The organism is Cupriavidus campinensis (genome assembly GCF_905397395.1).
Taxonomy (GTDB): domain Bacteria; phylum Pseudomonadota; class Gammaproteobacteria; order Burkholderiales; family Burkholderiaceae; genus Cupriavidus; species Cupriavidus campinensis.
The window spans coordinates 55,744-111,404 of record NZ_CAJPVH010000010.1; the positions used below are offsets into that span (position 1 = coordinate 55,744).

A 55,661-nucleotide genomic window follows, 5' to 3' on the forward strand; every position below is an offset into this window, starting at 1 on the left:
TGGACCAGCCCAGCACGCGGTCCGCCAGGTACAGCGCCAGCCCGCCGGAGACCAGCATCGCCAGCCGGTAGCCGAGCACCTTGACTGCCGCGCCGGCGCCCCGTTCGGCCGGGCGCAGCACGTCGGTGCTGTACGCATCGAACACAATGTCCTGCGACGCCGACAGGAACGCCACCAGCGTGGCCAGCGCCGCCAGCGCCCAGAGCGCCTCGCGCGGGGGGCAGAACGCCATGGCGGCGATGCTGGCCACCAGCCCGAGTTGCGTCACCAGCAGCCAGCCGCGCCGCCGGCCCAGCAGGGGCGGGGTGTAGCGGTCCATCAGCGGCGCCCACAGAAACTTGAAGATGTACGCCTGCCCGACCAGCGAGAAGAAGCCGATGGTCTTGATGTCGAGCCCCTCCACGGTCATCCAGGCCTGGAGCGTGCCCGAGGTCAGCGCGAGCGGCAGCCCGGACGCAAAGCCCAGCGTCAGCATGGCGCCGATGCGTCGGTTGCGGAAAATGTCGAGGTAGTCTTGGAACGTCATGGATGTATTATTGCATCACCGTTTGCGTCCCCACTTACCGATTCGACGCCGTTTGTCGACCCTTATCGCGCCGAGCCCTGCCGTGACCCTGATCGCGTCGAACGAATCGCCGTTGCCACGGCGCCGCATGCCCGGGCGCCCGGGCTGGCTGGCATGGCTGGCATGGCTGGCATGGTCCTGCGCCGCGTGCGCGTGCCTGCCGGCCATCGCGCAGGAAGTGGCCGTGGTGGCCGCGCCCGACGACGGCGTGCGCGTGGAGCGCCGCTACTCCCGTGTGCGCACGATCGTGCCGATGGAAGTCATCGACCAGCAGGCCGCCCGCGAGTACGAGCAGATCAAGCAGGAAGCCATCGCCAAGCACACGCTGGCCGGCGACGACAACCCGCAGGTGAAGCGCCTGCGCGAGATCGGCATCCGGCTGCTGCCCGAGACCGTGCTGTGGAACCCGCGCGCGGGCCGCTGGGCGTGGGAGATCAACCTGATCGAATCGAAGCTGGTCAATGCGTTCTGCATGCCCGGCGGCAAGATGGCGGTCTACTCCGGCCTGCTCGACCAACTCAAGCTCACCGACGACGAAGTGGCCATGGTGATGGGCCACGAGATCGCCCACGCGCTGGAGGAGCACGCCCGGCAGCGCGCGGCGCAGTCCGAGATCTCGAATCTTGGCGCCAACGTGGTGTCCCAGCTGACCGGCTTCGGCAATCTCGGCAATTTCGATATCGGCAACAATGCCCGGCTCGTGTCGCTGCGGTTTTCGCGGCTGGAGGAAACCGAGGCGGACCTGATCGGCATGGATATCGCCGCCCGCGCCGGCTACGACCCGCGCGCTGCCGTCACGCTGTGGCGCAAGATGGGCACGGTGCTGGAGATGGGCGACGAGTTCAAGTCCACCCACCCGTCCGGCCGCAGCCGCATCGCGGTGCTGGAGGCGCACATGGCCGAGGTGATGCCGCTCTACGCCAAAGCCATGAACATGCCGATGGAGAAGCTGCCCGCCCACACCCCCAATATGGCCAACCTTGGCGGCGCCCCGGTCGATGCCGGCGATGAGGACAGCCAGCGTCCACTAAAAAAGTAACGACGGCCGACGAATCAGGTTATCGACCATTCCTGTACGATGGAAAAGTGGCGCCAGCGCCCCTGAACCCGGCGTGGGCGAGCGAGGATCTCAACCTTGATCAGGGAGAAAGACATGAGGACAGGATTGCGCTGCGGCCTGGTAGCGGCCGCGCTGGTGGCTGCGGGCGCGTCGGGCATGGCCAGCGCCGCCGACAAGTTGCTGACGATGCCGATCGACAAGGCGCTGGCCAGCGAGGCCGCCAAGGAACGCATCGACCCGAACACCAAGCTGCTGTTCGGCTTCAACAAGCTCGAAGGCGCTACGGCGCCTACCTCGTACAAGACAGTGAAGCGCGTGCGGCGCCCGGTGAGCCAGGTGCCGGATGCCCCCAGGCCGACCGATGAGCAACTGTGCCAGACGGTCTTCGTGCAGGCCGTGCAGGACCTCCAGCAACGCGCGGCCCAGGCCGGCAGCAATGCCGTGGTGGAGATCCGCAGCAACTGGAAGGACGACGAGACCGCCAGCGAGACCACCTACGTCTGCGCCAAGGGCGCGGCCTATATCGGCGTGGCGCTGAAGGCCACGCTGGTCAAGACCGGCGGCTAGGCCGGCTGGCCCCCGGAAAAACGAAAAGCCGGCGCGAAGCCGGCTTTTCTTATTGTCGCGGCGCGTCCCTGACGCGTTCGTGCCGCGTTCGTGACGCGTCAGGCGGTCAGTCCGGTCGCCTCGTCGGCGCCCACATGCACGTTCATGCACTGCACGGCCGCGCCGGCGGCGCCCTTGCCGAGGTTGTCCAGGCGCGCCACCAGGTTCAGGCGCTCGGCGTTGCCGAACACAAACAGGTCCACGCGATTGGTGTCGTTGCTGGCCTGGACGTCGAAGAAGCCGCCGTCGAGGTTGGCATCGCTATTGAACGGGTGCACGCGCACGAACTGCTCGCCCTCGTAATGCTTGCGGTAGATGTCGAGGATGGCCTCGGCATCGGCCTTGCGCGAGAGCAGCGCCGGGAACACCGGCACGGTCACGGCCAGCCCCTTCAGGAAGTTGCCGACGATGGGGTTGAAGATCGGCGCCTGGGCCAGGCCAGCCTGCACGCGCATTTCGGGCAGGTGCTTGTGCTCGAGGCCCAGCGCGTAGGGGCGCGGGCTATCGAGACGCGGATTCCCGCCTGCCTCGAACTCGGCAATCATCTTCTTGCCGCCGCCGCTGTAGCCGGTCAGCGAGAACGCCGAAACCGGGTAGTCGGCCGGCATCAGGCCCGCTTCCACCAGCGGACGCACGGCCAGCACGAAGGCGCTGGCGTGGCAGCCCGGCACCGCGATGCGCTTGCTGGCGCGCACCTTTTCGCGCTGGCCACGGGTCAGCTCGGGCAGGCCATAGGCCCACGAGTCGGTGGTGCGGAACGCCGTGCTGGCGTCGATCACGCACGTATCGGGATTGGTCACCAGCGAAACCGCCTCGCGCGAGGCCACGTCCGGCAGGCACAGAAACGAGACATCCGAGGCATTCAGAAAGCGTGCTCGCTCCTGCGGGTCCTTGCGCTTGTCATCGGCAATGCGCAGCAGCTCCACATCGGAGCGACCCGAGAGGTAGTCCAGCAGCCGGAGACCGGTGGTGCCTTCCTGACCATCGACGAACACTTTGAAAACCATGGCTGACTCACTCTGAAAATGCGAAAAGTCGCCTGCCCAACGGGGCAGCGAACCTGCATTGTAGCGAGGTTGGGGGTTGGGCGCAGGGTTTACGCGAGAGGAGCGGTTGCGATCCGACACATCCCGGGGCTTTGCAGGTAATAACCAAGTAGGTTAATTTTGCATGGAGAAATCGTCAGCGCATTACAAGCTGTCTTTGGTGAGGGCGTTGGTGGCAGAGGGGAGGGTGTGATCGAGCAACTGGTGATTGTGTCATTCAAGGTGCTGTAAAGAGCACCACCTCGAAAAAGGAGTCGGGATATGAGATGCCCGGAATGCGGAGGATCCGAACTGGTCAGGGAGCGGCGAGACATGCCCTACGACTATCGCGGCGAAACCACGGTGATCGAAGCAGTGCTGGCGGACTGGTGTCCCGCCTGCGGTGAAGGAGTTCTCGATCTCGATGAAGACGAGCGGATCGGACACTTGATGGTTGCCTTCAACAAGCAGGTCAACGCCGCCATCGTCGATCCGGCGTTCATCGTATCCGTGCGCCGCAAGCTGGAACTCGACCAGCGGGAGGCCGGCGAGATCTTCGGCGGCGGCGTCAATGCGTTCTCGCGCTATGAGACCGGCCGGACCAAGCCACCGCTGGCGCTGGTGAAGCTGCTCAAGTTGCTGGATCGCCACCCGAACCTGCTGGAGGAAATCCGCGCCATCTGAGCGCGACGGCCCCGGCATCCCGCCGGGGCGCCTGCCTCACAGCGGAAAATCGTAGTCGATCGACAGCGGGGCGTGGTCGCTGAACTTCTCGTCCTTGTAGATGGCGCAGGCGCGGGCCGTGGCGGCGATCTTGTCGGTGGTCAGGTGGTAGTCGATGCGCCAGCCGACGTTCTTCGCGTAAGCCTGGCCGCGGTTGCTCCACCAGGTGTACTGGTCCGGGCGCGGATCGAGCTGGCGGAAGACATCCACATAGCCGTGGTTGTCGAACAGTTCGCCAATCCAGGCGCGCTCCTCGGGCAGGAAACCGGAGTTCTTGAGGTTGCCCTTCCAGTTCTTGATGTCGATTTCCTTGTGGGCGATGTTGACGTCACCGCACAAAACGATCTCGCGTCCGCTGGCCTTGAGTTGCAGCAGGTGCGGCAGGAACGCTTCCATGAAGCGGAACTTGGCCTGCTGGCGTTCTTCGCTGCTGGAGCCGGACGGCACGTAGACGGAGATCACCGCAAGATGCGGATACTGCACTTCCACGTAGCGGCCCTCGGCGTCGAACTCGGGCACGCCGAAGCCGGTGACCACCCGCTCGGGCTTGTGGCGCGTGTACAGGCCCACGCCGCTGTAGCCCTTCTTCTCGGCGTAGTGGAAAAAGCCGTGGTAGCCATGTGGCGCCAGGAACGCCTCGGTCATGTCGGCTTCCTGGGCCTTCAGTTCCTGCACGCAGATCATGTCCGCGTCCTGCTTGCCCATCCACTCGAAAAAGCCCTTCTTGGCCGCGGAGCGGATGCCGTTGAGGTTGGCGCTGATAATCCGTAACATCTCGGGAAATTTTGAAATTCAGAGAGAAAAGATGACGCAGCAGACCACGCCGGACGACCTCAGCCAGACCTTTATCCGCTTCGCGCTCGATGCGGGCGTGCTGTCCTTTGGCGAGTTCGTGACCAAGGCGGGCCGCAAGTCGCCCTACTTCTTCAACGCCGGCCTGTTCAACCAGGGCGCGATGCTGGGTCAGGTGGCGCAATTCTATGCGAAAACCCTGCTCAACTCGGGCCTCGAGTTCGACGTGCTGTTCGGGCCGGCCTACAAGGGCATCACGCTGGCCTCGGCCACGGCCGTGGCGCTGGCCGGCATGGGCCGGGACGTGGGGTTTGCCTACAACCGCAAGGAAGCCAAGGACCATGGCGAAGGCGGCACGCTGGTCGGCGCCAAGCTGCAGGGCAAGGTGGTGATCATCGATGACGTGATCTCGGCCGGCACCTCCGTGCGCGAGTCGATGCAGATGATTCGCGCCGCCGGCGCGGAGCCGGCCGCCGTGCTGATCGCGCTGGACCGCATGGAAAAGAGCGGCACCGCCGACAACATCGGCACGCATTCGGCTGTGCAGGACGTGCAGCGCGAATACGGCGTGCCGGTGATCTCGATCGCCAGCCTCAAGGACCTGCTGGCCTATCTCGATGCGTCGAACGACCCCGCGCTTGGGAACTCCCGGGCGGCCGTGGCGGCCTATCGTCAGAAGTACGGCGTCTGACGCGCCGGAGGGGGCGCCATGGGGCGCCCCGGCTCAACTTCCGAGGGAGCATGGCGTGGCGGACAAGCGGCAACAGCAGGTAAAACAGGCGACCAAGCAGGCAGTCAGGCGCGAACTGGGCGATCAGGGCGCGCCCCCGCAGGATTCCGCCTCAACGGCCACAGCGGCCCGGGCGAAGCGCACACGGGCGCCCAAGCGCGCCGCAGTGAGCGATCACTGCGCCCCTGACGCTCTGCCGGGCGACGGCCCCGCCCACGAAGCCTATGCGATCCGCGCGCTGGTGCTGCAAGGCGGCGGCGCGCTCGGCGCCTACCAGGCCGGCGTCTACCAGGGTCTGGCCGAAGGCGGCATTCATCCGAACTGGATCGCGGGTATCTCGATCGGCGCGCTCAATGCGGCGGTCATCGCCGGCAACCCGCCCGAAACCCGTGTGACGCAGCTGCGCGCGTTCTGGGAATACATCTGCGCCCAGCCGTGGCTGCCCGGCCTGCCGCTGGAACTGCTGACCGAGACCGCGCCCACCTGGCCGGAGCCGATGCGGATCTGGTTCGACAGCCTCAACGCGGCCCGCGCGATGATCGAAGGCCAGCGCGGCTTCTTCACGCCGCGCGCCATCGCCGATTTCTGGGGCCGTGGCGAAGACCCGGGCCGCGCCAGCTACTACGACACCGCGCCGCTCAAGGCCACGCTGGAGCGCTTTGCCGATTTCGACCGCATCAACCATCCGAAGGAGATGCGCGTCTCGGTGGGCGCCGTGAACGTGCGCACGGGCAATTTCGCGTATTTCGACAACACGCGCGAACGGCTGCGCGCCGAGCACTTCATGGCGTCTGGCGCCCTGCCGCCGGGTTTCCCGGCCGTGGAGATCGATGGCGAGTATTACTGGGATGGCGGGCTGGTCTCGAACACGCCGCTCCAGGAAGTGCTGACTGCCCAGCCGCGCCGGGACGCCCTGATCTTCCAGGTGGACCTCTGGAGCGCGCGCGGCAAGCTGCCGCACAACCTGCTCGACGTGGCCGAGCGCCAGAAGGACATCCAGTATTCCAGCCGCACACGCGCCATCACGGACGTCATGCGCGAGCAGCAGAACTATCGCCGCATGCTGAGCGAGCTGATGGCGCTGGTGCCGGTGTCGAAGCGCAACGACCCGTGGTACCAGCGCGCCGCCGACCATGCCTGCGACGCGCGCCGCAACGTCATCCAGCTCATCTACCGCGACAAGTCGTTCGAGGGCAGCGCCAAGGACTACCAGTTCGGTGCGCTGACGATGCACGAGCACTGGGCGAGCGGGCTCGAGGATATCCGCGACACCCTCAAGCACCCGAAATGGCTGGCGATGCCCGGCCCGGAGCGGCCGTTCGTCACCCACGACGTGCATCGCGGCAACGGCGACGACTGACCCCTGGGCGTCACTCCACCCGCAGTTTCGCCAGTTCCGGCTTCGGCGGCGGGTATGCCGGCTTGAGCTGCCGGAACACGGCCGTGATGATCTCGGCCACCATCAGGTTGCGGTGGGTCTTGGAGTCGGACGGCACGATGTACCACGGGCAGTCCGGCGTGGCCGTGGCCGCGATGGCGGCTTCGTAGGCTTTCTCGTATTCCTTCCAGAACTTGCGCTCGGCCAGGTCCTGCGTGTCGAACTTCCAGTGTTTCTGTGGATCGGCGATGCGCGCCTCGAGCCGCGCCTTCTGCTCGTCCTTCGAAATATGGAGGAAGCACTTCACGATGGTCGTGCCGGTATCGGTCAGCAGGGACTCGAACGCGCGGATCTGCTTGTAGCGGCGCTCCCACTCGGCTTCGGCGATCCAGCCATGCACGCGCGTGATCAGCACGTCCTCGTAATGGCTGCGGTTGAACAGCACGATCTCGCCGACGCGCGGCACCTGTGCATGCACGCGCCACAGGTAGTCGCGCGCCAGTTCCTCGGCGGTGGGCGCCTTGAAGCTGACCACGCGGATGCCAAGCGGATCGACGCTGCGGAAGACCGAGCGCACCGTGCCGTCCTTGCCGCTGGTATCCATGCCTTGCAGGACGACCAGCACCTTGCGGCGGTGCTCGGCGTAGAAGATGTCCTGGAGCGCGTCGAGTTCTGCCGAGAGTGTCTCCAGCCGCGCCTCGTCGGCGGCCTTGTCGCCCTGCGACAGCGGTTTGCCGCCCGGGTCGAAATCGGTCAGATTGAATTTTTTACTACTGGTGATGCGGAAATCGTCCAGCGTCATGGGGTCTCCGGTGGCGTGGCCTGCGGAGCCCCCATAGTCACGCGTTCAGTGCGGCAAGGTCAATAGTGCCTTCGAACACGGTGGTCGCCGGGCCGGTCATCCGCACCGGCTGGCCCGCGCCGTCCCAGGCGATGGTCAGGTCGCCGCCATGGGTGTGGACCTTGACCGGCGAGTCCAGCAGGCCGCGCCGGATGCCGGCCACCACGGCCGCGCAGGCGCCCGTGCCGCAGGCCAGCGTCTCGCCGGCGCCGCGCTCGAACACGCGCAGCCGCACGGTGCCCCGGTCCACGATCTGCATGAAGCCGGCGTTCACCCGCTTCGGAAACGTCTGATGATGTTCGATCACCGGGCCGTCCTGGAGCACCGGGAACTGCTCGGTATCGTCCACGATCTGCACCGCGTGCGGGTTGCCCATCGACACCGGCGTGATCCACGCCGTGCGGCCGTTCACCTCGAGGCCGTAGAGTGTGTCGTCGCCCTCGCGGCGCGTCGGCAGGCCCTCGGGCAGGAACGGCACGCGTGCCGGCGTCAGCTCGGGCGCGCCCATGTCCACCGTGACCTGGCCGTCGTCCTGCAGGGTCAGCGTAATCACGCCGTTCATGACCTCCACGCGCACCGAGCGCTTGTCGGTCATGCCCTTGTCCGTGACAAAGCGCACGAAGCAGCGCGCGCCGTTGCCGCAATGCTCCACCTCGCCGCCATCGGCATTGAAGATCCGGTAGCGGAAGTCCACGTCCGGGCGCGTCGATTTCTCGACGATCAGGATCTGGTCCGCGCCCACGCCAAAGTGCCGGCTGGCGAGCGCGCGCCACTGGGCCTCGGTCAGGTCGAGCGTCTGGTGGATGCCGTCCAGCACGACGAAGTCGTTGCCGGCGCCGTGCATCTTGGTGAACTGGAGTTTCATGGCTCGGATTGTAGCTAGTAAATCTCCGCCTCGCCGGGCGGGCGATGCTTGAAGCGCTTGTGCACCCAGTAGTACTCGGTCACGCGCGGGCGGATGGCGTCCTCGAAGAAGGCGTTCATGCGGCGCGTGTCGTCGGTCACGCTATCGCCGGGGTAGTCCTCCCAGGCGGGCAGGATGTGCAGCACATAGCCCTTGTAGTCGGGCAGCATCTCGGTATAGATCGGCACTACCTTGGCGCCGGTCAGCCGCGCCAGCCGCGACACGGAGGTCAGCGTGAGCGCCTCCACGCCGAAAAACGGCACGAATTCCGAGTCGCGCTCGCCGAAGTCCATGTCGGCGATCAGTTGCAGCGCCTCGCCCTTCTTCAGGCAGCGCAGGATGTCGCGCGCGCTGTCGTTGCGCGAGATCATGTTGGCGCCAAAGCGGCCACGCGCGTGCTTCAGGAAATCGTCGAACAGCGCGTTCTTCTGCTTGGTATACAGCGAGGCCCCCGAGCGGCCCACGTGGTCGCGCAGGTGGATGGTCAGCCGGATCGCGCCGGCCTCCACGCCCGAGAGGTGCATGGTGACGAGGATATGGGGCTTGCCGTCCAGCGCCACCAGGTTGGCCTGGTCGTCGATTTGCACCCAGCGGCGCATCTGGGCCTCGCTGCCGGTCCAGAAGATGCCGCGCTCGGCAAAGCTGCGGAAGATGTGGCGGAAGGTCTCGCGCGACATCTCGTCGATCTCGGCCTCGGATTTCTCCAGGAAACAGAGCCGCAGGTTGGCGCGCACCACCTCGCGGCGACCGCTCGGAATCCGGTAGAGCAGGCCGCCCAGCCCTTCGCCGAAGCGCGCGACGAACGGATACGGCAACTTGCCCAGCACGGTCAGCAGGCCGATGCCGAGCCAGGTAAAGATTCGGCTCATTGGATGGATTCTTGGGTGGCCGCCTGCGGCTGGCTGGTCAGGTCGGGCGGCGGCGGGGCGCCGGTGGGCTGCTTGTAGCGGTTGTAGCCCCAGAGGTACTGGGTGGGCGCCATCGCAATCGACTCCTCGACCGCGCGGTTGATCTGGGCGGCGGCCGCGTCCACCTCGGCGGCCAGTACGCCGCCACAGCCCACCAGACGCATGTGGCCGACATAGCCGGCGCCCTTGGGCAGGCGCTCGGCGAACATCATGACCACCGGCGCGTTGGTCAGCCGGTGCAGGCGGTGCACCAGCGTCATCGAATAGGCCGGCTTGCCGAAGAACGGCGCCCAGGTGCCGTCTCCGGCACTTGGTACCTGGTCGGGGAGGATGCCGACGGCCTCGCCGCGCTTGAGCGCCTTGACCAGCATGCGCACCCCGCGCGGCGTGGCCGGCGCCATCGAGATGCCCGGCCGGCTGCGCATCCGTTCGATGAACTCGCGCAGCCACTGCTGGTGCGGCGGCTTGTACAGCACGGTCACGGGGCGGTGCACCGCATGGGACTGCGGCAGCACTTCAAAGCAGCCCAGGTGCGGGGTCAGGATGATGATGCCGTTGGCCTGCATCTGGAGCCGGTTCAGCGTGGGCCAGAGCGATTCGTCGAAGTTATAGAGCGTGGCGTCCAGCGTCTTGCGGCTCCAGAAGTACGGCATCTCGATGATCAGCCGGCCCGTGGCGCGCGCGGCCTCGGCCAGCATGGCGTCGGTGGCGTCCGGGTAGGCGTGGCGGAAGTTCTTGGTCAGGCGCTGGCCATAGCGGCCCGGCAGCCGCGCCACGAGCAGGCCCAGTGCGCCGCCGATGGCGTGCAGCACGCGCAGGGGCAGGAGGGAGATGAGCCAGAAGATAAAGGTCATGGGGCCAAACGTGGAAATACGGGCAAAAAAGGCTTGTCGACGGGGAATCGCGGGCGAGGCAGGCACGGTATCGTACCGGCTATACGTCCTGGCGCATCCGTGCGCGCGGTGCACTGTGCGGCGCGCCATTCCCGCGCATCGCGGCGTGCTGCAGCGCACGCGGCAGGCGCGTATAATAGCCTGTATCGCCGAGTTAACTGACAACTTGCGGGGCGATGCCGCTCTCTCCAGAGCGGTCTGAAAATACCGCTAAAGCGTCGCCGCATCGTTTCCCGAGGGTGGCACGCAATAGCCGACTCACAGCCAATATTGGCAAACCTTGGAGAAACAAGCTCGTGGCAAACGACTTCCTGTTCACTTCGGAATCTGTCTCCGAAGGCCATCCCGATAAAGTTGCCGACCAGATCTCGGACGCTGTCCTGGACGCCATCCTGGCCCAGGACAAGTACGCCCGCGTGGCGGCCGAGACGCTCTGCAACACCGGTCTGGTGGTGCTGGCCGGTGAAATCACCACCACGGCCAACGTGGACTACATCCAGGTCGCCCGCGACACCATCAAGCGCATCGGCTACGACAACACCGAGTACGGCATCGACTACAAGGGTTGTGCCGTGCTGGTGGCGTACGACAAGCAGTCGCCGGACATCGCCCAGGGCGTGGACCGCGCCTCGGACGACTACCTGAACCAGGGCGCTGGCGACCAGGGCCTGATGTTCGGCTACGCCTGCGACGAGACGCCCGAACTGATGCCGTTCCCGATCTACTACGCCCACCGCCTGGTGGAGCGCCAGTCGCAGCTGCGCCGTGACGGCCGCCTGTCCTGGCTGCGCCCGGACGCCAAGTCGCAGGTCACCGTGCGCTACGTCGACGGCCGCCCGCACAGCGTGGATACCGTGGTGCTGTCGACCCAGCACGCCCCGGACATCACCCAGGCCCAGATCCGCGAAGCCGTGATCGAGGAAATCATCAAGCCGGTGCTGCCGGCCGCGATGCTCAAGGACACCAAGTACCTGGTCAACCCGACCGGCCGCTTCGTGATTGGCGGCCCGCAGGGCGACTGCGGCCTGACCGGCCGCAAGATCATCGTCGACACCTACGGCGGCGCTTCGCCGCACGGTGGCGGCGCGTTCTCGGGCAAGGATCCGTCGAAGGTCGACCGCTCGGCCGCCTACGCCGCCCGCTACGTGGCCAAGAACGTGGTCGCCGCCGGCCTGGCGCGCCAGTGCCAGGTGCAGGTCAGCTACGCCATCGGCGTGGCCCGCCCGATCAACGTGACCGTGTACACGGAAGGCACCGGCAAGATTTCGGACGAGAAGATCGCCGAACTGGTGCAGGAGCATTTCGACCTGCGCCCGAAGGGCATCGTCCAGATGCTGGACCTGCTGCGCCCGATCTACGAGAAGAGCGCCGCCTACGGCCACTTTGGCCGCGAGGAGCCGGAGTTCTCGTGGGAAGCCACCGACAAGGCCGCTGTGCTGCGCGCCGCCGCCGGCCTGTAATCGGTCGCCCGGCAGTCAGGAACCCCGCCGGTCCTTCGGGACCCGCGGGGTTTTTTGTTATCTGGGCGCCACGTGGCACCGGGCTGGCCGCGGAGTAGAATCCGGGGCAACCGGACCTCCACGCCAACGCCATGACGACCCCGCTGAACCTGATCCGCACGCAGCCCTATACCGAATGGGCGCCCGACGTCACCCCCGAGGTGCGCGCCGACCTGCGCCGCCAGCTGGAGCAGGGCGCCGTGCTGTACTTCCCGAACCTGAATTTCCGCTTCCAGCCCGGCGAGGAGCGCTTCCTCGATGCCCGCTGGTCCGACGGCAAGTCGAAGAACATCAACCTGCGCGCCGATGACCGCGCCGTGCGCGGCGCCGTGGGCAGCGAGCAGGACCTGGCCGATCTCTACGCGCTGATCCGCCGCTATGCGGACGCCAGCGAGACGCTGATCCACACGCTCTTCCCGGAATATGTGACGCATATGACACGTGCGGGCACCTCGCTGCGGCCCAGCGAGATCGCCGGCCGTCCGGTGAGCTGGCGCAAGGACGACACCCGCCTGCACGTGGATTCGTTCCCGTCCAATCCGATGCTGGGCAAGCGCCTGCTGCGCGTGTTCCACAACATCGACCCCGCCGCGCCGCGCGTGTGGCGCGTGGGCGAGCCGTTCGCGGACTTCGCTGCCCGCTTCGTGCCGAAGACGCATGGCATGTGGCCGGGGCAGGCGTGGCTGATGAAGCAGCTTCACATCACCAAGCGCGCGCGGTCCGAGTACGACCACCGCATGCTTCAACTGCACGACCTGGCCAAGGCCGACCTGGACTACCAGAAGACCGTGCCGCAGCAGGAGTTCCACTTCCCGCCCGGCGCCACCTGGATCGTGTTCAGCGACCAACTGCTCCACGCCGCCATGCGCGGCCGGGCGATGATGGAGCAGACCATCTACCTCGACCCGGCAGCCATCAGCGACCACACCCACTCGCCCGAGGCGGTGCTGGCGCGCATGCTCGGCAAGCCGATGCTGGCGGCCTGAGCGTCCCCGAGCGTCCCCGAGCGGACCCGATTCAGCGCAGCAACAGCTTCAGCATCGACGCGAAACGCTTGCCGTAAGGCGGCCGCAGCAGGCCGGCGCCGTTCAGCCCGGCCTGATGGAACACCGGCTTGAGCTTGGAGAAGGTCTCGAAGCCGGCCCGGCCGTGGTACACGCCCATGCCGCTCGGGCCCACGCCGCCGAACGGCAGGTCGTCCTGGGCGATGTGGAACAGCGTGTCGTTGATGGTGACGCCGCCGGCCACGGTCTGGCGCATCACGTGGTCCACCACGTCGCGGCGCCGGTCGAACAGATAGAGCGCCAGCGGCCGGGGCCGCGCATTGACGAAGCCGATGGCCTCGTCCACGGTGCGATAGGTCACCACGGGCAGCACCGGCCCGAAAATCTCCTCCTGCATCGCCATCACATCGCCGGGCACGTCCGTCAGCAGCACGGGCGGCAGGCGGCGCGCGTCGGCGTCCGGCATGGCATCGGTCAGCGGCACCACGCCGGCGCCGGCCGCGCGCGCGGCGTCGATCATCGACACCAGCCGGCCAAAATGGCGCGGGCTGATGATGCTGGTGTAGTCGGGGTTGCGGGCGAGATCCGGATAGAGGCGGTTCACGCAGCGGCGCGCGGCCTCGGCAAAGCGGTCGCGCTGGTCCTCGGGCAGCAGCACGTAGTCCGGGGCGATGCAGGTCTGGCCGGCGTTGAGCAGCTTGCCCACCACGATGCGCTCCACGGCGTGGTCGAAATCGGCATGCGGGCCGATGATGGCCGGCGACTTCCCGCCCAGCTCCAGCGTCACCGGCGTGAGGTTGGCGGCGGCGGCGCGCATCACGTGATGGCCGACGTTGGTCGAGCCGGTGAACAGCAGGTGGTCGAAGGGCAGGGCGCTGAAGGTGGCGGCGACCTCGGCATCGCCATTGATGACCGACACCTCGTCCGGCGCGAAGCTGGCCTGCACCAGCTGGGCGAACAGCGCCGAGAAGCGCGGCGTGTATTCGGACAGCTTGACCATGGCCCGGTTGCCGGCCACCAGCGCGCCGGTGAGCGGGCCCACGGTGAGGTAGAGCGGATAGTTCCACGGCACCACCACGCCCACCACGCCGAGCGGCTGCGGCATCAGGCGCGAGCGGCCCGGCAGGAACCACAGGCCGGTGCGGGCGCGGCGCACGCGCATCCAGCGCCGGCCGTGCCGCAGTGCGTCATCGATGCCGGCCAGGCTCGGGAATACCTCCAGCAGCGCGGTTTCCTGCGGTGGCCGGTTGGTGAAGTCGGCGCTGATGGCGGCGGCGATGGCGTCGTGGTGGGTCTTCACGAGCTGCCGCAGCCGGCGCAGGCGGTCCGCGCGGACGTCCCACGGCGGGGTCTGGTCGTGCCGCGACGCCGCGCGCATGGCGCCGAACACCGATGACATGGCGGGAACTTCTCTCATCTGGCGGTCTCCTGGCTGTCCTGGCGGGGCTGCTTTGGGGATGGCGCATGACCCTCGCGCACCATCGCGCACCATAAGCCAGCCGCCCCGTTCCCGCAATGGAGGACGGCCCCCAAACGCTGCGTGCCGGCGCGGGTCGTTCCCGGCTTCATTCCGCCGGCCCCAGCGCCTACACTGGATTTTCGCGGTGGCCCGGGAACACAGGCAGGCGGGGAGACAGATGGAAGCGATCTTTGACTATCTCGTCGTGGGGGCCGGCTCGGCCGGCTGCGCGCTCGCCGGCCGGCTGGCCGACAGCGGCACCGACTCCATCGGCCTGCTCGAAACCGGCGGCCACGATCACCATGTGCTGGTGCGCACACCCGCCGGATGTGGCGCGATGCTGCCGCGCGCTGGCCGCCGCAACTACGGCTACGAGACCGTGCCGCAGGCCGGGCTGGATGGCCGGCGCGGCTACCAGCCGCGCGGCCGGGGCCTGGGCGGGTCATCGTCGATCAACGCCATGATCTATATGCGGGGCCGCCCGGCCGACTACGACGGCTGGGCCGCCGCCGGCTGCGACGGCTGGTCGTGGGACGATGTCCTGCCCGTCTTCCGCCGCGCCGAATGCAACGCCCGCGTGGCCGGCCACGACGACGATCCGCTGCACGGCGGCACCGGCCCCCTCCACGTCAGCGATCTCTGCTCGCCCAACCCGTTCGGCCAGCATTTCATCGATGCCGCCGAACTGGCCGGCCTGCCCCGCAACGACGATTTCAATGGCGACGAGCAGGAGGGCGCCGGCTGGTACCAGGTGACCCAGCACAACGGCGAGCGCTGGAACGCCGCGCGCGCCTACCTGCACGGCGGCAACGTGCGCGACCGCGCCTGCAACGGCGGGCGCTCGCACCTGCATGTGCTGACCGGCACGCAGGTGCTGCGGATCCTGTTCGAAGGGCGCCGCGCGGTGGGCGTGCTGGCCCGGCGCGATGGGGCCGAGGTGGTGCTGCGCGCGCGCCGCGAGGTCATCGTCAGCGCCGGCGCGTTCGGCTCGCCGCAGTTGCTGATGGCGTCCGGCATCGGCCCGGCGGCGCACCTGCGCGGGCACGGCGTGGCCGTGGTGCATGACCTGCCCGGCGTGGGCGAGAACCTCCAGGACCATCTCGACGTGATCCTGCACAAGCGCGTGGCGGCCACGGCGCTGTTCGGCGTCTCGCTGGCCGGGGCCTGGCGGCTGCTGGCCGAGATGCGGCGCTACCGTCGCGAGAACGCCGGCATGATGACGTCGAATTTCGCCGAGGCGGGCGCCTTCGTGCGCAGCCGCCCGGACCTCGACGAGCCGGACCTGCAACTGCATTTCGTGGTGGGGATGGCGGACAACCACATGCGCCGCGTCAATCGCGGGCATGGCTATTCCTGCCATGTCTGCCTGCTGCGGCCGCGCAGCCGGGGCGTGGTGCGGCTGGTGTCGGCGGACATGCGCGAGGCGCCGGCCATCGATCCGCGCTATTTGTCCGATCCACAAGACATGGAAGGGATGGTCACCGGGCTGCGCATCGTGCGCGCCATTTTCGACCAGCCCCCGCTGGCCGCGTTTGGCGGCCGGGAGCTGTATTCGGCGGACCTGCGGCTCGATGGCAGCGACGATGACGCCGTGCGCGCGCTGATCCGCCGCCAGGCGGACACGATCTACCACCCCGTGGGCACCTGCCGCATGGGCATGGACCCGCTGGCGGTGGTGGACCCGCAGCTACGGGTGCGCGGCGTGGAGGGGCTGCGCGTGGTCGATGCGTCGATCATGCCGACGCTGGTCGGCGGCAATACCAACGCGCCCGCCATCATGATCGGCGAGCGCGCCCACGACCTGATCCGCTATGCGCCGCGCGTGACGCTGCGCATCCGTGAGTCGGTCGCCGGGGTGGCGGCGGACTGAAGCCAGTCGACTTCAGCCGGCCATCCGGAACTGCCCCACGCAGTCGCGCAGCTTGCCGGCCTGCTCGTCCAGGGACTGGGCGGCGGCGGCGGCTTCCTCGACCAGCGCGGCGTTCTGCTGCGTGACCTGATCCATCTGGCCCACCGCGTGGCCCACCTGCTCGATGCCGGCGCTCTGCTCCTGCGAGGCCGCGGCGATCTCGGCGATGATGTCCGACACGCGCTTCACGGCCTGGCGGATCTCGGTCATCGTGCCGCCCACGCCTTCGGCCTGGGTGGAGCCGGTGCGCACGGTGGTCACCGAGGCCTCGATCAACTCCTTGATTTCCTTGGCGGCGCTGGACGAGCGCTGCGCCAGGCTGCGCACCTCGCCGGCCACGACCGCGAAGCCACGGCCCTGCTCGCCGGCGCGGGCCGCTTCCACGGCGGCGTTCAGCGCCAGGATGTTGGTCTGGAAGGCGATGCCCTCGATCAGGTTGGTGATCTCGGCGATGCGCTCGGAGCTGCCGCTGATGGCGCCCATCGTATCCACCATCTGCTGCACGGCCTGGTTGCCGGCGTCGGCCACCTCGGCGGCGTTGGCCGCCAGCGAGCTGGCCTGGCGCGCGTTCTCGGCGTTCTGGCGCACGGTGGTGGTCAGCTCTTCCATGCTCGACGCGGTTTCCTCCAGTGACGCCGCCTGCTGCTCCGTGCGCGACGACAGGTCCACATTGCCGGCCGCGATCTGCCCGGCGGCCACGCTGACGGAATCGGTGGACTGGCGCACCTCGCGCAGGGTCTGCGCCACGCGCTCGATCAGCGTGTTGAACGATTGCGCGGTCTGGCCGATCTCGTCCATCCGCGCCACCGACGCGCGATGATCCAGGTCCAGCGTCTGGCTCACGTGTTCCAGCGTGCCCTGGATATCGGCCAGGCTGTGCCTGATGCGGCGATACAGCGACACGGCCATGAAGACGGTGAACGCCACGACGGCGACGATGACGCTCACGAACGTCCACACGGTGCGGGTGTGCTGCGCCTTGTTCGCCACCACGGCGTCGTCGCCGAGCTTTGTGTTGTACGCGATGTGTTCGTCGATGGCATTGCGCAGGGCCGCCGATGCCTGGAACAGCTCGCTGCCGGGCGTCAGCATTTGCTGGACCGCACTATGGTCGTTGTTGTTGGACCGATCGAGGAAAGCGGGGAACTGGTCGACGAACCGCTTGATGGCGGATTTGCCGGATTCCAGCAGCTTGCTGTCGGTCTCGTCCGAGATATCCTCGCGGGCGTACAGCGCCGCCATTTCGTCGAGGCGCTTCCTGGCCTTGGCGATGTCGGCTTCGGCCTCCTTCTTGGCCGCGGCGTCATCGGTGACCGCATGGCGGTACAGGCTCACGCGCAGACCGGCCACGGCGTCGCTGATGATATTCAGGTGCCGCACACTGGCCAGCGTGTTCGAGTTGAAGTACTCGAGTCGTTTCTCGGCTTGGTTGAGTTGCCAGATGCCGCCGATTCCGAGGAACAGCAGCGAGAGTACGGCGATGGAAAGCGTAAGAAGCAGGCGTTGGGTGATATTCATGGGGTGTGGACGGCACATGCTTTATCGCAGTGCTCGTTGGTGGCGACTGAAGTGCAGGCAGGCTCGTAGCCCGTCGCCTCAACGTTTACGACCGGTTTCTCACGGGTTGAAGGGATTTTCGATGCGCCGCAGCAACCGGCGTGCGATGTCCGGCCATGCCCCCACTGCGCTGAGATCCCCGGATATATCAAAAATCACATTTTTACGATTGTTTAATCGGATCTGAAAGAGCCTGATATGCCTCTTGCGCATGTGCGTATCGCAAAGGAGGGGTATTTCATGAGGCGGCATTCATCTTTTCTCGGATTTTTCTTACCACGGATGGCTCGTCCATCTGCGTTGCTGACGGGCCGAAGGGCGTCAGATTGTCAGGTTTTATATATCAGTGTGTCGAGACGGATTGTCCGATCGTTGGCAATGCTTGCCATGGCAGTCGCGATTAGCGGGTGCGCTGTTGCGCCCACAAGCCGCATCTTTGTCAGCCCTGAATCGGTGAATTACACCGAAGATTACATCCATCGCTATTCAATCTTGAGAATTAGCGGAGAACGCTACGGGGTCGGCGGTGGTCAGGTGAGACCGTTTTCCCGGGGAGGCGCAGGCTCAGGCGATTGCTGCGTCTGGTTGCCAGGTATAGGTCAATCTATCAAGGTTGAATGGAAGGTCGGGGAGTTTCACGATTTGCGTCCGCACTGGAAAACGTTTAGCAAAGACGTGGTTATTATCGGTGAGGCCCCAAGTAAGGCAAATGCAGAGGGGTATCTAATTATCCGATTCTTCGAAGGTCACGAGATTGAGGCGGAGTTTGTACAAAGGGAGAAATTTCATCCGGCCAATCCACGCACTGACGCTGCGTTCTCCGGAAAACGGCTCATGCGGCGTAAGGGGGAGTGATGCAGGATTGGACGTTGAGATATATCAGTGTGTCGAGACGGGTTGTCCGATCGTTGGCAATGCTTGCCATTGCAGTCGCGATTAGCGGGTGCGCTGTTGCGCCAGATAATTCTATCGATGCTCGCGCAAAATCGGTTAACTACACGGAAGATTACATCCACCGCTACTCAATCATGAAGCTTAGCGGTGAGCCCTATGGTATTGGCGGTGGTCAAGTGAAGCCCTTTTCCTGGGGAAGTGCAGGTACCGGTGGCTGCTGCGTATGGCTACCCGGTGTAGGCCGATCTATCAAGGTTGAATGGCAGGTTGGGCAGTTTCACGATTTGCGTCCGCACTGGAAAACGTTTAGCAAAGACGTGGTTATTATCGGTGAGGCCCCAAGTAAGGCAAATGCAGAGGGGTATCTAATTATCCGATTCTTCGAAGGTCACGAGATTGAGGCGGAGTTTGTACAAAGGGAGAAATTTCATCCGGCCAATCCACGCACTGACGCTGCGTTCTCCGGAAAACGGCTCATGCGGCGTAAGGGGGAGTGATGCAGGATTGGACGTTGAGATATATCAGTGTGTCGAGACGGGTTGTCCGATCGTCGGCAATGCTTGCCATGGCAGTCGCGATTAGCGGGTGCGCTGTTGCGCCGGCGACTACGATCTCTATCGGTGCAAATTCTGTCAATTATACCGAAGACTACATTCATGAGTATTCAATCAGGAAGCTCGGCGGTGAACATTATGGGATTGGTGGCACGCAGGTGAAACCGTTCTCCTTGGGGGGCGCGAGCTCGGGCGACTGCTGCGCCAGACTGCCGGACATAGGTCAACGTATCAAGATCGTATGGAAAATTGGGGCTTTTCACGATCTGCGTCCGCAATGGAAAACATACAGCAAAGATGTCGTCATTATCGGTGAACCCTCTACTGAATCAAAACCGGAGGGATACTTGATTATTAGATTTTTTGAGGATCACGAGGTTGAGGCGGAATTTGTAGAGGGAAAAAAATGGTATCCCGCCAATCCGCGCACTGATGCTGCGTTCTCAGGAAAACGAATCATGCGCCGTAAGGGGGAATGATGCAAGACAGCATTCACGACTCTGATGATACTTTTCACCGGGCCCTGAAAACCCATACTATTCTTTACCCTGACGATTTTGTGACCTGCTCGACCTGTGAACAGCGTCCCTGGTTCAGTTTCTTTTTCGATGGTACCGATAATAATAGAATTATTGATGCCCCGCTGGGAAAGCTTTCCAATATTGCGCGACTTTTCGCGGGGCATTGCGATGATGAACCATCAATCTTCCGTAGATATTATCCCGGCATCGGCACGCCGCTCGATCCGAGCAACGCGAGTTGGTTGGAGCAGGTCCGGGACAGCGAGACGCTTGGCGGCGGAATGGGTCTGGGTGCCGACGTCCGCCTGGCTAAAGCAGAGGGTGATTTATCCAGGCTCCTCAAATACACCCACCGCGTCACGCGCATCGACATCGCCGTTTTCGGATTTTCCCGAGGCGCCGCCCTCGCGCGGGCCTTCGTCAACCGCCTGATCCAAAAGTGCGAAATGCGCGATGGCATACTCCACTGGCCTTGCGAGACTGCCCTTGACGGCGAATCCGCACCGCTGCATATCCGGTTCCTGGGCCTTTTCGATACCGTCGAATCGGTCGGCCTGCCGGGAAAAAACCTGCATCCGGACATGTGGATGTCCATTCCCGAGCAGGTGGAACGCTGCGTCCATCACTACGCCACGCACGAACTGCGGTCCTTTTTCCCGCTGACGCCCGTCGATGCCGGTCTCAAGCACTGCGAGGAAATCGCCATGCCGGGCGTGCATTCCGACGTGGGCGGCGGATATCGGCCTGACGAGCAGGGGAGATCCGACATGCTGGCCCGCATTCCGCTGAATCGCATGCGGCTGGAGGCGGCCATTGCCGGCGTGCCATTTACGCCGCCCCTGCTCCTGACTCCGGATGTTCATGCGCTCTTCGAATACAGCGCGGACCTGAAAGCCCTGTACGACGAATATATGGCGGCCATCCCGACCCACGAATCACGCGAGGCGCAGATATTGGCCCATGTGCGGCTGTACTACGGGTGGTTGAAATCCCGCTACAAGACCAGCCCGTGCGATGTCTATAGTCGGTGCCAAGCCTCGAATATCGGCGGCGATGCGGAGATGGACCGGATCCGGAAGTCCTACGCCTATCTCGAACGCGATGCCGCTCAACTGGCGGATCGCGCCTGGGTCGCCGATATGCAGCGCCGGTATCCCGATACCTATCGCTGGCATCTGGCGATGCGCTACGAACACGAACATCGCGCGCCGCCGGTGCTGACCGAAAGGGAATCCGCCTACTTCGAGGCGTGGAGCAACCCGCCCGACCTGTCGCCCAATCTCATCCGCTTCTTCGACGAATATGTGCATGACTCGCGGGCGGGATTCATGATGGTCGGCAATGGCGGCTATTTGTCGCCGCGCGATATCGTGGCGATGTCGGTCGTGCCAGCGGCGACTCCTGCGCTTGCCGCTCTATAGGAATCAGACCGGCCACGTCCGCTTGGCCACGCGTTGCAATGTGACGGTATCGGCATCCAGCGTGCCGAACACGCGGCCGTGCTGCCGCCCGAGGCGGCTGGCGACGAACAGTTCGGCCGATTCCGAGTCCGCATGCGCGATCATCAGCGCGGCCTGCGCGGTCAGCACCAGGCCCTGCGCGAAGCGTCGGCCGCTCGCTTCGAGTTGCTCGGCCGGTTCGCACAGCATGGCCTGCAGCGACGCCAGTTCCGCGCGCACGGCCGCGTTGCCGTTGGAAAGCCGCGCCAGTTCGTGCAGGATCCGCGCGCCATCGTCGGGGTTGCGTTGCAGGGCGCGCAGCACGTCCAGGCACATCACGTTGCCGGAGCCTTCCCAGATCGAATTGACCGGCGCCTCGCGGTAGAGCCGCGCCATCGGGCCTTCCTCCACGTAGCCGTTGCCGCCCCAGACCTCCATGGCCTCGCCGGTGGCTTCCAGCGCACGTTTGCAGATCCAGAACTTGGCGGCTGGGGTGACCACGCGCTTCCACGCGGCGGCGAGCGGGTCGTCCTCGGCATGCTCGAAGGCGTGAGCGAGGGCCATCATCATCTGCGTGGCGGCTTCGGACTCCAGGGCGAGGTCGGCCAGCACGTTGCGCATCAGCGGCTGGTCGGCCAGCAGCTTGCCGAACGCCATGCGGTGGCGCGCGTGATGGAGCGACTGCACCAGCGCCGCGCGCAGCAGCGCCGCGCTGCCGATCACGCAGTCGAGCCGAGTGTTGGTGGCCATCTCGATGATGGTGGGGATGCCGCGGCCTTCCTCGCCGATCAGGATGCCCGTGGCGCCCCGGAACTCGACCTCGCTGCTCGCGTTGGAGCGGTTGCCGAGCTTGTCCTTGAGGCGCTGGATCTCGATCGGGTTCTTGCTGCCGTCGTCGCGGAAGCGCGGCACGAAGAAGCACGAAAGCGGCCCCTCGGGCCCGCCCATGCGCGCCACGACCAGATGGGCGTCGCACATCGGCGCGGAGAAGAACCACTTGTGGCCCGTCAGCGCGTACTCGGCGCCCCGGCCCTCGCCGCGCACCGGCAGGGCGACGGTGGTGTTGGCGCGCACGTCGGAGCCGCCCTGCTTCTCGGTCATGCCCATGCCGATCATCACGGCGGTCTTGTCGCGCCAGGGCAGGTCGCGGGCGTCGTGCTCGGTCGAATACAGCCGGGGTTCCAGGTCGCGGAACAGCGCGGGTTCCTTGCGCAGCACCGGAATGCTGGCCAGTGTCATGGTGGTGGGGCAGAGCGAGCCCGATTCCACCTGGGCCTGGAGGAAGTAGCCGGCGGTGCGCGCGGCCCACGCACCCGGGCGCGGCTGGGCGAAGGGCAGGGCCTGCAGCTGCTGGCCGCGCAGCAGGCCGAGCAGGGCGTGCCAGGACGGATGGAAGCTCACCGCATCGATGCGTTCGCCGGTGCGGCTGTGGGTGTGGAGTTCCGGCGTCAGGCGGTTGGCGTCGGCGGCCCACGCCTGCACCTCGGGGTCGCCGAGCCGGGCGCCGAAGGCCCCGAGCGCGCCGGCGTGCCAGCCGCCGCCCAGCCGTTCCAGCGCGGCTCGCAGGCCGGGGTCGGTCTCGAACAGGTTGTAGCCGGAGAGGTCCGGCACCTGATTGAACACGGCGTGGGTCGCGGCGGAGGAATCGGGCACGGCAGGCATGGCGGCTCCTTGGCAATCGGGCAGGCTGCGTCGATGGTACGGCCGATGGTACGGCAACTGCCGTGTTCGGGAAACGCGCGCATTCCCCGGGCAAATGCGCTGGAGTGGCCACATCGTCGGCTATCGTGCAGTGCAACATCGGCCAGTCGATACCTTGGCGCACGGCAGTCGCAACAAAATTCCGGGTGGCGCCGGGCGGGGGCTTGTGCTTAAATTCACCCCGTTGGATGAAACAGGGGTGCCGTACGGATGGGCCGTGCGGCTGAGAGAGTCCCTTCGAACCCGATCCGGCTAGTACCGGCGTGGGAAGTTTCACTGAATACCGAACAGCTTCTGTCCCGCAATGGGACCTCGCCGCCGGCGCTGCCGCGCAGCGGGCTCACAGGGCTCCTGGTTTCGTCCATCCCCCGCAAGAGAGAGGACGACACCCATGGCCCGCACTGCCCCCGCCGCATCGTTTGAATCGCTCGAGAGCGATCTCGACCAGAAATTCGCCTATCCGGCTTCCAGCAAGACCTACCTGACCGGCAGCCGTCCGGACCTGCGCGTGCCGCTGCGCACGATCCTGCAGACGTCCACGCGCACCGACAAGGGCGAGATGGCGAATCCGCCGATCCCCGTCTACGACACCTCGGGCCCGTACAGCGACCCGGACATCCATATCGACCTGAAGGCCGGCCTGCCCGGCGTGCGCACCCGCTGGATCGAGGAGCGCGGCGACACCGAGGTGCTGCCGGGCCTGTCGTCCGAATATGGCCGCGACCGCGCCAACGACCCGGCCACGGCGCACCTGCGCTTTGCCCAGCTGACCAACCCGCGCCGTGCCAAGGCGGGTGCCAATGTGTCGCAGATGCACTATGCGCGCCAGGGCATCATCACGCCGGAAATGGAATACGTGGCGCTGCGCGAGTCGCTGAACCTCCAGGCGCTCTACGACAAGCCCGAGTACAAGGCCCTGCTGCGCCAGCATCCGGGCAACGCGCTCGGCGCGAACCTGCCGCTGCGCCCCGAGGACATGACCCCGGAATTCGTGCGCAAGGAAATCGCCGCCGGCCGCGCCATCATCCCCGCCAACATCAACCACACGGAACTGGAGCCGATGGCCATCGGCCGCAACTTCCGCGTCAAGATCAACGGCAACCTCGGCAATTCGGCCGTGACGTCCTCGCTGGCCGAGGAAGTGGAAAAGATGGTCTGGTCGATCCGCTGGGGCGCCGACACCATCATGGATCTCTCCACCGGCAAGCACATCCACGAGACGCGCGAGTGGATCCTGCGCAACTCGCCGGTGCCCATCGGCACGGTGCCGATCTACCAGGCGCTGGACAAGACCGGCGGCATCGCCGAGGACCTGACCTGGGAGATGTTCCGCGACACGCTGATCGAGCAGGCCGAGCAGGGTGTGGACTACTTCACCATCCACGCCGGCGTGCTGCTGCGCTACGTGCCGATGACGGCCGACCGGGTGACGGGTATCGTCTCGCGCGGCGGCTCGATCATGGCCAAGTGGTGCCTGGCGCACCACAAGGAAAACTTCCTGTACACGCATTTCGACGAGATCTGCGAAATCATGAAGGCCTACGACGTGTCGTTCAGCCTCGGCGACGGCCTGCGTCCGGGCTGCATCGCGGACTCCAACGACGACGCCCAGTTCGGCGAGCTGCGCACCCTGGGCGAGCTGACCGCCAAGGCGTGGAAGCATGACGTGCAGGTGATGATCGAGGGCCCGGGCCACGTGCCGCTCCAGCGCATCCAGGCCAATATGGACGAGGAACTCAAGCACTGCTACGAGGCCCCGTTCTACACGCTCGGACCGCTCGTGACGGACATCGCCCCCGGCTACGACCACATCACCAGCGGCATCGGCGCGGCCAACATCGGCTGGATGGGCACGGCCATGCTGTGCTACGTCACGCCCAAGGAGCATCTGGGGCTGCCGGACAAGGAAGACGTGCGCGAGGGCATCATCACGTACAAGATTGCCGCCCACGCCGCCGACCTCGCCAAGGGCTGGCCGGGCGCACAGCTGCGCGATAATGCGCTGTCCAAGGCCCGCTTCGAGTTCCGCTGGGAAGACCAGTTCAACCTGGGCCTCGATCCGGAGCGCGCGCGCTCGTACCACGACGCCACGCTGCCGGCCGAGGGCGCCAAGATCGCGCATTTCTGCTCGATGTGCGGGCCGAAGTTCTGCTCGATGAAGATCACCCAGGAAGTGCGCGACTACGCGGCATCGCTGCCCGCAGCCGAGCGCGGCATGGAGGAGAAATCGATCGAGTTCGTGAAGTCCGGCTCCAAGATCTACTCGTAATTCAACTAAAGACCGCGCGGCGCCACCTCCACCCGGGCGCCCGCGGCGAAGATACCCATGACAGCAGTAAAGTCCTTCGATGTCGCCATTCTTGGCGCCGGCCTGGCCGGGCGTTTGTGCGCCTGGCTGCTGGTGCGCGCCGGTGCCCGTGTGGCGCTGGTCGAGCGTGGCGGCCCCGACGGCACCGGCGCGGCCGCCCACGTGGCTGCCGCCATGCTGGCCCCGCTGGCCGAGTCGGCCATCGCGGAGCGGCGCATCGTCGATCTCGGCATGGCCAGCGTCGACCTGTGGCGTGCCTGGATCCAGGAATTGCCCGAACCCGTGTTCTTCCAGGAAGACGGCACGCTGGTGGTCTGGCACGCGCGGGACCGCAGCGAGGTGTCGCTGTTCACGGGCCGCATGCGCGCCGTGGCGCCGCCGGAACTGGTGCGGGAGCGGCTGGCCGTGCTGGACGGCGCCGGCGTGGCTGCCGTGGAGCCGGAGCTGGCCGGGCGCTTCCCGCAGGGCCTGCTGCTCAAGGGCGAAGGCCAGCTGGACAACCGTGGCGCGCTGCGCGCGCTGCTCGACTGCGCGGTCAAGGAAGGCGTGCATTGCATCTGGGAGGCTGGCGATGTCGATATCGACCTGCTGCCCCAGTTCGACCTCCGCGCCAACGTGGTGCTGGACTGCCGCGGCCTGGGCGCGCGCGCGGCGTGGTGCGATCCCACGGCCGAGCCCGGCGTGGTCAAGCCCGGCCTGCGTGGCCTGCGCGGCGAGGTGGTGCGCGTGCACGCGCCCGACGTGAAGCTGCATCGGCCCATCCGCCTGCTGCATCCGCGCTACCCCATCTATATCGCGCCCAAGCCGAACGACCTGTACGTGATTGGCGCGACCGAAATCGAGAGCGAGGACGACTCGCCGATGAGCGTGCGCTCCGCGCTGGAGCTGCTCTCGGCGGCGCACTCGCTGCACCCCGCGTTCGGCGAGGCCCGCGTGCTGGAGCTGAACGTGCAGCGCCGGCCCACGCGGCCGGACCACCTGCCGGCGATCCGCGTGGATCAGCAGGCGCGCGTGGTGCGTGTGAATGGCTTGTACCGGCATGGCTGGCTGATTGCGCCGGCCGTGACCGAGGCCGCCTGCGCCGTGGTGCGCGCGTTGCTGGCCGGGGACCCGGCCGCGCACGCGGTGCCGGCGTCGCTGCGCTGGCCGGGCCTGATCCAGTCCGTCGAGGAGCCCGCCCACCTGCGCGGCACGGCGGTGCCCGGATTGGGCAGCCTGCTGCATTAGGAACACGCCCAGAACCCGCCCAGATCATGGAAATTATGCTCAACGGCAAGCTGCTGCACCTGCCCGAGGCCGCCACGCTGGCGGACGCGGTGACTGCGGCTGCCATCGCGCCCCCGTTCGCCGCGGCGGTCAACGGCCAGTTCGTGCCGCGCACCGCCCATGCCGCCACGCCGCTTGCGGCGGGCGATCACATCGACCTCGTGCAACCCGTGACGGGAGGCTGACCCATCATGACTTTCGAACCCGCTGAAACCCTGCGCGACCCGTTCGTGCTCTATGGCGAATCCTTCGCCTCGCGCCTGCTGCTCGGCACCGCGCGCTATCCGTCGCCGGCCACGCTGCAGGCGGCCGTGGAAGCCAGCCGTCCCGCCATGATCACCGTGGCGCTGCGCCGCCAGAGCGCGGTGGGCAAGGGCGACGGCAGCGATGGCCAGACGCTCGGCGGCCAGCCGTTCTGGCAGATGCTGCGCGCGCTGGGCGTGCCGGTGCTGCCGAACACCGCCGGCTGCTTTACGGCGCAGGAAGTCATCACCACGGCGATGATGGCGCGCGAGGTCTTCGAGACCGACTGGATCAAGCTGGAACTGATCGGCGACGACTACACGCTCCAGCCGGACACGCTGAACATGCCCGCCGTGGCCGAGACGCTGATCAAGGAAGGCTTCAAGGTGCTGCCGTACTGCACCGAGGACCTGGTGCTGTGCCGCCGCCTGCTGGACGTGGGCTGCCAGGCGCTGATGCCGTGGGCCGCGCCGATCGGCACGGGCCGGGGCGCCGCCAATCCGCTGGCCATGCGCACGCTGCGTGACCGACTGCCGGACACGCCGCTGATCGTCGATGCCGGGCTGGGCCTGCCGTCGCACGCGGCGCAGGTGCTGGAATGGGGCTATGACGGCGTGCTGCTGAACACCGCCGTGGCGCAGTCTGCCTACCCGGTGAATATGGCCCGCGCGTTCGCGCTGGCCGTGGAGGCTGGCCGCACCGCCTATCTGGCCGGGCCGATGCCCGAGCGCGACGTGGCGCAGGCCAGCACGCCGGTGGTCGGCATGCCGTTCTGGCACGCCGAAGGCGCGGAGGACCGCGCATGACGCGCCCCGGTGTGGCCGCGGCCATCGACTCCGCGCTGTTCGACTCCCTGATCACCCGCTTTGGTGCCACCTTCGGCCATGACGACGCCCCGTGGCGTGCATGGCCGCTGGCCAACGCCCCGGCCGCGCCGGGGCGCCACGACGTGGTGCTGGCCGATGGGGAAGCCACGGCGGACACCATCGCCCAACTGACGGCAGGCGGCGCGGTGCTGATCGAGACCGACCGCGAGGGCGGCCGCTGGATCGACACCGTGCGCTCGCCGATGGGCACCTGGGTGCTGGACGTCCAAGCCGACGACGGTACCGACGACGATACCGACGACGATGCCGACGACGATGCCGACGACGATAGGCCGCACCCACCGGCTTTCGTGGCCGTGCTGCTGGCCGCGCTGGCGCTGCACTTCCCGGCCCACGACGCGCTGTGCATCGCCCGCGCGTGGCAGCCGGGCCGCCAGGACTGGCCGACCGACTTCGCCCGCTTCCCGCGCGTGCGCCACGCGGCGCTGGCCTCGCCCGACAATCCACCCCAGCCATTCGCGCCGTGCCCGCCGGACCTCGGCCTGTACGCCGTGGTGCCAAGCGCGGACTGGATCGAGCGGCTGGTGCCGCTGGCCGTGCCGACCGTGCAACTGCGCTTCAAATCGGACGACGCGGCGGCGGTCAAGGCCGAGGTCGCCCGCGCGGCCCAGGCCGCCAAGGGCCAGCCGTCGCGCCTGTTCATCAACGATCACTGGCGCGTGGCGCTCGACCACCATGCGGCGATGGGTGGCGACAGCGGCATCTACGGCATCCATCTGGGCCAGGAAGATCTCGACGAGGCCGACCTCGAGGCGATTCGCGCCTCCGGGCTGCGCCTGGGCGTGTCCACGCACGGCTACGCCGAGATGCTGCGCGTGGCCGCCATCGGCCCCAGCTATCTGGCGCTCGGGGCCATTTTCCCGACCACGACCAAGGTCATGCCGACCGCGCCGCAGGGCATGGGCCGCTTCCGGGCCTATGTGGCGCTGATGCAGCCGGTGGTGCCCGCGCTGGTGGGCATTGGCGGGGTCAACGGGAGCAACCTGCGCGAGGTGCTCGACGTGGGCGTCGGCAGCGCCGCCGTGGTGCGGGCGGTTACCGAGGCCAGCGACGTGCCGGCGGCGGTGGCCTCCCTTACCGCATTGTTTGGGCGCTGACCGCCCAGCCGGCTGGCACGGCCCCTGAAATCCGCATATCCTCTCCGCTCCACCGACACAATGGATCGAGGTTCCGCCATACGGAACCCGGAGCAGAGAGGAAACAGCCGTGAACGAGATCAAGCCCGCCGCCCCTGGCACGCCGGAAAAGCCGTATTTCGGCATCGACATTCCGCTGATGCGGCATCTGGGCCTGCAGCCGGAACATATGGAAGAGGGGATGTGCCGCACGCGCCTGCCGGCCAATCCGTCGCTCGTGAACAGCCGGGGCGATGTGCACGGCGGCACGCTGATGGCCGTGCTCGATTTCACGCTCAGCGGCGCGGCGCGCTCCTACTCGCCGCTCGATGTGGGCGTGATCACCATCGACATGTCCACGCATTTCCTCGCCGCCGCGCGCGGCGAACTGACCTTCGAGTCGCGCTGCATCCGGCGCGGCGCCAAGATCGCCTTCTGCGAAGGCGAGGCGCGTGACGCGGCCGGCACCGTGGTGTGCGTGGCCCGCGCCGCGTTCAAGCTCGTGCAGCTGGCCGGCGGCAACTAAGTCCGCCTAGTCCTCCATTCGGCGGTACACCGCCAGGAAGCGCGCGCGCTCGGTGATGCCATAGTCGCCGGGCGCGTATTGCATCAGCCAGTCGCCGGCCTTGCCGGTCAGCACGTCGCCCCCGGCCGAGCGCGCGATGGCGAACGGCGCCGCCATCTCCTTCGCCAGCACCGGCACCGGCCGGTTGCGCCAGCCACCGCCGTCCACGGGCAGGTAGCGCGCGTCGAAGCGGTCGCGCGAGACCACCCAGCGGTCGCCCGTGGCGCCGGTCACGATGGCGTCGCCGGGCTGGTAGCGGTTGGGGCCTTCCCGGCTCACCAGCTCGCCGGGCTCTGCGGCAAACGTCACCTGGACCACTTCCTCCTTGATATAGCGGGCCGCGGCCGGATCGGTGCGCAGGTCGATATCGCTCAAAGTCTGCATGGTCGGTCCTCAGCCCAGCGCGCGCGGCGCGAAGGCATGGTTCAGCGGGCCGTTGCCGGCCCCGATGCGCAGGCGGGCCCCGGCGGCGATGGCCTGCGCGACGTAGTCCAGCGCGGTGCTGATGGCGTCGGCCAGCGCGTCGCCACGGGCCAGTTGCGCGGCGATGGCGGCCGCCAGCGTACAGCCGGTGCCGTGCAGGTTCGGCGTGTCGATGCGCGGATGGGTGAACACGCGCACCGTGCCGTCGGCCAGCATCAGCAGGTCATCCAGCCCCCGTCCGTCCAGGCCATCGTCCCGATCGGCTTTACGATCGTCTTCCAGATGGCCGCCCTTGAGCAGCACGGCCTGGCAGCCCAGCGCGAGCAGGTCCGCGGCGGCGGTTTCCATGTCCGAGCGGCGCGCGATGCGGCGGCCGAGCAGGTACGAGGCTTCCGGCAGGTTGGGCGTGACCACCAGCGCACGCGGGAACAGCAGCCGCACCATGGCCTGGCTGGTGGCGTCGTCGGAAAGTGTGGCGCCCGAGGTGGAAATCATCACCGGGTCCACCACCAACTGGCGGATGCCGTGCCGGTCCACCGCCTCGGCCACGGCCTCGACGATGGCGGCCGTGCCGAGCATGCCGGTCTTGGCGGCGTCCACGCCGATGTCCGTGGCGACGGCATCGATCTGGGCGGCCACCATGTCGGCCGGAATGGCGTGCACGCCGGTCACGCCGAGCGTGTTCTGCGCCGTGATGGCGGTGATCGCGCTCATGCCGAAGCAGCCGAGTGCGCTGAAAGTCTTCAGGTCTGCCTGGATGCCGGCACCGCCGCCGGAGTCGGAACCGGCGATGGTCAGCGTGCGGGGTGGCGTGGAAAGCATATGGGCGGGCAGGAAAGTCGGTAATCTGGAAGGAACCACTGGAACGATTCTCACGCAATCCGGCAATTTTAGGGCTTCGGCGATTGATGTGAAGAAAGCGTCGCTGAACAATGGGCCTCTTTTATCACTCGGAATGGCGGCACGCCGTCGCCAACGATTGGTTCAGGGAGATGCTTGTGATTCCAGACATGAAGTTCGATGGACAGGTGTTGTCATGGATCGGCTCGGGAACGTTCAAGGCAACTACGGGACTCGCTGGCCACCAGCACCCAAACAACCAATGTGTCAAGGACAGCGGGCCGATTCCCGAGGGCATGTATAAAGTGCTTGTTACGGATCTTGGTGTTGCGAAGGACGACGGCACCGGGCAATGTAACTTGTCGCCTGGATGGGGTGTCCAAAGGATTCCGCGGGGAGCCGATGCCGGAATGTGCGAAACCTATTGGGCAAACTGGGGGCGGAACCGGGCAAGACTGGAACCCGCCGACATCAAGACGAGCAAGGCATGCACGCCCAAACGGGCCGGTTTTTATATACACGATTCCACTAAAGGCTACAGCCACGGATGTATTGAAGTGGAGCCACGGTTCTTCGCGATCCTGCGAGCGCGCGCGACAAGCCAGCGGAGCCATTTCATTCTGAGCGTCAAGTATGTTCCGGGACGCGCGACGAACGGGGGCACGCGTGCGTAACCTGATCCCGTTCATCGTGTTGGCGACATTCGTTGGTATAGCCTCCGCCGCGGATGTTGAGAAAATTACATTTCAGAATGATTTGTCCGCCTGCGTGGCGATAAAGGAAACGAAGACGGCGACGGCATCCAATGTGGTGCTGGCCAATACCACCATTCAGTTGCGTAAACCCATTGGCGAATGTGGCTGTCTCTCGGCGCTGGCAACATACACCAGCAGCGTAAACCGGGCGGGGGTCCGGCAGATCCTGCAAGAGGGCTTGGTCGGGCTAAAAAGTGGCGGAGAAAAATCACTCGTTCTTGCGACGGAGCCGGCCCTGGTCACCAACAAAGCGGTACAGGTGCGATTGGCTTGTGCTGGCCCCTCATAGCGTCTTTTGCGCCAGAAATGGTACACTCCTGTCCGTCCGAGGAGCGTTGCAACGGATGGCCCTCATCCGCCAGGCTCGGAATGTTTCAACGGCGCTCGCTGATCCGTGGTCCGCACGGAGGCGAGTCGACCTATCCGCCCGTTCCGCAATTCGCGCGGGATGCGGCCGTTGTCCCCCCTCGTCACCTGCGTGCCACTCTTCACCGGAGTGAAACATGAACGCTGTGACCGAACTCAAGCAAGACTACCTCGTGGCCGACATCGGCCTGGCCGGCTGGGGCCGCAAGGAAATCGCCATCGCCGAGACCGAAATGCCGGGTCTGATGGCCATCCGTGACGAATTCGCCGCCGCGCAGCCGCTCAAGGGCGCCCGCATCGCCGGTTCGCTGCACATGACCATCCAGACCGCCGTGCTGATCGAGACGCTGGTGGCACTGGGCGCCGACGTGCGCTGGGCCTCGTGCAACATCTTCTCGACGCAGGACCACGCCGCCGCCGCCATCGCCGCGTCCGGCGTGCCGGTTTTCGCGTTCAAGGGCGAGTCGCTCAAGGAATACTGGGACTTCACGCACCGCATCTTCGACTGGGCCGACGGCGGCACGCCGAACATGATCCTGGACGACGGTGGCGACGCCACGCTGCTGCTGCACCTGGGCGCCCGTGCCGAGAAGGATGCGTCGCTGATCGCCAAGCCGACCAGCGAGGAAGAAACCTACCTGTTCGCCGCCATCAAGGAAAAGCTGGCCAAGGACCCGAGCTGGTACAGCCGTAACCTGGCCGCCATCCGTGGCGTGACCGAGGAAACCACCACCGGCGTGCACCGCCTGTACCAGATGGCACAGCGCGGCGAACTGAAGTTCCCGGCCATCAACGTGAACGACTCGGTGACCAAGAGCAAGTTCGACAACCTGTACGGTTGCCGGGAATCGCTCGTGGACGGCATCAAGCGTGCCACGGACGTGATGATCGCCGGCAAGGTGGCCGTGGTGGCTGGCTACGGTGACGTGGGCAAGGGCAGCGCCCAGGCCCTGCGCGCGCTGTCGGCCCAGGTCTGGGTGACCGAGATCGACCCGATCTGCGCGCTCCAGGCTGCCATGGAAGGCTACCGCGTGGTGACCATGGACTACGCCGCCGAGCACGGCGACATCTTCGTCACCTGCACCGGCAACTACCACGTCATCACGCATGACCACATGGTCAAGATGAAGGACCAGGCCATCGTCTGCAACATCGGTCACTTCGACAACGAGATCGACATCGCCTCGGTGGAAAAGTACCAGTGGGACGAGATCAAGCCGCAGGTGGACCACGTGGTATTCCCGGACGGCAAGAAGATCATCCTGCTGGCCAAGGGCCGCCTGGTGAACCTGGGCTGCGCCACGGGCCACCCGTCGTACGTGATGAGCAGCTCGTTCGCCAACCAGACCATCGCCCAGATCGAACTGTGGGCCGAGCGTGACAGCGGCAAGTACCCGGTGGGCGTGTACACGCTGCCGAAGCACCTGGACGAGAAGGTGGCGCGCCTGCAACTGAAGAAGCTGAACGCGCAGCTGACCGAGCTGACCGACCAGCAGGCCGCCTACATCGGCGTGCAGAAGCAGGGTCCGTACAAGGCCGACCACTACCGCTATTGATTGGCGGGAGGTGTCCCCCTCTCCCGTGCGCGGGGAGGGGGAATTCGACAGGCAACCTGGAAAAGGGAAAAGGAGTCGCAATGAGACTGTTGGCCGTTTGGATCATCAACGCCGCCTCGCTGTTCCTGGTCGGAAGCGTCATCTCCGGCATCTCGCTGGGCGGGTTTGGCTCGGCGATGATCGCCGCGCTGGTGCTGGGCCTCGTCAACACGCTGATCCGGCCTATCCTGGTCATTCTGACGCTGCCGGTCACGCTGCTGACGCTGGGCCTGTTCATCTTCGTCATCAACGCGCTGCTGTTCCTGTTCGTCGGCAACCTGCTGTCGGGCTTCGTGGTGCAGGGCTTCGGCGCCGCGCTGCTGGGCTCCATCCTGTACAGCGTGATCTCGTGGGTGCTGTCGAGCCTGTTGCTCGGCGACCGCGACTGAGACTTTATTCGCATGACAGACCGCTACTACAGCTTCGAATTCTTCCCGCCGAAGACGGCGGAAGGCACGGAGAAACTGCGCAACACGCGCGCGCAGCTGGCTCCGCTGCAACCCAAGTACATCTCGGTGACGTTCGGCGCCGGCGGCACCACGCAGCAGGGCACGCTGGACGCCGTGCTGGAGATCCAGCGTGACGGCATCGAGGCCGCGCCGCACCTCTCGTGCGTGGGCTCCACGCGCGACAGCATCCGCCAGATCCTGAAGACGTACCGCGACGGCGGCATCCGCCATATCGTCGCGCTGCGTGGCGACATGCCGTCCGGCATGGGCGAAATCGGCGAATTCCGATACGCCAACGAACTCGTGGAATTCATCCGCGCCGAGACCGGCGACTGGTTCCACATCGAGGTGGCGGCGTACCCCGAGTACCACCCGCAGGCCAAGTCGCCGCGCCACGACCTCGACAATTTCGTCCGCAAGGTCCGTGCAGGCGCCGATTCGGCGATCACCCAGTACTTCTACAATGCCGACGCCTACTTCCGCTTTGTGGACGAGGTGCGCGCGCAGGGCGTGGACGTGCCGATCGTGCCGGGCATCATGCCGATCACGAACTACTCGCAACTGATGCGTTTTTCGGAAATGTGCGGTGCCGAAGTACCGCGCTGGGTGGCCAAGCGGCTGGAGTCGTTCGGCGACGACCGGGAGTCCATCCGCGCATTCGGCCTGGACGTGGTGACGGGTCTCTGCGAGCGGCTGCTGGCAGCCGGCGTGCCGGGCCTGCACTTCTACACGCTCAACGCGGCCGGCGCCACCAAGGCGGTCTGGGAACGTCTGAAGCTGTAACTTCCATCGGACGGGGTCATGGGGGCATACTGCGCCCCATGGTTCCCGCCACCGTCACCGCCACCTTCCGCTTCTACGAGGAGCTGAACGATTTCCTGGCGCGCACCCGACGCCACCAGGACATCGTCGTGCCCTGCGCCCGCGCGGCCACGGTCAAGCACATGATCGAGGCGCTTGGCGTGCCGCACACCGAGGTGGAGTTGATCCTGGTCAATGGCGAATCGGTGCCGTTCGACCGCCCCCTGCAGGACGGCGACCGCGTGGCCGTCTATCCCACCTTCGAGGCGTTCGACATCTCGCCCCTGCTCCGCGTGCGCGATCAGCCACTGCGCGAGACCCGTTTCGTTGCCGATGCCCACCTGGGCGGCCTGGCGCACCTGCTGCGCATGACCGGCTTCGACACGCTCTACGACAATCATTTCGAAGACAGCGAGATCGCGCGGATTGCCGCCGAGGAGGGCCGCATCGTGCTCACGCGCGACCGCGAACTGCTCAAGCGGCGTGGGGTGACGCACGGCTGCTATGTGCGGGCGATCAAGTCGTCGCTCCAGGTGCGGGAGGTCTTCCGGCGGCTGGACCTGGCCCGCAGCGCGCGGCCGTTCGCGCTGTGCCTGGACTGCAACGTGCCGCTGCACCGGATCGACAAGTCTGACGTGGATGGCCGCGTGCCCGAGGGCGTGCTGGCGCGGCACGCGCGCTTTGTTACCTGCACGCACTGCCGGCGGGTGTTCTGGGAAGGGTCGCACTGGCGCAAGATGCGCGCGCTGGTGGACGAATTGCTAGGGGAAGCGAACGCTTAAAACGCGCCGCCTTCGGTGACGATCCAGTCCATTGGCAGGTCGTGCGGCTGGGCCTGCAAGGGAATCTCGCAGGCCGCGAAGCCGATGCCGATCGCCACTGGGGTGTCTGCGCGGGCCGCCAGCGTGCGGTCATAGAAGCCGCCGCCGTAGCCGAGGCGGAACTTATCGCGGCTGAAACCGACACAGGGAATGAGCAGCGCGTCGGGCAACACGGCCTCGGTGCCATCGGGCACGGGAATGTCGTAGTGGCCGGCGCGCATTGTCGTCTCGGGCGTCCAGGCGTGGAAGTCCAGCGGCGTGCCGGGGCGGCTGACCACGGGCAGCGCGGCCTGGCGGCCCGGCATGCCGTCCAGCCATTGGGCGATGACGGCGCGTGCGTCGAATTCGCCCTGGATCGGCCAGTAGAAGCCCACGCGCCGCGCGCCAAGGCGTTCGAGCAGGGGCGCCAGCGCGGCGCCGATGCGCGCGTCGGCATTGGCGCGATCCGGCAGGCCGGCGCGCAGCGCGAGCAGCCGCCGGCGCAGCGCGCGGCGCTCTTCGAGGAATGGCAGGTTTTCTGCCCCGTTGTCTGGGGCCTGTTCAGGCTGCATGGCGTGCAATAATGGCCGGCACCGCGATCGATCGATGGATCGACATCCGAATACCAACACGCGCGGGGCGCGACCGGGAATCCCGGCGCCGCGCGCGGACCAACAAGGGATAGCAAGAATGCCGAAGGGAGTATATCTGCGCCGTGCGCAACGCGCCGCGTGGCTGGCAGGGCTGGGGGCGTTGACAGGTGCATTGCTGGCCACGCCGGCCTACGCCCAGAAGCGCCCGGCGCCGCAGCCGGCCGCGTTGACCATCCCCAGCAATCCGGACGAGGCCTTTGTCGCGCTGCGCGAGGCCGCCCGCAAGAACGATGTGGACCGCACGGCCGCCATCTCGGCCACGCTGGTGGACTACCCAATTCCGTCGTACGTGGAGTATTTCCGCATCAAGCCGCAGATGTTCGATGCCAGCGGCCTGGCCCGCATCGACGCGCCCGACGAGCAGGTGCGCGTGTTCCTGAAGCGCTACCAGGGCGAGGCGATTGCCGACCGGATGCGCAACGACTGGCTGCTGGTGCTGGGCAAGAAGCGCGACTGGGCGAACTTCGACGTCGAATACCCGCAGTTCGTGCTCAAGGACGACACGCAGGTGGAGTGCTACGCGCTGCTGTCGAGTGCGCTCAAGGGCAAGAACGTGGCCGCCGAATCCCGCGCGGTGCTGGCGGACCCGCGCTACTACGGCGAGGGCTGCGTCGACCTGATCAGCTACCTGGCCCAGAGCCAGCAGATCCAGCGCAGCGACGTGGCGTTCCAGGCACGCCAGGCGCTCGAGCTGAATTTCACCACGCTGGCGGCAAAGATCGCCGCAACCGTGCCGGATACACCATCGGCGCCCACGGCGCCGGGGGCGCGCGTGGACAGTGACACGCTGGCCACCGTGGTCAAGATGGCCCGCAGCGATCCGGCCCAGGCTGCCGCCTACCTGACCGCCACGGGCGGCGCGCTGTCACGCGACGAGCAGGGCGCCGGCTGGGGCGTGATCGGCCAGTACGCGGCCAAGAAGCTGATGCCGGAAGCGGCTGGCTACTACAAGAACCAGATGACGCTGGGCGGCAACCAGTGGCTGTCCGACGAATCGCAGGAATGGCGCGTGCGCGCCGCGCTGCGCCAGGGCGACTGGAAGCAGGTGCGCCAGGCCGTGGAACTGATGCGCCCCGAGCTGCGCACCAAGGACCCGGCATGGATCTACTGGTACGCCCGCGCGCTCAAGGCCGATGGCCGTACCGCGGACGCGCAGACGCAGTTCCAGACCATCGCCGGCCAGTTCAACTTCTACGGCCAGCTGGCCACCGAGGAACTTGGCAACCGCATCACGCTGCCGGCGCGCACCACGGTCTCGGATGCCGAGGCCATGGCCATGCGTACGCGGCCCGGCTTCGTGCGCGCGCAGAAGTTCTATGAACTGAACCTGCGCTTTGAAGGCAATCGCGAGTGGAACTGGGAGCTGCGCAGCATGAGCGACCGCGAACTGCTGGCCGCCGCCGAGTACGCGCGCAAGATCGAACTGCTCGACCGCACCGTCAACACGGCCGACCGCACCAAGGCGGAGCACGATTTCTCGCTGCGCTTTGTGATGCCGTACCGGGACATCATGCAGCGCGCGACCGATGACGTGGGCCTGGACATGGCCTGGGCCTATGGCCTGATCCGCCAGGAATCGCGCTTCATCATGAATGCGCGCTCGTCGGCCGGCGCGCATGGCCTGATGCAGGTGATGCCGGCCACGGCCAAGTTCGTGGCGCGCAAGATCGGCATGACCGACTTTTCGCCGTCGATGATGAGTGACCCCAATATCAACATCCTGCTCGGCACCAGCTACATGAGCATGGTGCTGACGGACCTGGACAGCTCGTGGACCCTGGCCTCGGCGGGCTACAACGCCGGCCCGGGGCGGCCCAAGAACTGGCGCAGCAGCCTGTCCCGGCCGGTGGAAGGCGCGATCTTTGCAGAGACGATTCCGTTCACGGAAACGCGAACTTATGTCAAGAATGTGCTTTCCAACGCTACGTACTATGCTGCATTGATGAGCGGCCGGCCCCAGTCTCTCAAAGACCGCCTGGGAACAGTCGCACCGTCCTCGATCACGACCACCAGCCTGCCTTGATGTAAGCGGGGCCAGCAGGGGGCGCCGTGACCCCGGGCGCGCATCGTGAGATGCCAGCGTTACGTGACCGTCACGGAGCCCACCATGCTGACCAGCAATGTCCTTGTGATCGGTGGCGCCGGATTCATCGGCAGCCACCTCGTCTCCCGCCTTGCCGGCGCGGCCTCCGCCTCCGGGGTGCCGCGCAACCCCGCCACCAATCCCGACAGCCCCATCGCGCCCGAGCGCATCCTGGTGGGCACGCGCCATGCCGAGCATGCCCAGCACCTGTTGCTGCTGCCGCGCGTGGAGGTGTGCGAGCTGGGCCTGGCCGATGCCGCCGCGCTGGACGACGCCATCGGCTCGGTCGGCATGGATGGCATTGTGGTCAATCTCGTTGGCGTGCTGCATGGCGACCGGGGCGACCCATATGGCCCCCAGTTCGCCGCCGCGCATGTGGACCTGCCGCGCCAGATCGTGGCTTCCTGCCAGCGCACCGGCGTTCGCCGGCTGATCCACATGAGCGCGCTCGGCGCGGACCCGCAGGGGCCGTCGATGTACCTGCGCAGCAAGGGCGAGGGCGAGCGCGTGGTGCGCGAGAGCGGGCTCGACTGGACCGTCATGCGGCCGTCGGTGGTGTTCGGGCCGGACGACCACTTCCTGAACCTGTTCGCCCAGATGCAGCAGATGGCGCCGGTGGTGCCGCTGGCCTGCGCCCAGGCGCGCTTCCAGCCGGTGTTCGTGATGGATGTGGTGGAGGCTTTCCTGCGCGCGATGGTCAATCCGGCCACGGTGGGCCAGGTCTACGAGGTGGGCGGGCCGCAGGTCTATACGCTCGAGGAGCTGGTGCGCTTCGCGGGGCGGGCGTCGGGCCATCCGCGCCCGGTGATCGCGCTGCCTGATGCGCTCGCGCGCGTGCAGGCGGCCGTGCTCGAACACATGCCCGGCGGGCCGGTCATGTCGCGCGATAACCTGGACTCGATGCGGCTGGACAACGTGCTGCACGCGCCGATGTCAGCCGAACTCGGCCTGGAGCCGTCCAGCCTGGAGTCCGTGATGACCGATGTGCTGGGTGGCCGCAACCGCGAGGCGGCACTCCAGGCCATGCGGGAGAGCGTGCATCGCTGACACCGCCAGGCCGCCCCCTCCGACGCCGATGTGACTTGCGCTCACAGCCTTGCGAGCGCAATTCATTTGGAGGTGGCGCGGCCCAATGGCTAGAATCATCGGTTCAGGCCATTTTCCCTCCCCCGCCCCCCCCAAGGATTCGCGATGAAACTCGTCATCGGCAACAAGAACTACTCGTCCTGGTCGCTGCGCCCCTGGCTGCTGCTGCGCCAGGCTGGCATCGCGTTCGAGGAGATTCCCGTGCGGCTGGGCACGCCCGGCTTCGCCGCGCAGATCGCCCAGTACTCGCCGGCCGGCAAGGTGCCGACGCTGGTGGATGGCGACATCACGGTCTGGGATTCCCTGTCGATCTCGGAATACCTGGCTGAACGCTTCCCCGAGAAGGCCCTCTGGCCGGCCGACCCCGCTGCGCGCGCGCTGGCCCGTTCGGTCTGCGCCGAGATGCATTCGGGCTTCGCCAACGTGCGCAACCAGCTGCCGATGAACGTGACCGCCGTGCTGCCCGGCTGCGGCTGGAACGTGGCCGTGCAGCGCGAGGTGGAGCGCATCGCCGCGATCTGGACCGACCTGCGCACGCGCTTTGGCGCCGAAGGCCCGTTCCTGTTCGGCACCTTCACGGTGGCGGACGCGTTCTACGCGCCCGTGGTCTCGCGCTTCGCCACCTACGGCATCCACCTGCCCGACGCGGCCAAGCAATACGCCGATTTCATCCTCGCCCTGCCGGCCATGCAAGAATGGATCGCCGCCGCGCGCGAGGAACGCGATTTCCTGGCCGACGACGAGCCGTACCGCACCGTGCCGGACCATCCGGACGCCATCATCATCCATCACTAGGAATTTCATGCAGGTCTATGCCGTGGGCGGCGCCATCCGCGACCAGTTGCTGGGCAAGCCAAGCCAGGACCGCGACTACGTGGTGGTGGGCGCCACGCCGGCCGAGATGGAGGCGGCCGGCTACAAGCCCGTGGGCAAGGACTTCCCGGTCTTCCTGCATCCGCGCACCAAGGAGGAGTACGCGCTCGCGCGTACCGAGCGCAAGACGGCTGCCGGCTACAAGGGCTTCGCGTTCTACTGCGCGCCCGATGTCACGCTGGAAGACGACCTGGTCCGGCGCGACCTGACCATCAACGCGATGGCGCAGGCCGTGGACGATGCCGGCCAACTGGTCGGCCCGGTCATCGACCCGTATGGCGGCCAGCGCGATTTGGCCGCGCGGCTGTTCCGGCATGTCTCCGATGCCTTTGCCGAAGACCCGGTGCGCATTCTGCGCGCGGCGCGGTTTGCCGCGCGCTTCCATGATTTCTCCGTGGCGCCCGAGACCGTGGCGCTGATGCGCGCGATGGTCGAGGCGGGCGAGGTCGATGCGCTGGTGCCGGAGCGCGTGTGGCAGGAACTGGCGCGCGGGCTGATGGAGGCGAAGCCGTCCCGGATGTTCGACGTGCTGCGCGAATGCGGCGCGCTGGCGCGGCTGCTGCCGGAGCTGGACCGGCTCTGGGGCGTGCCGCAGCGCGCCGAGTATCACCCCGAGGTGGACACGGGCGTGCACGTGATGATGGTGGTCGATCATGCGGCCGCGACGGGCGCGTCGCTGCCGATCCGCTTCGCGGCGCTGGTCCACGACCTCGGCAAGGGCACCACGCCGGCGGACGTGCTGCCGCGCCACATCGGCCATGAGCAGCGCAGCGTGAAGCTGCTCGAGGCCGTCTGCGAGCGGCTGCGCGTGCCGAACGACTGCCGCGACCTGGCAGTGCTGGTGGCGCGCGAGCACGGCAATATCCATCGATCGATGGAATTCGGCGCCGCCGCGCTGACCCGGCTGGTGGAGCGCTGCGACGCGCTGCGCAAGCCGGACCGCTTCGCGGAGGCCCTGCGGGCCTGCGAGGCCGACGCGCGCGGCCGGCTGGGTTTCGAGGATCGCGATTATCCGCAGACCGAACGCCTGCTGGCGGCGCGGGCGGCCGCGGCCTCTGTCGATGCCGGCGCGATTGCCAAGGCCTGCGCGGACCGGCCCGATCTGATCAAGGAACGCGTCCACAAGGCCCGCATCGCGGCGGTGGCGGAGCAATTGGGACTGGGCGCGGAGCCCGCCTGACGGGCTTCCCCTACAGCAGCTTGCCAATCGCCAGCGCGATCAGCGACAGCAGGATCGTCGAGGCGAACGGCAGCACGAACTCGCGCTTGAATAGCCGGAAGCGCACGTCGCCCGGCAGGCGCCCCAGGCCGATCTTCTGCAGCCACGGCAGCGAGGCCGAGAGCACGATCACGCAGAGGAAGATGGTGAATGTCCAGCGCAGCATGGCGGCTGTTCCTCAGAGTGCGTGAACGCGATCGCCGCGTGCGAAGCCTGCCAGCGGCAGCGCGTCATCCAGGCCGCGCGTGAGCACGATCACCTTGAACAGCTCGCCCATCTCGGCCTCGGACAGCAGCTTCTGCACCGCGTTGGCGTGGGGCAGGAAGGCGCGGGCGTCGGTCGGGTCCAGTTCCATCAGCAGCTCGGTGATCCCGGCATTCATCAGGAAGCGCGCCTGCGAGGCGAAGCCGGCCACGGACAGCCCTGCGTCCACCGCCGCCTCGGCGATGCCGCTGAAATTGACGTGCGCGGTGATGTCCTGCAGCCCCGGGTACAGGAACGGATCGGGGTGCGCGTGGTGGCGGTAGTGGCACATCAGCGTGCCCTCGGCGCGCTGCGGATGGTAGTACTCGGCCGCCGGGAAGCCGTAGTCGATGAAGAAGGCAGCGCCGCGCGTCAGCATCGCGCCCACCGCCCGCGTGAAGCCTTCGGCCTCGGCATGGGTTTCGGTGACCATGTCGTGGTCGCCTGGCAGCGCGCGCAGGGCGTCGGGGATGGCGTTGTCCGCCAGCGGACGGTCCTCGAACGTGAACTTGCCGTCGGCCAGCGCCACGCCGCGCTCGTGCCAGCGGCCGCCCAGGCGCGCGAACAGGCGCACCGGCATGGCGTCGAGCACCTCGTTGCCGACGATAACCCCTTCGAATTGCGCAGGAAGTTCGTCCAGCCACTGCACGCGGCCAGCCAGATGCGGCGCGCGGGCGGCCAGCGTTTCCTGCTGGCGCACGCGCAGCTCGCCCGACAATTCGACGATCTGGTAGGTCTCGGGCAGCGCACCTTCGGTTTCCAGGGCGAGCAGCAGGTCCGCCGCGAGCCGGCCCGTACCGGCGCCGAATTCGAGCACGCGCGGCAGGTCCATGGCGATCAGCGGCGCGAACTGGCGTGCCAGCGTGCGGGCGAAGAAGGGGGTCAGCTCCGGGGCGGTGATGAAGTCGCTGCCGTCCCGGGCATCGCGGCCGAACTTGGCGGCGCCGCCACTGTAGTAGCCGAGCCGGGGGGCGTAGAGCGCCAGCGCCATGTAGCGATCGAAGCCGATCCAGCCGTCGGCGGCCTCGATGGCGTCGCCAATACAGGTGGTCAGGGCCGCGGAGGCGTCCAGCGCGTCGGCGGGGGGAAGGGGTAGACTAGCGACTTTCTGCATACCGCGAATTGTAGCAATGCCAGATTCCCTGACTGCTGGCGCCTCCGGCGCCCATCCTGCCGCCGCGCGCGGCGTCGCCCTCGTGACCGGCGGCGCACGCCGCCTGGGCCGTGCCATCGCGCTGGAACTTGCCACGCGAGGCTGGGACGTGGCGATCCACTGCAACCGCTCGCGCGACGAAGCCGAGACGCTCGCCACGCAGATCCGCGGCCTGGGCCGCCGGGCTGCCGTGCTGCAGGCCGACCTGTCCGACGAAGCGGCCACCGCCAAGCTGATCGCCGCCTGCGCCGACGCGCTCGGCGTGCCGACCTGCCTGGTCAACAACGCCTCGCTGTTCCAGTACGACGTGGCGACGAGCTTCTCCTACGCCTCGCTCGACACCCACATGCGCACCAACGTGGCCGCGCCGCTGCTGCTGGCGCGTGAGATGCACAAGGCGCTTGGCGCCGATGGCAACCAGACCGCCCAACGCGGCGTGGTGATCAACCTGCTCGACCAGAAGCTCAACAACCTGAACCCGGACTTCCTGTCGTACACGCTGTCCAAGGCCGCGCTGCAGACCGCCACGGTGCAGCTGGCCCAGGCGCTGGCGCCCCGGCTGCGGGTGGTGGGCGTGGCGCCCGGCATCACGCTGGTGTCCGGCGAGCAGTCCGACCCCGGCTTCGTCCGCGCGCATGGCATGACGCCACTCGGCAAGTCGTCCACGCCGGACGACATCGCCCAGGCTGTGGCCTACCTCGCCGGTGCCCAGGCCGTGACCGGCACCACGCTGTATGTGGATGGCGGCCAGCACCTGATGCCGCTGGCCCGCGACGTGATGTTCCTGACCGAGTAATCCCGATCCCCGGTCTTTTTCAAGCTTTTTCCGATTTACCGCAGCACCTGCCCGACGCCCCACCATGACCTTTGCCGCGCTTTCCCACCCCAGTCTGCAAGACTGCCGCCGCCTGTTCCTGCGCAATTACGAAGTGCAGATCAATATCGGCGTGCACGAATTCGAGAAGAAGGGCGAGCAGCGCGTGCTGGTCAATATCGACTTGTTCGTGCCGCTGGCCCAGAGCACGCCGCAGGCCGACAAGCTCGACGAAGTGGTGGACTACGACTTCATGCGCAGCACCGTGGCTGCGCGCATGGCCCAGGGCCACATCCACCTGCAGGAAACGCTGTGCGACGACGTGGCGCGTGCCATGCTGAAGCATCCCAAGGTGCGCGCCGTGCGCGTTTCCACGGAAAAGCCCGATGTCTACCCGGATTGCGATTCGGTCGGCGTCGAGGTGTTCCACGTCAAGTAGAATACGGGCCCGTCCGACAGGGCCATCCGACGGGCTTCCCAAGGCCCGCGCCCCGCATCAGGTATGTCTTATGAGTCACTCCGCTAACTTCTATCGCCTCGAAACCCGCCTCCAGTCGCTGACCGGCAAAGCCATCGGCGATTTCGGCATGATCGAGGACGGCGACACCGTGCTGGTCTGCATGAGTGGCGGGAAGGACTCGTACACCATGCTGTCGGTCCTGATGGCGCTCCAGAAGCGCGCGCCCATCAACTTCAAGCTGATCGCGATGAACCTGGACCAGAAGCAGCCAGGTTTCCCGGAACACATCCTGCCCGAGTACCTGAAGTCCACCGGCGTGGAATATGTGATCGTCGAGGCGGATACGTATTCGATCGTCAAGGAGAAGGTGCCCGAGGGCAAGACCACCTGCTCGCTGTGCTCGCGGCTGCGCCGGGGCGTGATCTACCGCACGGCCAAGGAGCTGGGCGCCAACAAGATCGCGCTGGGCCACCATCGGGACGACATCGTCCAGACCTTCTTCCTGAACATGTTCTTCGGCGGGAAGATGAAGGCGATGCCGCCCAAGCTGTCCACCGATGACGGCCAGCACATCGTGATCCGGCCGCTGGCGTATTGCGCGGAGAAGGACATTGCGTCCTACGCGCGGGCCATGGCCTACCCGATCATCCCCTGCAACCTGTGCGGCTCGCAGGAGAACCTCCAGCGCAAGAAGGTCAGCGAGATGCTGCAGGGCTGGGAGCGCGAGAACCCGGGCCGCATCGACAATATCTTCGCGTCGCTGCGCAACGTGGTGCCGTCGCACCTGGCCGATACCGAGCTGTTCCCGTTCACCGGGCTGGCCACCGGCCTGGCCAAGGTGGACGAGGCCTCGCTGTTCGGCGAGACCACCTTCACCCAGCAGGCGCTGACCTTCACCGGCAGCGCCGAGCCGAACCGGATGGAGTTCGTCCGGTTCGACAAGCTGGCGGAGAAGATCCCCAGCGCCGATAACCCGGCCAGCCCCCTTATTTAGACGCCTGCGACGGGCCGGCCTCGCGCATCAGCGAGCGGGCATCGTCGATCCATTTCTGGAAGCGGTCCACGGCGTGGGCCTTCTGCGCCGGGGTGGTCAGGTTGGCGATGGTCACGGTCAGGTCCACCCCGGCCTCGTTGGCCTGCCGGATCTGCGTGCGCTCGGCGGCCGGGCGCTGCCAATGGTCGGCGTACTTGCGCAGCATGTCTTCCACCTGCGCCTTGGGCGGATGGGTCGTCGAGACCTCCCGGGCAATCGCCAGCCATTCCTGCTGCCGCTTTACGCGCTCCGCGTAGCGGGCGTCGGCGCCCTGCATGTACGGCGCCATTGCGGCGCGGATCTTCTGCTCCTGATCGTCCGAGAACTTGCCATATACCAGCTTGGCATAGTCCATGACCTTGTCGAAACGGGCGTTTGTGCGCGCCTGCGGGTCCGATTTCAGGAATTCCTTGCGATATTTGGCATTGCTTTCGCCGAATTTCGACTCCATGCGCTGGATCTGCTCAGGCGTCAGCGTCAGCATCAGGTCGGCCAGGTCGGGGATGGCGTTCTCGAAGGCCTGGCGGCCCAGCCGCTGGGTGTCTTCGCGCGCGTGGCGCACCATCGACGGATCCACCGGGCCGGCCACCTCGGTCTTGACCCGGGTCAGCACGGTGGCGATCTCGGGCAGCTGGGCGCGGCGGTGCCAGGAGAAGAACCGGGCGATGGCCTCGCGGGTCGGCGGTTCCTGGTCGTCTGTGACATCCACATAGCGGTCTACCCACCAGTAGGCGAGCCGGTCGCCCTGCTGGTAGCCGAGTTTCATGGCGTTACAGCCACCCAGGGCCAGGACGACGGTAAATGCTGCAAATCCTGCAAAAATGCGCCGCCGCCAAATGTGAAAAACGGAAACCACCGGCGGTCGGGCGCAAGGCGCCATGCTAAAATCGCCGCGCATGTTTTCCCGCCCGGCAGATCGCCCGCCAGCCCAGTCCTGACAAGGGTTTGGAGGGATTGAAGAGATCGCTTGGCACGGGTTATCGCGCTTATTATCAGACACACTCACTTAGGGACCTCCTTGTGAATATCGTCATTCTTGCCGCAGGGATGGGAAAACGGATGAATTCCGCCCTGCCCAAGGTCCTGCACCCGGTTGCCGGGCGGCCGATGCTCGCCCATGTGCTCGACACCGCCCGCACCCTGTCGCCGTCGCGCCTCGTCGTGGTGGTCGGCCACGGCGCGGAGCATGTGCGCGAGGCGGTGGGCGCGCCGGACGTGGCGTTCGCCGAGCAGACCCAGCAACTTGGCACCGGCCACGCCGTGATGCAGGCGCTGCCGCTGCTCGATGACAGCCAGCCCACGCTGGTGCTCTACGGCGACGTGCCGCTGACCACCGCCGCCACGCTCGAGGCCCTGGTCCATGCAGCCGGCGCCGAGCGCCTGGGCGTGCTGACCGTCGAGATGCCCGATCCTACCGGATACGGGCGCATCGTACGTGACGCCGCCGGCAACATCGTGCGCATCGTCGAACAGAAGGATGCCAGCGACGAGATCCGCGCCATCCGCGAGATCAACACCGGCATCATCGTCTGCCCGACCGGCCACCTGCGCCGCTGGCTTGCCACGCTGGGCAACGACAACGCGCAAGGTGAGTACTACCTCACGGACACCATCGAGCGCGCCGCCAACGAGGGCGTGGAGATCGTCTCCGCCCAGCCGGCGGCCCTGTGGGAGACGCTGGGCGTCAACAGCAAGGTCCAACTGGCCGAGGTGGAGCGCATTCACCAGCGCAACCTCGCACAGCGCCTGCTCGAGGCCGGCGTGACGCTGCCGGACCCCGCGCGCATCGATGTGCGCGGCCAGCTCACGTGCGGACGCGATGTGACCATCGACGTGGGCTGCGTGTTCGAAGGCCGCGTGCATCTGGACGATGGCGTGCACATCGGCGCGCATTGCGTGATCCGGAATGCCACCATTGGCGCCGGCGCGCGCGTGCAACCGTTCTGCCACATCGAGGAAGCAAAGATCGGGCCGGCGGGCCGGATCGGGCCGTACGCGCGGCTGCGCCCCGGCACCGAGCTGGGCGAGGACGTGCATATCGGCAACTTCGTCGAGGTGAAGAACAGCCAGGTCGGGGATCACAGCAAGGCCAACCACCTGGCCTATGTGGGCGATTCCACGGTGGGCCAGCGCGTCAACATCGGCGCGGGTACCATTACCTGCAACTACGATGGCGTGAACAAGAGCCGTACCGTGATCGAGGATGACGCGTTCATCGGCTCGGACACGCAGCTGGTGGCGCCGGTGACGGTGGGCCGTGGCGCCACGATCGGCGCCGGCACCACGCTGACCAAGGACGCACCGGCCGGCAAGCTGACGCTCTCGCGGGCCAAGCAGATGACGCTGGACGCGTGGCAGCGCCCGGTGAAGCAGCCGAAGCAGTCGAAGTAAGCGTAGTCAGTCAAAGTCAGTCAGGCCGGGCCCGGGGAGGGCCGGCCATCATCATTCAGCGGGTTGCGCCGCGCGGCGCGACGCAACCCAAACGGGGGGTTCACAAGATGTGTGGCATCGTCGGCGCGGTTTCCACGCGCAATATCGTTCCGGTCCTGATCGAAGGCCTGCGTCGCCTGGAGTACCGCGGCTATGACTCGTGCGGCGTGGCCATCGTGCGCGACGAGACGCTGGAGCGCGCGCGCACCGTCTCGCGCGTGGCCGATCTGGACACGCAGACGCAGTCGTCCGGCCTGGCCGGCACGCTGGGCATTGCCCACACGCGCTGGGCCACGCACGGCAAGCCCGATACGGTCAACGCCCACCCGCATTTCTCGGACGAGACCATCGCGCTGGTGCATAACGGCATCATCGAGAACTACGAACCGCTGCGCGAGGAACTGCGCGCCGTGGGCTACGGTTTCGAGTCGCAGACCGACACCGAGGTGGTGGCCCACCTGATCCACCAGGCCTACACCTACCCGAGCAGCGCCACGCGCGGCAATCTGTTCGGCTCGGTGCGCGTGGTGACCAAGCGCCTGCACGGCGCCTACGCGATTGCCGTGGTGGCCAAGGACAACCCCGACGTGGTGGTGGGCGCGCGCGCCGGCTCGCCGCTGGTGGTGGCGCTGGGCGAGAACGAGTCCTTCCTGGCCTCCGATGCGCTGGCCGTGGCCGGCACTGCCAACCGCATCGTCTATCTGGAAGAGGGCGATGTGGTGGAGCTGACCCGTGCCGGCGCCACCATCCGCGACGTGAACGACGTGGAAGTCGTGCGCGAGGAACGCGTGGTGGAAGCCCACGCGGCGGCCGTCGAGCTGGGCCCGTACCGCCACTTCATGCAGAAGGAAATCTTCGAGCAGCCGCGCGCGCTGGGCGACACGCTGGAAGGCATCGTCGCCATCACGCCTGAACTGTTCGGCGAGAAGGCGGCCTCGGTATTTTCCGAAATCGACAGCGTCCTGATCCTGGCCTGCGGCACCAGCTACTACTCGGGCTGCACGGCCAAGTACTGGCTCGAGTCCGTGGCGAAGATCCCGACCCAGGTGGAAGTGGCCAGCGAATACCGCTACCGCGACACCGTGCCGAACCCGCGCGCGCTGGTGGTGGTGATCTCCCAATCGGGCGAGACCGCCGACACCATGGCCGCGCTGCGCCATGCCCGCGACCTCGGCCACACCCACACGCTGGCCATCTGCAACGTGGCGACCAGCGCGATGGTGCGCGAGACCGAAATGCGCTTCCTGACGCGTGCCGGCACCGAGATCGGCGTGGCCTCGACCAAGGCGTTTACGACCCAGCTCGCCGCGCTGTACATGCTGACGCTGGCGCTGGCCAAGGTGCGCGGCCGGCTGACCGAGGCCGAAGAGGCCGCCGCGCTGACCAACCTGCGCCACCTGCCCGTGGCGCTGCATGGCGTGCTGGCGCTGGAGCCGCAGATCATCGCCTGGTCGGAAGACTTTGCGCGCCGCGAGAATGCGCTGTTCCTGGGCCGGGGCCTGCACTACCCCATCGCCCTGGAAGGCGCGCTGAAACTCAAGGAAATCTCATATATCCACGCGGAAGCCTACCCGGCCGGCGAGCTGAAGCACGGCCCGCTGGCGCTGGTCACGGAGGCGATGCCGGTGGTGACCGTGGCGCCGAACGACGCGCTGCTGGAGAAGCTGAAGTCCAACATCCAGGAAGTGCGCGCGCGCGGCGGCCGGCTCTATGTGTTTGCCGATGCCGACACGCATATCCAGTCGTCCGACGGCATCCAGGTGATCCGCCTGCCCGAGCACTACGGCGCGCTGTCGCCGATCCTGCACACAGTGCCGCTGCAACTGCTGGCCTATCACACGGCCTGCGCACGCGGCACGGACGTGGACAAGCCTCGTAATCTGGCTAAATCGGTGACGGTGGAATAAGGCGGAACCGGCAGGCGGTTTTACAAGCCGGATGTAAAAGGAAGCCACGGTGTGCACGCATCGTGGCTTTTTTTTTGTCGCCCAAAATCCCTGCTTTCCAGACGTGGCGCGGCCTGGCGGGGAGCCGGCGCACGCCCGGCCCCCGGTGGCACGGTATCTGCGGAAGCCATGGGCTCCAATCCGCTCCATACCGCCACCGAGGGCACCCCCCATGACCAAGAAGACCGCACCGTCCGCCGCCCAGCCACCCGGAAAGAAGGGCGACACCACGCCTCCCAAGCCGCAGGGCATCGGCAACAACAACGACGGCAGCTATGAGCGCGCCGTGGCAGACCGGCTGGCCGAGCGGCCCAGGCAGCTCGGCTCGGACTCGGTCGGCAATATCGTCTCGAACCGTGACCGCACGCTGACCACGAACCAGGGCCTCCAGATTCCGCAGGACGACGACTCCCTCAGGCTCGGCCTGCGCGGCCCCACGCTGCTCGAGGACTTCCACCTGCGCGAGAAGATCACGCACTTCGACCACGAGCGCATTCCCGAGCGCGTGGTCCACGCGCGCGGCGCGGCGGCCCATGGCTATTTCGAGCTGACCGAGTCGCTCGCCGATGTGACCACCGCCGAGCTGTTCACCCAGGTCGGCCAGAAGACGCCGGTGTTCGTGCGATTTTCGACCGTGGCCGGCTCGCGCGGCTCCGCCGATCTGGCGCGCGACGTGCGCGGCTTCGCCACCAAGTTTTATACGAGGCAGGGAAACTTCGATCTGGTCGGCAACAACATCCCGGTGTTCTTTATCCAGGACGGCATCAAGTTCCCGGATTTCGTCCATTCCGTGAAGCCGGAACCGCACAACGAGATCCCGCAGGCCGCGTCGGCGCACGACACGTTCTGGGACTTCGTCTCCCTCCAGCCCGAGTCGATGCACATGGTGCTGTGGACCATGTCCGGCCGCGCCATCCCGCGCAGTTTCCGCACGATGGAAGGGTTTGGCGTGCACACCTTCCGCTTTGTCGATGCCGAGGGGCAGGGCACGCTGGTCAAGTTCCACTGGAAGCCGGTGGGCGGCGCGCATTCGCTGGTCTGGGACGAGGCGGTCAAGATCAACGGCAAGGACCCCGATTTCCATCGGCGCGACCTCTACGACGCGATCGAGGCGGGCCAGTTTCCCGAGTACGAGTTCGGCGTGCAGCTGGTGCCCGAGACCGACATGCTCAAGTTCGGCTTCGACCTCCAGGACCCGACCAAGCTCATTCCCGAGGAACTGGCGCCGGTACGGCGCGTGGGCCGGATGGTGCTGAACCGCAACCCGGACAACTTCTTCGCCGAAACCGAGCAGGTGGCGTTTCACCCCGGCCACATCCTGCCGGGCATGGATTTCACCAACGATCCGCTGCTGCAGGCGCGGCTGTTCTCGTACACCGATACCCAGCTCACGCGGCTCGGCGGGCCGAATTTTCATGAAATTCCGATCAATCGCCCGCTTTGCCCGGTGCATAACAACCAGCGCGATGGCTTCGGCCGGCAAACCGTGGTGCAGGGCAAGGAGAGCTACCAGCCGAACTCGGTCAGTGGCGGCTGCCCGTTCCTGGCCGGCGATGCGGACGCCTACCGGCACTTCGCCGCCGCGGCCGAGGATGGCGCGGTGAAGGTGCGCATGCGCGCGCAGACCTTCGCCGATCATTTCTCGCAGGCCAACCTGTTCTGGCGCAGCCAGTCCGACGTCGAAAAAAGGCAGATCGTCGATGCGTACGCGTTTGAACTCTCCAAGGTCTTCGACCCCGCCATCCGCGCGCGCGTGGTGGGGCAGATCCACCATATCGCCGTGGAACTGGCGGAGCGCGTGGCGCAGAAGCTCGGAATTCCCGTGGAGCCGGTCGGGCCGAACGTGCAGATCAACGACTACGGCGTACCGGCATCGCCCGCGCTGAGCCTGGACGCCCAGCCGAAGGGCGACATCACGGGCCGCAATATCGCCGTGCTGGTCAACGATGGGGTGGACGACGCGGCCATCGCCTCGCTCCAGCAACTGGCCCAGGCGGCGCGCGCCAACCTCAAGATCATCGGCCCGCGCGCGGCCAGCGTGACCACGGCGAAGGGCGCGGCGCTGCCGGTGGACCATGCGCTGTCCTCGGTCGGCTCGGTGCTGTTCGATGCGGTGTACGTGCCCGACGTGGCCAAGCCGCCGGCCGAGCCCGATCCGGACGCGCTGCTGTTTATCAAGGAAGCCTACAAGCACTGCAAGGCGGTGGGCGCGGGCGGCGCTGGTGCCGTGTTGGTGGCCGAGGCCGCGCGCTGTGCGGGGCTGGCCGGCGGCTTCGCGGGGCCGGGCGTGGTGATCGCCAAGACCGAGGACCCGGCGCGGCATCGGGAATTCCTGGATGCCGTGGGCCAGCATCGCTGGTGGCAGCGGCCGGACGCGATGCGCATTCCAGCCTGAGCGCGGGCGGCGCAAAAGCGTCTTCCAGGGCACTCCCCGGGCGGCCCCGCAGGCGCCCGAGAGTGCCCGCTCGGCATAGGGGTACCTGCAGCGATACCTATAGGAATACGCGTTTCGCGGTATCCTTGCCGGCATGCCGCGCGCCATAACCCCCTCAGGGTGGCGCGCAGTGCGCCTGTCCCGGCCCGCATCATGCGCGCCCGGGCCCCACGGCGCCCCCCGCGATCACAGGAATATGAAAGACCTAGAAAGTGAGCTGATCGGCTCCGCACGGCTGCCGACCCGCTACGGCGAATTCACCGCCCATGCCTTCCAGGGCGTGGACAGCCGCACCGAACACCTGGCGCTCTCCATGGGAGACATCTCGGGCGAGAACGTCCTCGTCCGCCTGCATTCCGAATGCCTGACCGGCGATGTCTTCGGCTCGTGCCGCTGCGACTGCGGCGAGCAGCTCGACCTCGCCATGCAGAAGATTGCCGAGGAAGGCCGCGGCATCCTGCTCTACCTGCGCGGCCACGAGGGCCGGGGCATCGGCCTCTCGAACAAGATCCGCGCCTATGCGCTGCAGGACGGCGGGCTGGACACGGTCGACGCCAATCTCGCGCTCGGCCAGGCCATCGACGCCCGCACCTACGCGTTCGCGGCGGACATGCTGCGCCAGTGGGGCGTGAAGTCGGTTCGCCTGATGAGCAACAACCCGATCAAGATCCGGGCGCTCGAAGACGCCGGCCTGGCCGTGACGGAGCAGATGCGTCACATCGTGCCCGCCAACGCCGAAAACGAGAAATACCTCGCCACCAAGCGGTCTCGCATGGGTCACCTGCTGGACTGATGCAGCGGGTGTAGGCGCAGGCCGACAACCGCTTGCGCGGCCTCCCGACAGCCTGCGCGCTGCGACTCTCCTATCGTGGATATAAGGTCCGCGCCATGCTCGGCATGGTGCGGGATGTTCCACGCGAAGTGTCGCCGTGACCTCACGGCGCGCCTCCGATGTGAGAGGAGTCCAACAATGGCTGATAACAACGTTTCGGTACTGAACGAGTTGATCGAAGTCTCGCGCGACGGCGAGGAGGGCTTCCGCAAGGCGGCTGAGGACGCCAAGAATCCGGAGCTGAAGACGCTGTTCTCGAGCCGCGCCACCGAGTGCGGCGCGGCGGTACGCGAGTTGCAGAGCCAGGTGATGACCCTCGGCGGCAAGCCCGAGGACCATGGCAGCATTGCCGGCGCGCTGCATCGCGGCTGGGTGAGCCTGCGCAGCGCGGTGGCCGACCGCACGGACCTCGCCATCCTCGAGGAAACCGAGAAGGGCGAGGACGTCGCCAAGAAGAAGTATGGCGACGCGCTCCAGGAAACCGACCTGAGCTTCGACATCCGCGCACTGATCGAGCGCCAGTACCAGGGGGTGCTGCGCAACCACGACCTGATCCGCGATCTGCGCAACCGCTATCGCGCGAGCGGCGAATAACCGTTTCCACCGCTTACCGGCCGGCACGAAGGCGCTTCCCTAGGGAGGCGCCTTTTACATTGGGGATTATGTTCGCGCGTGCCGAAAGGTAGCTGAATCGGAATCGCAATCATCCGCAAAATCATCCGCATCGTGTCGTAAAGCCCCGTCTGGCAAGGGATTTATTATCGCGATTTGCCATATGGATGCTTGATCTTCTGGCCTCGGCCATTAACATGAAAAATCGTCCACCGTGGTGTGCAAGGCGTTTTGGGGTCGATGTCATGAAAGGCGACAAGAAAGCTATCCAGTTACTGAACGGCCAGCTGCGTCATGAGCTGACCGCGATCAACCAGTATTTCCTGCACGCGCGCATGTACCGGCACTGGGGATTGAACGCGCTGGGCAAGCATGAGTACGAGGAGTCCATCGAGGAGATGAAGCACGCGGACAAGCTGATCGAGCGCATCCTGATGCTCGACGGCCTGCCCAATCTCCAGGATCTGGACAAACTGCTACTCGGCGAAAACGCCGAGGAGATGCTCGGGTGCGACCTGAAGCTGGAGCTGGTGTCCCAGACGAGCTGCAAGGGCGCCATCAAGTACTTCGAGTCGATTGGCGACTATGTGTCGCGCGATGTGGTGACCGATATCCTCTCGGACACCGAGGATCACATCGAATGGCTCGAGACGCAGCTGGAACTCGTGCGCAAGGTGGGCGTGCAGAACTACCTGCAATCCGCGATGGGCGAACTCGGCGAGTCCGACGCCTAGGGGGCACGCAGGCAGGCGCTCTGCAGAGTTCCAAATCTTCGGCTACACTGCGCCCCGCACACTGAATGCAAGGCGCCCGCCAGGGCGCCCAGACTCCGGGGCGGGGTGGCAGAGTGGTGATGCGACGGCCTGCAAAGCCGTTTACGACGGTTCGATTCCGTATCCCCGCCTCCATTCCCCTCCTGCCGTTTTCCCCTCTTTATTGCCTTCGACGGATCTGACCAATCTGTCATTTTCCCCGGCTATCATTTTCTCCAGCGCATGCCGTGATATGTCGTGGCATGCCGCCGGCGCGCTGGCGCATTTCATGCTCGCTCCGCAGGGCAGGTGCGCCGCAAGCGTTGAGTACGCCGCAACGCGGAGTTTCCCTGTGGATATAGCGCCCCGATTACGATAATGTTTGCCGCGCGTGCACCAAGTGTCAGCACGTGAGGCAGGTTTCACCATGCAGGGCTTCCATGGCGTTTCCGTCCCGGTGCGATGAGAGAAACAGAGGCTCCCGATGATTAAAGATCTGCGAGTGCGTGCGGCGCAGCCGTCGGATATGCCTGCCATCGCGGCAGTGCTGGAGCGCTGCGGCCTGCCGGTGGACGAGTTGCCGCGCCTGGTGGGCGAGTTCCACGTGGCCCTGATGGAGTCTGAGCTGGTCGGCTGCGCCTGCGCCGAGCGCTTCGGCGACACGGCCATCGTCCGCTCGGTGGCCGTGCTGCGCGAATGGCGCGACCAGGGCGTAGCCAGCCATCTCGTCAACGCGGTGATGATGCGCGCCCGCGCCAACGGCACGCGCCGCGCGGTGCTCCTGACCTCGAGCTGCCCAAGCTACTTCGCCCGCTACGGGTTCTCGCTGATCCACGCCTCCAAGCTGCCCACAGAAGTCCTCGAGAGCGAGGAATTCCAGCGCCTGCGCAATACCAGCGCGCTGTGCATGTGCGCCATGTTGTCCTGATCTGGTTTCTCCCTGGATGACCCGCCGTCGGCAAGGTTTTGCAAAAGCGACAATAATCGGGGCTCCAATTCTGCAAGCCTGACCAGGGAGACCCCATGACGACCACTGTCCGTGCCATCCGCCTCCAGGAATTTGGCGCGCCCGAAGTGATGCAGCTCACGCCGGTCGAGCTGCCGGCCCCGGCGGCCGGCGAGGCGCGCGTGCGGCATACCGCCATCGGCTTCAACTTCATCGATGTGTACCAGCGCCGCGGCACCTATCCGCTGCCGGTGGGCACGGGTCTCGGCCACGAGGCGGCCGGTGTGGTGGAGGCGGTGGGCGCGGGCGTGACGGACATCGCCGTGGGAGATCGCGTGGCGTACATGAACGCCGGCCTCGGTGCCTATGCCGAGGCGCGCAACGTGCCGGCGGACAAGCTGGTCAAGCTGCCCGACAACCTCAGCGACGAACAGGCCGCTGCCGTGATCTTCAAGGGCATGACCGCGCAGTATCTGGTGCGCCACACGCACGCCGTGAAGCCCGGTGACACGGTGCTGGTACACGCCGCCGCCGGTGCCGTGGGCCAGATCCTGGCCGGCTGGGCGAAGGCGCTCGGCGCACGCGTGATCGGCACGGCCGGCGGCGCGGCCAAGTGCGAGCGCGCCCGCGCGGCGGGTTGCGACATCGCCATCGACTACAGCCAGGGGGATTGGGTCAGGCAGGTGCGCGACGCCACCGGCGGCCAGGGCGTGACCG

General features: G+C 66.7%; 55 protein-coding genes, 1 tRNA gene and 2 riboswitches (2 of these 58 only partly in view). Of the genes, 40 read left to right on the plus strand and 16 right to left on the minus strand.

The genetic code is table 11. The features are described from left to right. Positions 1-526, minus strand: the 5' end (the start) of a protein-coding gene (locus KHO18_RS08845; RefSeq protein ID WP_144199174.1) for a muropeptide transporter. 758 nt of this gene lie to the left of the window's left edge; 526 of the gene's 1,284 nt are visible here — the first part of the coding sequence; it begins with the start codon at positions 524-526; its stop codon lies off the left edge, out of view. 127 nt (positions 527-653) lie between these two features. Here KHO18_RS08845 and KHO18_RS08850 point away from each other — a divergent pair, with 127 nt between their 5' ends. Further along, positions 654-1,604: a M48 family metallopeptidase gene (locus KHO18_RS08850; RefSeq protein ID WP_211943051.1), complete on the plus strand. Its 951-nt coding sequence runs from the start codon at positions 654-656 to the stop codon at positions 1,602-1,604. A 114-nt stretch (positions 1,605-1,718) separates the two neighbouring features. Beyond that, on the plus strand, positions 1,719-2,192 hold the full coding sequence (locus KHO18_RS08855) for a heavy metal-binding domain-containing protein (protein ID WP_144199172.1): 474 nt from the start codon (positions 1,719-1,721) through the stop codon (positions 2,190-2,192). Between the two features lie 98 nt (positions 2,193-2,290). On the opposite strand, the gene argC is transcribed toward KHO18_RS08855, so the two are convergent. Further along, the gene (argC, locus tag KHO18_RS08860) at positions 2,291-3,238 is read right to left on the minus strand and encodes an N-acetyl-gamma-glutamyl-phosphate reductase (protein WP_144199170.1); all 948 of its coding nucleotides are present in this window, start codon (positions 3,236-3,238) and stop codon (positions 2,291-2,293) included. A 300-nt stretch (positions 3,239-3,538) separates the two neighbouring features. On the opposite strand from argC, the gene KHO18_RS08865 reads away from it, so the two are divergent. Continuing rightward, a complete protein-coding gene (locus KHO18_RS08865; RefSeq protein ID WP_144199168.1) occupies positions 3,539-3,940 on the plus strand; it encodes a type II TA system antitoxin MqsA family protein in 402 nt (133 codons plus the stop codon). 36 nt (positions 3,941-3,976) lie between these two features. On the opposite strand, the gene KHO18_RS08870 is transcribed toward KHO18_RS08865, so the two are convergent. Beyond that, complete coding sequence (locus KHO18_RS08870; RefSeq protein ID WP_144199166.1) at positions 3,977-4,753, minus strand: exodeoxyribonuclease III; 777 nt, start codon at positions 4,751-4,753, stop codon at positions 3,977-3,979. A gap of 31 nt (positions 4,754-4,784) precedes the next feature. Between KHO18_RS08870 and pyrE the strand changes: the two genes are divergently transcribed. Both pyrE and KHO18_RS08880 read left to right on the plus strand, forming a co-directional pair. After that, positions 4,785-5,462 carry an orotate phosphoribosyltransferase gene (gene pyrE, locus KHO18_RS08875; protein WP_144199164.1) on the plus strand — a complete coding sequence of 226 codons (678 nt, stop codon included), beginning with the start codon at positions 4,785-4,787 and terminating at the stop codon, positions 5,460-5,462. A 115-nt stretch (positions 5,463-5,577) separates the two neighbouring features. Continuing rightward, the gene (locus KHO18_RS08880; protein ID WP_186296884.1) at positions 5,578-6,861 is read left to right on the plus strand and encodes a DUF3734 domain-containing protein; all 1,284 of its coding nucleotides are present in this window, start codon (positions 5,578-5,580) and stop codon (positions 6,859-6,861) included. 10 nt (positions 6,862-6,871) lie between these two features. Here the strand turns inward: KHO18_RS08880 and KHO18_RS08885 are convergent, their stop codons facing one another. The 4 genes from KHO18_RS08885 to KHO18_RS08900 are packed head-to-tail and all read right to left on the minus strand — an operon-like array spanning position 6,872 to position 10,386. Continuing rightward, a complete protein-coding gene (locus KHO18_RS08885; RefSeq protein ID WP_144199160.1) occupies positions 6,872-7,681 on the minus strand; it encodes a polyphosphate kinase 2 family protein in 810 nt (269 codons plus the stop codon). A 37-nt stretch (positions 7,682-7,718) separates the two neighbouring features. Next, positions 7,719-8,585, minus strand: a complete 867-nt coding sequence (gene dapF / locus KHO18_RS08890) for a diaminopimelate epimerase (protein WP_144199158.1) — start codon at positions 8,583-8,585, stop codon at positions 7,719-7,721. A gap of 14 nt (positions 8,586-8,599) precedes the next feature. Next, positions 8,600-9,493, minus strand: coding sequence for a lipid A biosynthesis lauroyl acyltransferase (locus tag KHO18_RS08895; RefSeq protein ID WP_211943029.1), 894 nt, complete (start codon positions 9,491-9,493; stop codon positions 8,600-8,602). Next, the gene (locus tag KHO18_RS08900; RefSeq protein WP_211943030.1) at positions 9,490-10,386 is read right to left on the minus strand and encodes a lysophospholipid acyltransferase family protein; all 897 of its coding nucleotides are present in this window, start codon (positions 10,384-10,386) and stop codon (positions 9,490-9,492) included. Before KHO18_RS08900 ends, KHO18_RS08895 begins: the two co-directional genes overlap by 4 nt. Positions 10,387-10,721: 335 nt before the next feature. Between KHO18_RS08900 and metK the strand changes: the two genes are divergently transcribed. Continuing rightward, entirely contained in the window at positions 10,722-11,885 is a 1,164-nt protein-coding gene (gene metK, locus KHO18_RS08905) for a methionine adenosyltransferase (protein WP_211943031.1), read from the plus strand. A gap of 131 nt (positions 11,886-12,016) precedes the next feature. Beyond that, entirely contained in the window at positions 12,017-12,910 is an 894-nt protein-coding gene (locus tag KHO18_RS08910; protein ID WP_144199150.1) for a Kdo hydroxylase family protein, read from the plus strand. A gap of 31 nt (positions 12,911-12,941) precedes the next feature. On the opposite strand, the gene KHO18_RS08915 is transcribed toward KHO18_RS08910, so the two are convergent. Then, the gene (locus tag KHO18_RS08915; protein ID WP_144199148.1) at positions 12,942-14,345 is read right to left on the minus strand and encodes a coniferyl aldehyde dehydrogenase; all 1,404 of its coding nucleotides are present in this window, start codon (positions 14,343-14,345) and stop codon (positions 12,942-12,944) included. Positions 14,346-14,565: 220 nt separating this feature from the next. Here KHO18_RS08915 and KHO18_RS08920 point away from each other — a divergent pair, with 220 nt between their 5' ends. Beyond that, complete coding sequence (locus KHO18_RS08920; protein ID WP_211943032.1) at positions 14,566-16,257, plus strand: GMC family oxidoreductase; 1,692 nt, start codon at positions 14,566-14,568, stop codon at positions 16,255-16,257. Positions 16,258-16,269: 12 nt separating this feature from the next. Here KHO18_RS08920 and KHO18_RS08925 read toward each other — a convergent pair whose 3' ends face one another. Continuing rightward, positions 16,270-17,814, minus strand: a complete 1,545-nt coding sequence (locus tag KHO18_RS08925; RefSeq protein WP_211943033.1) for a methyl-accepting chemotaxis protein — start codon at positions 17,812-17,814, stop codon at positions 16,270-16,272. 426 nt (positions 17,815-18,240) lie between these two features. On the opposite strand from KHO18_RS08925, the gene KHO18_RS08930 reads away from it, so the two are divergent. From KHO18_RS08930 to KHO18_RS08945, 4 genes are all read left to right on the plus strand, one after another. After that, complete coding sequence (locus KHO18_RS08930) at positions 18,241-18,708, plus strand: DUF3304 domain-containing protein (protein ID WP_211943034.1); 468 nt, start codon at positions 18,241-18,243, stop codon at positions 18,706-18,708. A gap of 59 nt (positions 18,709-18,767) precedes the next feature. Further along, positions 18,768-19,244, plus strand: coding sequence for a DUF3304 domain-containing protein (locus KHO18_RS08935; protein WP_211943035.1), 477 nt, complete (start codon positions 18,768-18,770; stop codon positions 19,242-19,244). A gap of 68 nt (positions 19,245-19,312) precedes the next feature. Then, on the plus strand, positions 19,313-19,780 hold the full coding sequence (locus KHO18_RS08940; protein ID WP_211943036.1) for a DUF3304 domain-containing protein: 468 nt from the start codon (positions 19,313-19,315) through the stop codon (positions 19,778-19,780). After that, positions 19,777-21,243, plus strand: a complete 1,467-nt coding sequence (locus KHO18_RS08945) for a T6SS phospholipase effector Tle1-like catalytic domain-containing protein (protein ID WP_211943037.1) — start codon at positions 19,777-19,779, stop codon at positions 21,241-21,243. Before KHO18_RS08940 ends, KHO18_RS08945 begins: the two co-directional genes overlap by 4 nt. A gap of 3 nt (positions 21,244-21,246) precedes the next feature. Here KHO18_RS08945 and KHO18_RS08950 read toward each other — a convergent pair whose 3' ends face one another. Further along, positions 21,247-22,923: an acyl-CoA dehydrogenase family protein gene (locus tag KHO18_RS08950; protein ID WP_211943038.1), complete on the minus strand. Its 1,677-nt coding sequence runs from the start codon at positions 22,921-22,923 to the stop codon at positions 21,247-21,249. A 224-nt stretch (positions 22,924-23,147) separates the two neighbouring features. Continuing rightward, positions 23,148-23,249: riboswitch (TPP riboswitch) on the plus strand. A 104-nt stretch (positions 23,250-23,353) separates the two neighbouring features. Here KHO18_RS08950 and thiC point away from each other — a divergent pair. From thiC to KHO18_RS08980, 6 genes are all read left to right on the plus strand, one after another. Then, the gene (gene thiC / locus KHO18_RS08955) at positions 23,354-25,231 is read left to right on the plus strand and encodes a phosphomethylpyrimidine synthase ThiC (protein WP_144199135.1); all 1,878 of its coding nucleotides are present in this window, start codon (positions 23,354-23,356) and stop codon (positions 25,229-25,231) included. A 57-nt stretch (positions 25,232-25,288) separates the two neighbouring features. Continuing rightward, on the plus strand, positions 25,289-26,497 hold the full coding sequence (locus tag KHO18_RS08960; protein WP_144199133.1) for an FAD-dependent oxidoreductase: 1,209 nt from the start codon (positions 25,289-25,291) through the stop codon (positions 26,495-26,497). Between the two features lie 26 nt (positions 26,498-26,523). Continuing rightward, a complete protein-coding gene (gene thiS / locus KHO18_RS08965) occupies positions 26,524-26,721 on the plus strand; it encodes a sulfur carrier protein ThiS (protein WP_144199131.1) in 198 nt (65 codons plus the stop codon). Positions 26,722-26,727: 6 nt separating this feature from the next. Then, on the plus strand, positions 26,728-27,585 hold the full coding sequence (locus KHO18_RS08970; protein WP_144199129.1) for a thiazole synthase: 858 nt from the start codon (positions 26,728-26,730) through the stop codon (positions 27,583-27,585). Further along, positions 27,582-28,763: a thiamine phosphate synthase gene (locus tag KHO18_RS08975; protein ID WP_211943039.1), complete on the plus strand. Its 1,182-nt coding sequence runs from the start codon at positions 27,582-27,584 to the stop codon at positions 28,761-28,763. Before KHO18_RS08970 ends, KHO18_RS08975 begins: the two co-directional genes overlap by 4 nt. 109 nt (positions 28,764-28,872) lie before the next feature. Continuing rightward, entirely contained in the window at positions 28,873-29,307 is a 435-nt protein-coding gene (locus tag KHO18_RS08980; protein ID WP_144199125.1) for a PaaI family thioesterase, read from the plus strand. A 6-nt stretch (positions 29,308-29,313) separates the two neighbouring features. On the opposite strand, the gene KHO18_RS08985 is transcribed toward KHO18_RS08980, so the two are convergent. Together KHO18_RS08985 and thiD are read right to left on the minus strand one after the other, a co-directional pair. Then, a complete protein-coding gene (locus KHO18_RS08985; RefSeq protein ID WP_144199123.1) occupies positions 29,314-29,730 on the minus strand; it encodes a PGDYG domain-containing protein in 417 nt (138 codons plus the stop codon). Between the two features lie 9 nt (positions 29,731-29,739). Continuing rightward, the gene (gene thiD / locus KHO18_RS08990; RefSeq protein ID WP_149136875.1) at positions 29,740-30,591 is read right to left on the minus strand and encodes a bifunctional hydroxymethylpyrimidine kinase/phosphomethylpyrimidine kinase; all 852 of its coding nucleotides are present in this window, start codon (positions 30,589-30,591) and stop codon (positions 29,740-29,742) included. Positions 30,592-30,701: 110 nt separating this feature from the next. Between thiD and KHO18_RS08995 the strand changes: the two genes are divergently transcribed. The 6 genes from KHO18_RS08995 to KHO18_RS09020 all read left to right on the plus strand — a co-directional run bounded on the left by KHO18_RS08995 (position 30,702) and on the right by KHO18_RS09020 (position 35,357). After that, a complete protein-coding gene (locus tag KHO18_RS08995) occupies positions 30,702-31,283 on the plus strand; it encodes a tlde1 domain-containing protein (protein ID WP_244844642.1) in 582 nt (193 codons plus the stop codon). After that, on the plus strand, positions 31,276-31,653 hold the full coding sequence (locus KHO18_RS09000; protein ID WP_244844643.1) for a DUF2195 family protein: 378 nt from the start codon (positions 31,276-31,278) through the stop codon (positions 31,651-31,653). The genes KHO18_RS08995 and KHO18_RS09000 overlap by 8 nt, the downstream gene beginning before the upstream one ends. A 32-nt stretch (positions 31,654-31,685) precedes the next feature. Continuing rightward, positions 31,686-31,757, plus strand: a riboswitch (S-adenosyl-L-homocysteine riboswitch). 110 nt (positions 31,758-31,867) lie between these two features. Next, positions 31,868-33,286: an adenosylhomocysteinase gene (gene ahcY / locus KHO18_RS09005; protein WP_144199117.1), complete on the plus strand. Its 1,419-nt coding sequence runs from the start codon at positions 31,868-31,870 to the stop codon at positions 33,284-33,286. Between the two features lie 80 nt (positions 33,287-33,366). Then, positions 33,367-33,714: a phage holin family protein gene (locus KHO18_RS09010; protein WP_092291458.1), complete on the plus strand. Its 348-nt coding sequence runs from the start codon at positions 33,367-33,369 to the stop codon at positions 33,712-33,714. 12 nt (positions 33,715-33,726) lie between these two features. After that, positions 33,727-34,557 carry a methylenetetrahydrofolate reductase [NAD(P)H] gene (gene metF / locus KHO18_RS09015; RefSeq protein ID WP_144199115.1) on the plus strand — a complete coding sequence of 277 codons (831 nt, stop codon included), beginning with the start codon at positions 33,727-33,729 and terminating at the stop codon, positions 34,555-34,557. A 38-nt stretch (positions 34,558-34,595) separates the two neighbouring features. Next, entirely contained in the window at positions 34,596-35,357 is a 762-nt protein-coding gene (locus KHO18_RS09020) for a Mut7-C RNAse domain-containing protein (RefSeq protein ID WP_144199113.1), read from the plus strand. Here KHO18_RS09020 and KHO18_RS09025 read toward each other — a convergent pair. Then, positions 35,354-35,947, minus strand: a complete 594-nt coding sequence (locus KHO18_RS09025; protein ID WP_144199111.1) for a 5-formyltetrahydrofolate cyclo-ligase — start codon at positions 35,945-35,947, stop codon at positions 35,354-35,356. The genes KHO18_RS09020 and KHO18_RS09025 overlap by 4 nt on opposite strands. A 118-nt stretch (positions 35,948-36,065) precedes the next feature. On the opposite strand from KHO18_RS09025, the gene KHO18_RS09030 reads away from it, so the two are divergent. The 4 genes from KHO18_RS09030 (at position 36,066) to KHO18_RS09045 (ending at position 41,250) form a co-directional block, all read left to right on the plus strand. Further along, positions 36,066-38,051, plus strand: coding sequence for a lytic transglycosylase domain-containing protein (locus tag KHO18_RS09030; RefSeq protein WP_144199109.1), 1,986 nt, complete (start codon positions 36,066-36,068; stop codon positions 38,049-38,051). 84 nt (positions 38,052-38,135) lie between these two features. Beyond that, complete coding sequence (locus KHO18_RS09035; protein ID WP_092291468.1) at positions 38,136-39,158, plus strand: complex I NDUFA9 subunit family protein; 1,023 nt, start codon at positions 38,136-38,138, stop codon at positions 39,156-39,158. Between the two features lie 144 nt (positions 39,159-39,302). After that, positions 39,303-39,992, plus strand: a complete 690-nt coding sequence (locus tag KHO18_RS09040; RefSeq protein ID WP_092291470.1) for a glutathione S-transferase family protein — start codon at positions 39,303-39,305, stop codon at positions 39,990-39,992. Between the two features lie 7 nt (positions 39,993-39,999). Then, complete coding sequence (locus KHO18_RS09045; protein ID WP_144199107.1) at positions 40,000-41,250, plus strand: multifunctional CCA addition/repair protein; 1,251 nt, start codon at positions 40,000-40,002, stop codon at positions 41,248-41,250. 10 nt (positions 41,251-41,260) lie between these two features. Here the strand turns inward: KHO18_RS09045 and KHO18_RS09050 are convergent, their stop codons facing one another. Next, positions 41,261-41,455 (minus strand): DUF2905 domain-containing protein, encoded by a 195-nt coding sequence (locus tag KHO18_RS09050; protein ID WP_144199105.1) that lies wholly within the window; start codon positions 41,453-41,455, stop codon positions 41,261-41,263. 12 nt (positions 41,456-41,467) lie between these two features. Continuing rightward, the gene (locus KHO18_RS09055; RefSeq protein ID WP_211943040.1) at positions 41,468-42,646 is read right to left on the minus strand and encodes a class I SAM-dependent methyltransferase; all 1,179 of its coding nucleotides are present in this window, start codon (positions 42,644-42,646) and stop codon (positions 41,468-41,470) included. A gap of 16 nt (positions 42,647-42,662) precedes the next feature. Between KHO18_RS09055 and KHO18_RS09060 the strand changes: the two genes are divergently transcribed. From KHO18_RS09060 to ttcA, 3 genes are all read left to right on the plus strand, one after another. Then, the gene (locus tag KHO18_RS09060) at positions 42,663-43,481 is read left to right on the plus strand and encodes an SDR family oxidoreductase (protein WP_144199103.1); all 819 of its coding nucleotides are present in this window, start codon (positions 42,663-42,665) and stop codon (positions 43,479-43,481) included. 64 nt (positions 43,482-43,545) lie between these two features. After that, positions 43,546-43,938: a dihydroneopterin aldolase gene (locus KHO18_RS09065; RefSeq protein WP_144199101.1), complete on the plus strand. Its 393-nt coding sequence runs from the start codon at positions 43,546-43,548 to the stop codon at positions 43,936-43,938. 70 nt (positions 43,939-44,008) lie between these two features. Beyond that, the gene (gene ttcA / locus KHO18_RS09070; RefSeq protein WP_144199098.1) at positions 44,009-44,953 is read left to right on the plus strand and encodes a tRNA 2-thiocytidine(32) synthetase TtcA; all 945 of its coding nucleotides are present in this window, start codon (positions 44,009-44,011) and stop codon (positions 44,951-44,953) included. On the opposite strand, the gene KHO18_RS09075 is transcribed toward ttcA, so the two are convergent. Beyond that, positions 44,946-45,758: a DUF6279 family lipoprotein gene (locus KHO18_RS09075; RefSeq protein WP_144199096.1), complete on the minus strand. Its 813-nt coding sequence runs from the start codon at positions 45,756-45,758 to the stop codon at positions 44,946-44,948. The two genes, ttcA and KHO18_RS09075, sit on opposite strands and share 8 nt — an antisense overlap. A 254-nt stretch (positions 45,759-46,012) precedes the next feature. Between KHO18_RS09075 and glmU the strand changes: the two genes are divergently transcribed. The 9 genes from glmU to KHO18_RS09120 all read left to right on the plus strand — a co-directional run. Beyond that, positions 46,013-47,383: a bifunctional UDP-N-acetylglucosamine diphosphorylase/glucosamine-1-phosphate N-acetyltransferase GlmU gene (gene glmU, locus KHO18_RS09080; RefSeq protein ID WP_211943041.1), complete on the plus strand. Its 1,371-nt coding sequence runs from the start codon at positions 46,013-46,015 to the stop codon at positions 47,381-47,383. A gap of 107 nt (positions 47,384-47,490) precedes the next feature. Next, positions 47,491-49,329 carry a glutamine--fructose-6-phosphate transaminase (isomerizing) gene (gene glmS, locus KHO18_RS09085; RefSeq protein WP_144199092.1) on the plus strand — a complete coding sequence of 613 codons (1,839 nt, stop codon included), beginning with the start codon at positions 47,491-47,493 and terminating at the stop codon, positions 49,327-49,329. A 211-nt stretch (positions 49,330-49,540) separates the two neighbouring features. After that, entirely contained in the window at positions 49,541-51,763 is a 2,223-nt protein-coding gene (locus tag KHO18_RS09090) for a catalase (protein WP_211943042.1), read from the plus strand. A gap of 235 nt (positions 51,764-51,998) precedes the next feature. Then, complete coding sequence (gene ribA / locus KHO18_RS09095; protein WP_144199088.1) at positions 51,999-52,595, plus strand: GTP cyclohydrolase II; 597 nt, start codon at positions 51,999-52,001, stop codon at positions 52,593-52,595. A gap of 177 nt (positions 52,596-52,772) precedes the next feature. Beyond that, positions 52,773-53,228 (plus strand): PA2169 family four-helix-bundle protein, encoded by a 456-nt coding sequence (locus KHO18_RS09100; protein ID WP_144199086.1) that lies wholly within the window; start codon positions 52,773-52,775, stop codon positions 53,226-53,228. 263 nt (positions 53,229-53,491) lie between these two features. Next, positions 53,492-53,980: a bacterioferritin gene (gene bfr / locus KHO18_RS09105; protein ID WP_144199084.1), complete on the plus strand. Its 489-nt coding sequence runs from the start codon at positions 53,492-53,494 to the stop codon at positions 53,978-53,980. Positions 53,981-54,079: 99 nt separating this feature from the next. Beyond that, a tRNA-Cys gene (locus KHO18_RS09110) sits at positions 54,080-54,154 on the plus strand. Between the two features lie 328 nt (positions 54,155-54,482). After that, complete coding sequence (locus KHO18_RS09115) at positions 54,483-54,926, plus strand: GNAT family N-acetyltransferase (protein WP_144199082.1); 444 nt, start codon at positions 54,483-54,485, stop codon at positions 54,924-54,926. Positions 54,927-55,021: 95 nt separating this feature from the next. Then, a protein-coding gene (locus KHO18_RS09120) for a quinone oxidoreductase family protein (RefSeq protein ID WP_211943043.1) crosses the window boundary here: on the plus strand, positions 55,022-55,661 show its 5' portion. 344 nt of this gene lie beyond the right edge of the window; only the first 640 of its 984 coding nucleotides appear in the window; it begins with the start codon at positions 55,022-55,024; its stop codon lies beyond the right edge, outside the window.

Bases quoted from the DNA above. Each gene is read 5' to 3' on its own strand.
- thiD (WP_149136875.1), bottom strand. From the start codon at position 30,591: ATGCTTTCCACGCCACCCCGCACGCTGACCATCGCCGGTTCCGACTCC.
- KHO18_RS09035 (WP_092291468.1), top strand. From the start codon at position 38,136: ATGCTGACCAGCAATGTCCTTGTGATCGGTGGCGCCGGATTCATCGGC.
- ribA (WP_144199088.1), top strand. From the start codon at position 51,999: ATGAAAGACCTAGAAAGTGAGCTGATCGGCTCCGCACGGCTGCCGACC.
- KHO18_RS08870 (WP_144199166.1), bottom strand. From the start codon at position 4,753: ATGTTACGGATTATCAGCGCCAACCTCAACGGCATCCGCTCCGCGGCC.
- KHO18_RS08895 (WP_211943029.1), bottom strand. From the start codon at position 9,493: ATGAGCCGAATCTTTACCTGGCTCGGCATCGGCCTGCTGACCGTGCTG.
- KHO18_RS09055 (WP_211943040.1), bottom strand. From the start codon at position 42,646: ATGCAGAAAGTCGCTAGTCTACCCCTTCCCCCCGCCGACGCGCTGGAC.
- KHO18_RS08915 (WP_144199148.1), bottom strand. From the start codon at position 14,345: ATGAGAGAAGTTCCCGCCATGTCATCGGTGTTCGGCGCCATGCGCGCG.
- KHO18_RS08985 (WP_144199123.1), bottom strand. From the start codon at position 29,730: ATGCAGACTTTGAGCGATATCGACCTGCGCACCGATCCGGCCGCGGCC.
- KHO18_RS08950 (WP_211943038.1), bottom strand. From the start codon at position 22,923: ATGCCTGCCGTGCCCGATTCCTCCGCCGCGACCCACGCCGTGTTCAAT.
- KHO18_RS08855 (WP_144199172.1), top strand. From the start codon at position 1,719: ATGAGGACAGGATTGCGCTGCGGCCTGGTAGCGGCCGCGCTGGTGGCT.
- KHO18_RS09040 (WP_092291470.1), top strand. From the start codon at position 39,303: ATGAAACTCGTCATCGGCAACAAGAACTACTCGTCCTGGTCGCTGCGC.
- KHO18_RS08935 (WP_211943035.1), top strand. From the start codon at position 18,768: ATGCTTGCCATTGCAGTCGCGATTAGCGGGTGCGCTGTTGCGCCAGAT.
- dapF (WP_144199158.1), bottom strand. From the start codon at position 8,585: ATGAAACTCCAGTTCACCAAGATGCACGGCGCCGGCAACGACTTCGTC.
- KHO18_RS08920 (WP_211943032.1), top strand. From the start codon at position 14,566: ATGGAAGCGATCTTTGACTATCTCGTCGTGGGGGCCGGCTCGGCCGGC.
- KHO18_RS08940 (WP_211943036.1), top strand. From the start codon at position 19,313: ATGGCAGTCGCGATTAGCGGGTGCGCTGTTGCGCCGGCGACTACGATC.
- KHO18_RS08850 (WP_211943051.1), top strand. From the start codon at position 654: ATGCCCGGGCGCCCGGGCTGGCTGGCATGGCTGGCATGGCTGGCATGG.
- KHO18_RS08900 (WP_211943030.1), bottom strand. From the start codon at position 10,386: ATGACCTTTATCTTCTGGCTCATCTCCCTCCTGCCCCTGCGCGTGCTG.
- KHO18_RS08960 (WP_144199133.1), top strand. From the start codon at position 25,289: ATGACAGCAGTAAAGTCCTTCGATGTCGCCATTCTTGGCGCCGGCCTG.
- KHO18_RS09030 (WP_144199109.1), top strand. From the start codon at position 36,066: ATGCCGAAGGGAGTATATCTGCGCCGTGCGCAACGCGCCGCGTGGCTG.
- thiS (WP_144199131.1), top strand. From the start codon at position 26,524: ATGGAAATTATGCTCAACGGCAAGCTGCTGCACCTGCCCGAGGCCGCC.
- KHO18_RS09050 (WP_144199105.1), bottom strand. From the start codon at position 41,455: ATGCTGCGCTGGACATTCACCATCTTCCTCTGCGTGATCGTGCTCTCG.
- KHO18_RS09020 (WP_144199113.1), top strand. From the start codon at position 34,596: ATGGTTCCCGCCACCGTCACCGCCACCTTCCGCTTCTACGAGGAGCTG.
- KHO18_RS08885 (WP_144199160.1), bottom strand. From the start codon at position 7,681: ATGACGCTGGACGATTTCCGCATCACCAGTAGTAAAAAATTCAATCTG.
- KHO18_RS09075 (WP_144199096.1), bottom strand. From the start codon at position 45,758: ATGAAACTCGGCTACCAGCAGGGCGACCGGCTCGCCTACTGGTGGGTA.
- ahcY (WP_144199117.1), top strand. From the start codon at position 31,868: ATGAACGCTGTGACCGAACTCAAGCAAGACTACCTCGTGGCCGACATC.
- KHO18_RS08975 (WP_211943039.1), top strand. From the start codon at position 27,582: ATGACGCGCCCCGGTGTGGCCGCGGCCATCGACTCCGCGCTGTTCGAC.
- KHO18_RS08910 (WP_144199150.1), top strand. From the start codon at position 12,017: ATGACGACCCCGCTGAACCTGATCCGCACGCAGCCCTATACCGAATGG.
- KHO18_RS09100 (WP_144199086.1), top strand. From the start codon at position 52,773: ATGGCTGATAACAACGTTTCGGTACTGAACGAGTTGATCGAAGTCTCG.
- thiC (WP_144199135.1), top strand. From the start codon at position 23,354: ATGGCCCGCACTGCCCCCGCCGCATCGTTTGAATCGCTCGAGAGCGAT.
- glmS (WP_144199092.1), top strand. From the start codon at position 47,491: ATGTGTGGCATCGTCGGCGCGGTTTCCACGCGCAATATCGTTCCGGTC.
- bfr (WP_144199084.1), top strand. From the start codon at position 53,492: ATGAAAGGCGACAAGAAAGCTATCCAGTTACTGAACGGCCAGCTGCGT.
- ttcA (WP_144199098.1), top strand. From the start codon at position 44,009: ATGAGTCACTCCGCTAACTTCTATCGCCTCGAAACCCGCCTCCAGTCG.
- KHO18_RS08925 (WP_211943033.1), bottom strand. From the start codon at position 17,814: ATGAATATCACCCAACGCCTGCTTCTTACGCTTTCCATCGCCGTACTC.
- KHO18_RS08995 (WP_244844642.1), top strand. From the start codon at position 30,702: ATGGGCCTCTTTTATCACTCGGAATGGCGGCACGCCGTCGCCAACGAT.
- KHO18_RS08970 (WP_144199129.1), top strand. From the start codon at position 26,728: ATGACTTTCGAACCCGCTGAAACCCTGCGCGACCCGTTCGTGCTCTAT.
- KHO18_RS09010 (WP_092291458.1), top strand. From the start codon at position 33,367: ATGAGACTGTTGGCCGTTTGGATCATCAACGCCGCCTCGCTGTTCCTG.
- argC (WP_144199170.1), bottom strand. From the start codon at position 3,238: ATGGTTTTCAAAGTGTTCGTCGATGGTCAGGAAGGCACCACCGGTCTC.
- KHO18_RS09025 (WP_144199111.1), bottom strand. From the start codon at position 35,947: ATGCAGCCTGAACAGGCCCCAGACAACGGGGCAGAAAACCTGCCATTC.
- KHO18_RS09045 (WP_144199107.1), top strand. From the start codon at position 40,000: ATGCAGGTCTATGCCGTGGGCGGCGCCATCCGCGACCAGTTGCTGGGC.
- KHO18_RS09115 (WP_144199082.1), top strand. From the start codon at position 54,483: ATGATTAAAGATCTGCGAGTGCGTGCGGCGCAGCCGTCGGATATGCCT.
- KHO18_RS08865 (WP_144199168.1), top strand. From the start codon at position 3,539: ATGAGATGCCCGGAATGCGGAGGATCCGAACTGGTCAGGGAGCGGCGA.
- KHO18_RS09065 (WP_144199101.1), top strand. From the start codon at position 43,546: ATGACCTTTGCCGCGCTTTCCCACCCCAGTCTGCAAGACTGCCGCCGC.
- metF (WP_144199115.1), top strand. From the start codon at position 33,727: ATGACAGACCGCTACTACAGCTTCGAATTCTTCCCGCCGAAGACGGCG.
- KHO18_RS09090 (WP_211943042.1), top strand. From the start codon at position 49,541: ATGACCAAGAAGACCGCACCGTCCGCCGCCCAGCCACCCGGAAAGAAG.
- KHO18_RS08930 (WP_211943034.1), top strand. From the start codon at position 18,241: ATGGCAGTCGCGATTAGCGGGTGCGCTGTTGCGCCCACAAGCCGCATC.
- KHO18_RS09060 (WP_144199103.1), top strand. From the start codon at position 42,663: ATGCCAGATTCCCTGACTGCTGGCGCCTCCGGCGCCCATCCTGCCGCC.
- KHO18_RS08945 (WP_211943037.1), top strand. From the start codon at position 19,777: ATGATGCAAGACAGCATTCACGACTCTGATGATACTTTTCACCGGGCC.
- pyrE (WP_144199164.1), top strand. From the start codon at position 4,785: ATGACGCAGCAGACCACGCCGGACGACCTCAGCCAGACCTTTATCCGC.